57 protein-coding genes and 1 pseudogene (1 of these 58 only partly in view) are annotated in these 55,491 nt (G+C 65.9%); 20 read left to right on the top strand and 38 right to left on the bottom strand.

Annotated features, from left to right (window positions below; translation table 11 throughout):
- From atpD to KVS69_RS00250, 8 genes are all read right to left on the bottom strand, one after another.
- Positions 1-48, bottom strand: partial view of a F0F1 ATP synthase subunit beta gene (gene atpD / locus KVS69_RS00285; RefSeq protein ID WP_068854097.1) — the 5' portion only. It extends 1,359 nt beyond the left edge of the window; 48 of the gene's 1,407 nt are visible here — the first part of the coding sequence; its start codon is at positions 46-48; the stop codon falls past the left edge of the window.
- Between the two features lie 38 nt (positions 49-86).
- Positions 87-950 (bottom strand): F0F1 ATP synthase subunit gamma, encoded by an 864-nt coding sequence (atpG, locus tag KVS69_RS00280; protein ID WP_068854098.1) that lies wholly within the window; start codon positions 948-950, stop codon positions 87-89.
- 80 nt (positions 951-1,030) lie between these two features.
- Positions 1,031-2,578: a F0F1 ATP synthase subunit alpha gene (gene atpA, locus KVS69_RS00275; RefSeq protein ID WP_068854099.1), complete on the bottom strand. Its 1,548-nt coding sequence runs from the start codon at positions 2,576-2,578 to the stop codon at positions 1,031-1,033.
- Positions 2,579-2,622: 44 nt separating this feature from the next.
- Positions 2,623-3,150, bottom strand: coding sequence for a F0F1 ATP synthase subunit delta (locus KVS69_RS00270; protein WP_217535691.1), 528 nt, complete (start codon positions 3,148-3,150; stop codon positions 2,623-2,625).
- A gap of 3 nt (positions 3,151-3,153) precedes the next feature.
- Positions 3,154-3,624: a F0F1 ATP synthase subunit B gene (locus tag KVS69_RS00265; RefSeq protein ID WP_068854101.1), complete on the bottom strand. Its 471-nt coding sequence runs from the start codon at positions 3,622-3,624 to the stop codon at positions 3,154-3,156.
- A 111-nt stretch (positions 3,625-3,735) separates the two neighbouring features.
- Positions 3,736-4,038, bottom strand: a complete 303-nt coding sequence (gene atpE, locus KVS69_RS00260) for a F0F1 ATP synthase subunit C (RefSeq protein ID WP_068854102.1) — start codon at positions 4,036-4,038, stop codon at positions 3,736-3,738.
- Positions 4,039-4,101: 63 nt separating this feature from the next.
- Positions 4,102-4,896 (bottom strand): F0F1 ATP synthase subunit A, encoded by a 795-nt coding sequence (gene atpB, locus KVS69_RS00255; RefSeq protein WP_068854103.1) that lies wholly within the window; start codon positions 4,894-4,896, stop codon positions 4,102-4,104.
- Positions 4,897-4,927: 31 nt separating this feature from the next.
- Positions 4,928-5,296 (bottom strand): hypothetical protein, encoded by a 369-nt coding sequence (locus KVS69_RS00250; RefSeq protein ID WP_176472592.1) that lies wholly within the window; start codon positions 5,294-5,296, stop codon positions 4,928-4,930.
- 510 nt (positions 5,297-5,806) lie between these two features.
- Here KVS69_RS00250 and KVS69_RS00245 point away from each other — a divergent pair.
- A complete protein-coding gene (locus KVS69_RS00245; protein ID WP_217535686.1) occupies positions 5,807-6,622 on the top strand; it encodes a hypothetical protein in 816 nt (271 codons plus the stop codon).
- Between the two features lie 130 nt (positions 6,623-6,752).
- Here KVS69_RS00245 and lpdA read toward each other — a convergent pair whose 3' ends face one another.
- From lpdA to KVS69_RS00225, 4 genes are all read right to left on the bottom strand, one after another.
- Positions 6,753-8,561, bottom strand: a complete 1,809-nt coding sequence (lpdA, locus tag KVS69_RS00240; RefSeq protein WP_217535684.1) for a dihydrolipoyl dehydrogenase — start codon at positions 8,559-8,561, stop codon at positions 6,753-6,755.
- 17 nt (positions 8,562-8,578) lie between these two features.
- Entirely contained in the window at positions 8,579-9,229 is a 651-nt protein-coding gene (locus KVS69_RS00235) for a hypothetical protein (protein ID WP_345776783.1), read from the bottom strand.
- Positions 9,226-10,953 carry a dihydrolipoyllysine-residue acetyltransferase gene (gene aceF, locus KVS69_RS00230; protein ID WP_217535682.1) on the bottom strand — a complete coding sequence of 576 codons (1,728 nt, stop codon included), beginning with the start codon at positions 10,951-10,953 and terminating at the stop codon, positions 9,226-9,228. The genes KVS69_RS00235 and aceF overlap by 4 nt, the downstream gene beginning before the upstream one ends.
- A 179-nt stretch (positions 10,954-11,132) precedes the next feature.
- Positions 11,133-11,687 carry a DNA-deoxyinosine glycosylase gene (locus KVS69_RS00225; RefSeq protein WP_217535680.1) on the bottom strand — a complete coding sequence of 185 codons (555 nt, stop codon included), beginning with the start codon at positions 11,685-11,687 and terminating at the stop codon, positions 11,133-11,135.
- Between the two features lie 162 nt (positions 11,688-11,849).
- Here KVS69_RS00225 and KVS69_RS00220 point away from each other — a divergent pair, with 162 nt between their 5' ends.
- Positions 11,850-12,482: an OmpW family outer membrane protein gene (locus tag KVS69_RS00220; RefSeq protein ID WP_217535678.1), complete on the top strand. Its 633-nt coding sequence runs from the start codon at positions 11,850-11,852 to the stop codon at positions 12,480-12,482.
- A 235-nt stretch (positions 12,483-12,717) separates the two neighbouring features.
- Positions 12,718-14,220 carry a glycerol kinase GlpK gene (gene glpK, locus KVS69_RS00215; RefSeq protein WP_217535677.1) on the top strand — a complete coding sequence of 501 codons (1,503 nt, stop codon included), beginning with the start codon at positions 12,718-12,720 and terminating at the stop codon, positions 14,218-14,220.
- A 29-nt stretch (positions 14,221-14,249) separates the two neighbouring features.
- On the opposite strand, the gene KVS69_RS00210 is transcribed toward glpK, so the two are convergent.
- On the bottom strand, positions 14,250-15,044 hold the full coding sequence (locus KVS69_RS00210; RefSeq protein WP_217535675.1) for a MetQ/NlpA family ABC transporter substrate-binding protein: 795 nt from the start codon (positions 15,042-15,044) through the stop codon (positions 14,250-14,252).
- 93 nt (positions 15,045-15,137) lie between these two features.
- Positions 15,138-16,103 carry a YafY family protein gene (locus KVS69_RS00205; RefSeq protein WP_068854112.1) on the bottom strand — a complete coding sequence of 322 codons (966 nt, stop codon included), beginning with the start codon at positions 16,101-16,103 and terminating at the stop codon, positions 15,138-15,140.
- 89 nt (positions 16,104-16,192) lie between these two features.
- On the opposite strand from KVS69_RS00205, the gene KVS69_RS00200 reads away from it, so the two are divergent.
- Positions 16,193-16,813: a hypothetical protein gene (locus tag KVS69_RS00200; RefSeq protein ID WP_217535671.1), complete on the top strand. Its 621-nt coding sequence runs from the start codon at positions 16,193-16,195 to the stop codon at positions 16,811-16,813.
- Positions 16,814-16,929: 116 nt separating this feature from the next.
- A complete protein-coding gene (locus KVS69_RS00195) occupies positions 16,930-17,706 on the top strand; it encodes a DUF481 domain-containing protein (protein ID WP_068854114.1) in 777 nt (258 codons plus the stop codon).
- A gap of 171 nt (positions 17,707-17,877) precedes the next feature.
- Here the strand turns inward: KVS69_RS00195 and hemC are convergent, their stop codons facing one another.
- From hemC to KVS69_RS00165, 6 genes are all read right to left on the bottom strand, one after another.
- Positions 17,878-18,789 carry a hydroxymethylbilane synthase gene (gene hemC / locus KVS69_RS00190; RefSeq protein WP_217535670.1) on the bottom strand — a complete coding sequence of 304 codons (912 nt, stop codon included), beginning with the start codon at positions 18,787-18,789 and terminating at the stop codon, positions 17,878-17,880.
- 17 nt (positions 18,790-18,806) lie between these two features.
- Positions 18,807-19,577, bottom strand: a complete 771-nt coding sequence (locus KVS69_RS00185; RefSeq protein WP_176472593.1) for a LytTR family DNA-binding domain-containing protein — start codon at positions 19,575-19,577, stop codon at positions 18,807-18,809.
- Entirely contained in the window at positions 19,546-20,592 is a 1,047-nt protein-coding gene (locus tag KVS69_RS00180) for a histidine kinase (protein ID WP_068854117.1), read from the bottom strand. Before KVS69_RS00180 ends, KVS69_RS00185 begins: the two co-directional genes overlap by 32 nt.
- Positions 20,593-20,595: 3 nt before the next feature.
- Positions 20,596-21,270: an alpha/beta fold hydrolase gene (locus KVS69_RS00175; RefSeq protein ID WP_217535669.1), complete on the bottom strand. Its 675-nt coding sequence runs from the start codon at positions 21,268-21,270 to the stop codon at positions 20,596-20,598.
- 43 nt (positions 21,271-21,313) lie between these two features.
- On the bottom strand, positions 21,314-23,218 hold the full coding sequence (gene mdoH, locus KVS69_RS00170) for a glucans biosynthesis glucosyltransferase MdoH (protein ID WP_217535668.1): 1,905 nt from the start codon (positions 23,216-23,218) through the stop codon (positions 21,314-21,316).
- A gap of 398 nt (positions 23,219-23,616) precedes the next feature.
- Positions 23,617-23,781 carry a hypothetical protein gene (locus KVS69_RS00165; protein ID WP_217535666.1) on the bottom strand — a complete coding sequence of 55 codons (165 nt, stop codon included), beginning with the start codon at positions 23,779-23,781 and terminating at the stop codon, positions 23,617-23,619.
- A 211-nt stretch (positions 23,782-23,992) separates the two neighbouring features.
- Between KVS69_RS00165 and KVS69_RS00160 the strand changes: the two genes are divergently transcribed.
- On the top strand, positions 23,993-24,382 hold the full coding sequence (locus tag KVS69_RS00160) for a DUF2628 domain-containing protein (protein WP_068854119.1): 390 nt from the start codon (positions 23,993-23,995) through the stop codon (positions 24,380-24,382).
- A gap of 56 nt (positions 24,383-24,438) precedes the next feature.
- On the opposite strand, the gene KVS69_RS21255 is transcribed toward KVS69_RS00160, so the two are convergent.
- Both KVS69_RS21255 and KVS69_RS00150 read right to left on the bottom strand, forming a co-directional pair.
- On the bottom strand, positions 24,439-27,036 hold the full coding sequence (locus tag KVS69_RS21255) for a methyl-accepting chemotaxis protein (protein WP_217535663.1): 2,598 nt from the start codon (positions 27,034-27,036) through the stop codon (positions 24,439-24,441).
- 168 nt (positions 27,037-27,204) lie between these two features.
- Positions 27,205-28,659, bottom strand: coding sequence for a SulP family inorganic anion transporter (locus KVS69_RS00150; RefSeq protein WP_217535662.1), 1,455 nt, complete (start codon positions 28,657-28,659; stop codon positions 27,205-27,207).
- A gap of 68 nt (positions 28,660-28,727) precedes the next feature.
- Between KVS69_RS00150 and KVS69_RS00145 the strand changes: the two genes are divergently transcribed.
- The gene (locus KVS69_RS00145) at positions 28,728-29,012 is read left to right on the top strand and encodes a putative quinol monooxygenase (protein ID WP_217535661.1); all 285 of its coding nucleotides are present in this window, start codon (positions 28,728-28,730) and stop codon (positions 29,010-29,012) included.
- On the opposite strand, the gene KVS69_RS00140 is transcribed toward KVS69_RS00145, so the two are convergent.
- The 11 genes from KVS69_RS00140 to KVS69_RS00090 form a co-directional block, all read right to left on the bottom strand.
- The gene (locus KVS69_RS00140) at positions 29,006-30,955 is read right to left on the bottom strand and encodes a response regulator (RefSeq protein ID WP_068854123.1); all 1,950 of its coding nucleotides are present in this window, start codon (positions 30,953-30,955) and stop codon (positions 29,006-29,008) included. The genes KVS69_RS00145 and KVS69_RS00140 overlap by 7 nt on opposite strands.
- Positions 30,942-31,805 carry an ATP-binding protein gene (locus tag KVS69_RS00135; protein ID WP_068854124.1) on the bottom strand — a complete coding sequence of 288 codons (864 nt, stop codon included), beginning with the start codon at positions 31,803-31,805 and terminating at the stop codon, positions 30,942-30,944. The genes KVS69_RS00140 and KVS69_RS00135 overlap by 14 nt, the downstream gene beginning before the upstream one ends.
- Positions 31,802-32,818: an ATP-binding protein gene (locus KVS69_RS00130; protein WP_217535659.1), complete on the bottom strand. Its 1,017-nt coding sequence runs from the start codon at positions 32,816-32,818 to the stop codon at positions 31,802-31,804. Before KVS69_RS00130 ends, KVS69_RS00135 begins: the two co-directional genes overlap by 4 nt.
- A complete protein-coding gene (locus KVS69_RS00125) occupies positions 32,809-33,210 on the bottom strand; it encodes an ATP-binding protein (RefSeq protein WP_093534678.1) in 402 nt (133 codons plus the stop codon). Before KVS69_RS00125 ends, KVS69_RS00130 begins: the two co-directional genes overlap by 10 nt.
- The gene (locus KVS69_RS00120) at positions 33,207-33,587 is read right to left on the bottom strand and encodes an STAS domain-containing protein (protein WP_217535657.1); all 381 of its coding nucleotides are present in this window, start codon (positions 33,585-33,587) and stop codon (positions 33,207-33,209) included. Before KVS69_RS00120 ends, KVS69_RS00125 begins: the two co-directional genes overlap by 4 nt.
- Before the next feature lies 1 nt (position 33,588).
- A complete protein-coding gene (locus KVS69_RS00115; protein WP_217535655.1) occupies positions 33,589-34,446 on the bottom strand; it encodes an STAS domain-containing protein in 858 nt (285 codons plus the stop codon).
- 170 nt (positions 34,447-34,616) lie between these two features.
- Positions 34,617-34,907: a PQ-loop repeat-containing protein gene (locus tag KVS69_RS00110; protein WP_217535654.1), complete on the bottom strand. Its 291-nt coding sequence runs from the start codon at positions 34,905-34,907 to the stop codon at positions 34,617-34,619.
- Positions 34,907-35,608: a glycosyltransferase gene (locus KVS69_RS00105; protein WP_217535653.1), complete on the bottom strand. Its 702-nt coding sequence runs from the start codon at positions 35,606-35,608 to the stop codon at positions 34,907-34,909. Before KVS69_RS00105 ends, KVS69_RS00110 begins: the two co-directional genes overlap by 1 nt.
- On the bottom strand, positions 35,605-36,192 hold the full coding sequence (locus KVS69_RS00100) for a class I SAM-dependent methyltransferase (protein WP_068854131.1): 588 nt from the start codon (positions 36,190-36,192) through the stop codon (positions 35,605-35,607). The genes KVS69_RS00105 and KVS69_RS00100 overlap by 4 nt, the downstream gene beginning before the upstream one ends.
- A complete protein-coding gene (locus KVS69_RS00095) occupies positions 36,189-36,947 on the bottom strand; it encodes a PIG-L family deacetylase (RefSeq protein ID WP_217535651.1) in 759 nt (252 codons plus the stop codon). The genes KVS69_RS00100 and KVS69_RS00095 overlap by 4 nt, the downstream gene beginning before the upstream one ends.
- Positions 36,935-37,897 (bottom strand): acyl-CoA dehydrogenase, encoded by a 963-nt coding sequence (locus KVS69_RS00090; protein WP_068854133.1) that lies wholly within the window; start codon positions 37,895-37,897, stop codon positions 36,935-36,937. Before KVS69_RS00090 ends, KVS69_RS00095 begins: the two co-directional genes overlap by 13 nt.
- Before the next feature lie 167 nt (positions 37,898-38,064).
- On the opposite strand from KVS69_RS00090, the gene KVS69_RS00085 reads away from it, so the two are divergent.
- From KVS69_RS00085 to KVS69_RS00060, 6 genes are all read left to right on the top strand, one after another.
- Positions 38,065-38,229 carry a hypothetical protein gene (locus KVS69_RS00085; RefSeq protein ID WP_167693307.1) on the top strand — a complete coding sequence of 55 codons (165 nt, stop codon included), beginning with the start codon at positions 38,065-38,067 and terminating at the stop codon, positions 38,227-38,229.
- 161 nt (positions 38,230-38,390) lie between these two features.
- Positions 38,391-40,628: an ATP-binding protein gene (locus KVS69_RS00080; RefSeq protein ID WP_217535649.1), complete on the top strand. Its 2,238-nt coding sequence runs from the start codon at positions 38,391-38,393 to the stop codon at positions 40,626-40,628.
- The gene (locus KVS69_RS00075; protein WP_217535648.1) at positions 40,625-41,098 is read left to right on the top strand and encodes a response regulator; all 474 of its coding nucleotides are present in this window, start codon (positions 40,625-40,627) and stop codon (positions 41,096-41,098) included. The genes KVS69_RS00080 and KVS69_RS00075 overlap by 4 nt, the downstream gene beginning before the upstream one ends.
- Positions 41,091-43,484 carry a hybrid sensor histidine kinase/response regulator gene (locus KVS69_RS00070; RefSeq protein ID WP_217535647.1) on the top strand — a complete coding sequence of 798 codons (2,394 nt, stop codon included), beginning with the start codon at positions 41,091-41,093 and terminating at the stop codon, positions 43,482-43,484. Before KVS69_RS00075 ends, KVS69_RS00070 begins: the two co-directional genes overlap by 8 nt.
- Before the next feature lie 15 nt (positions 43,485-43,499).
- Positions 43,500-43,694, top strand: coding sequence for a hypothetical protein (locus KVS69_RS00065; RefSeq protein ID WP_093534700.1), 195 nt, complete (start codon positions 43,500-43,502; stop codon positions 43,692-43,694).
- A gap of 344 nt (positions 43,695-44,038) precedes the next feature.
- Positions 44,039-46,597: a TonB-dependent receptor gene (locus tag KVS69_RS00060; RefSeq protein ID WP_237334282.1), complete on the top strand. Its 2,559-nt coding sequence runs from the start codon at positions 44,039-44,041 to the stop codon at positions 46,595-46,597.
- Between the two features lie 53 nt (positions 46,598-46,650).
- Here KVS69_RS00060 and KVS69_RS00055 read toward each other — a convergent pair whose 3' ends face one another.
- Entirely contained in the window at positions 46,651-46,803 is a 153-nt protein-coding gene (locus KVS69_RS00055; RefSeq protein ID WP_217535643.1) for a hypothetical protein, read from the bottom strand.
- Between the two features lie 610 nt (positions 46,804-47,413).
- Between KVS69_RS00055 and KVS69_RS21315 the strand changes: the two are divergent.
- The 3 genes and pseudogenes from KVS69_RS21315 to KVS69_RS00045 all read left to right on the top strand — a co-directional run.
- Positions 47,414-48,088, top strand: a pseudogene (locus tag KVS69_RS21315) (MBL fold metallo-hydrolase); the annotation flags it as partial.
- 109 nt (positions 48,089-48,197) lie between these two features.
- On the top strand, positions 48,198-48,335 hold the full coding sequence (locus KVS69_RS21000) for a hypothetical protein (protein ID WP_254621954.1): 138 nt from the start codon (positions 48,198-48,200) through the stop codon (positions 48,333-48,335).
- Positions 48,336-48,452: 117 nt separating this feature from the next.
- Entirely contained in the window at positions 48,453-49,406 is a 954-nt protein-coding gene (locus tag KVS69_RS00045) for an alpha/beta hydrolase (RefSeq protein ID WP_217535640.1), read from the top strand.
- A 247-nt stretch (positions 49,407-49,653) separates the two neighbouring features.
- Here the strand turns inward: KVS69_RS00045 and KVS69_RS00040 are convergent, their stop codons facing one another.
- Both KVS69_RS00040 and KVS69_RS00035 read right to left on the bottom strand, forming a co-directional pair.
- The gene (locus KVS69_RS00040; protein WP_217535639.1) at positions 49,654-50,577 is read right to left on the bottom strand and encodes a hypothetical protein; all 924 of its coding nucleotides are present in this window, start codon (positions 50,575-50,577) and stop codon (positions 49,654-49,656) included.
- Positions 50,574-51,518, bottom strand: coding sequence for a LysR family transcriptional regulator (locus KVS69_RS00035; RefSeq protein ID WP_217535637.1), 945 nt, complete (start codon positions 51,516-51,518; stop codon positions 50,574-50,576). The genes KVS69_RS00040 and KVS69_RS00035 overlap by 4 nt, the downstream gene beginning before the upstream one ends.
- 101 nt (positions 51,519-51,619) lie before the next feature.
- Between KVS69_RS00035 and KVS69_RS00030 the strand changes: the two genes are divergently transcribed.
- From KVS69_RS00030 to KVS69_RS00020, 3 genes are all read left to right on the top strand, one after another.
- Entirely contained in the window at positions 51,620-51,949 is a 330-nt protein-coding gene (locus KVS69_RS00030) for a nuclear transport factor 2 family protein (RefSeq protein WP_217535634.1), read from the top strand.
- Entirely contained in the window at positions 51,946-52,728 is a 783-nt protein-coding gene (locus KVS69_RS00025; RefSeq protein WP_217535632.1) for an SDR family oxidoreductase, read from the top strand. The genes KVS69_RS00030 and KVS69_RS00025 overlap by 4 nt, the downstream gene beginning before the upstream one ends.
- Before the next feature lie 138 nt (positions 52,729-52,866).
- Positions 52,867-53,646 (top strand): alpha/beta hydrolase, encoded by a 780-nt coding sequence (locus tag KVS69_RS00020; protein ID WP_217535630.1) that lies wholly within the window; start codon positions 52,867-52,869, stop codon positions 53,644-53,646.
- A 195-nt stretch (positions 53,647-53,841) separates the two neighbouring features.
- Here the strand turns inward: KVS69_RS00020 and KVS69_RS00015 are convergent, their stop codons facing one another.
- Positions 53,842-54,111: a DUF333 domain-containing protein gene (locus KVS69_RS00015; protein ID WP_217535629.1), complete on the bottom strand. Its 270-nt coding sequence runs from the start codon at positions 54,109-54,111 to the stop codon at positions 53,842-53,844.
- Positions 54,112-54,300: 189 nt separating this feature from the next.
- On the bottom strand, positions 54,301-54,780 hold the full coding sequence (locus KVS69_RS00010; RefSeq protein WP_217535627.1) for a hypothetical protein: 480 nt from the start codon (positions 54,778-54,780) through the stop codon (positions 54,301-54,303).
- Positions 54,781-55,029: 249 nt separating this feature from the next.
- Here KVS69_RS00010 and KVS69_RS00005 point away from each other — a divergent pair.
- A partial coding sequence (locus KVS69_RS00005; RefSeq protein WP_217535626.1) for a hypothetical protein occupies positions 55,030-55,491 on the top strand: 462 nt, incomplete at its 3' end.

The raw sequence follows: 55,491 nt of genomic DNA, 5'->3' as shown, positions 1-55,491 counted from the left end.
CACGTCGACGACGGCGCCGATGATCTGAACGATCTTGCCCTGACTCATTGCTGCATCCTCTAATTTAAATGCTTTGACTGCGCGCGTCAGACTGCTGCCGCGCCGCCGACGATTTCCGAAATTTCCTGGGTGATCGCTGCCTGGCGGGCCTTGTTGTAGACCAGCTGCAGGGTTCCGATCAGCTTGTTGGCGTTGTCACTGGCCGACTTCATCGCGACCATGCGGGCTGCATGCTCGGACGCGACGTTTTCCAGCACTGCCTGGTACACCAGCGATTCGACGTAACGCGTCATCACGTGCTCCAGCACGGTCGCGGCGTCGGGTTCGTACAGGTAATCCCAATCGTGGTGTGCAACCTGCTTCTCGGCGGCCGGCAACGGCAGCAGCTGGTCGAAGCTGGCCTTCTGCGTCATCGTGTTGATGAAGCGGTTGTAGACCAGGTACACGCGGTCGACCTTGCCTTCGGTGAAGGCATCGAGCATGACCTTGATGACACCGATCAGCTGTTCCAGGTGCGGCACGTCGCCCATGTGGGTGACGCTGCCGACCATGTTGACCTTGACGCGGCGGAAGAAGGTGGATGCCTTCTGGCCGATGGTCACCAGGTCGATCTCGGCGCCCTTGTCCTGCCACTCGCGCACGTCGCCGAGCATCTTGCGGAACAGGTTGTTGTTCAGGCCGCCGGCCAGGCCGCGGTCGGAAGAGACCACGATGTAGCCCACGCGCTTCACTTCGTCGCGCTGGACCAGGAACGGATGCTGGTAATCGGTGCTGGCCTGGGCCAGGTGGCCGATCACCTGCTTCATCGCCTGCGCATACGGACGCGACGTCTTCATCCGCTCCTGCGCCTTGCGGATTTTGGAGGCCGAGACCATTTCAAGCGCGCGGGTCACCTTGCGGGTGTTCTGCACGCTCTTGATCTTGGTTTTGATTTCGCGTCCGCTTGCCATCTCTTATTCCCGTAGAGCGGGGCCATGCCCCGCTTTGTCGTTTGCGCAGCGGGGAAACACTCCCCGCCCCACGAAGCGGCTTACCAGCTGCCGGTGGTCTTGAACTCGGAGATGCCCTTCTTGAAGGCCGCTTCGATGTCGTTGTCCCAACCGCCGGTGGCGTTGACCTTGCCGACCAGTTCGCCCTGGGTGTTGGCGAAGTGGGCGTGCAGGCCTTCTTCGAAGGCCAGCAGCTTGTTGACCGGCACGTCGTCGAGGTAACCCTCGTTGACGGCGTAGATCGACAGCGCCTGGTTGGCGATCGACATCGGGGCGTACTGCTTCTGCTTCATCAGCTCGGTCACGCGCTGACCGCGCTCGAGCTGCTTGCGGGTGGCTTCGTCCAGGTCCGAGGCGAACTGCGCGAACGCCGCCAGCTCACGGTACTGCGCCAGCGAGATGCGGATGCCGCCCGACAGCTTCTTGATGATCTTGGTCTGGGCCGCACCACCGACGCGCGACACCGAGATACCGGCGTTCACGGCCGGGCGGATGCCCGAGTTGAACAGGTCGGTTTCCAGGAAGATCTGGCCGTCGGTGATCGAGATCACGTTGGTCGGCACGAACGCGGAAACGTCACCGGCCTGGGTTTCGATGATCGGCAGCGCGGTGAGCGAACCGGTCTGGCCCTTGACGGCACCGTTGGTGAACTTCTCCACGTACTCTTCCGACACGCGGGCTGCGCGCTCGAGCAGACGCGAGTGCAGGTAGAACACGTCACCCGGGTAGGCTTCACGGCCCGGCGGACGCTTCAGCAGCAGCGAGATCTGGCGGTAGGCCACGGCCTGCTTGGACAGGTCGTCGTACACGATCAGGGCATCCTGGCCGCGGTCCATGAAGTACTCACCCATGGTGCAGCCCGAGTAGGCGCTGATGTACTGCATGGCAGCCGATTCGGACGCGGTGGCGGCCACGACCACGGTGTGGGCCAGGGCGCCGTTCTCTTCCAGCTTGCGCACGATGTTGGCCACGGTCGAGGCCTTCTGGCCGATCGCGACGTACACGCACTTGATGCCGGTGTCCTTCTGGTTGATCACCGCATCGATGGCCAGGGCGGTCTTGCCGGTCTGGCGGTCACCGATGACCAGCTCGCGCTGGCCGCGGCCGATCGGGATCATGGAGTCGACGGATTTGTAACCGGTCTGCACCGGCTGGTCGACCGACTTGCGCCAGATCACGCCCGGGGCAACGCGCTCCACCGGTGCGGTGGCCTGGGCAGCGATCGGGCCCTTGCCGTCGATCGGCTCGCCGAGCGCGTTGACCACGCGGCCCAGCAGCTCCGGACCGACCGGCACTTCCAGGATGCGGCCGGTGGTCTTGGCCACGTCGCCTTCGCGCAGGTGCTCATAGCCACCCAGGACCACGGCGCCGACCGAGTCGCGCTCCAGGTTCAGGGCCAGGGCGAAGGTGTTGTTCGGCAGTTCGATCATTTCGCCCTGCATCACGTCGGCCAGGCCGAAGATGCGCACGATGCCGTCGGACACGCTGGTCACGGTGCCTTCGTTGCGCGATTCCGCGGCCAGCTTGACCTTCTCGATGCGGTTCTTGATCAGTTCGCTGATTTCGGAGGGGTTGAGCGTGGTTGCCATCGTCAAGTCCTAGTGCCGGCGATCACGCCGGACGTTAAATGAATTCAGTTAGCGAGCGCGGTCTGCAGGCGCGACAGCTTGCCCTTGAGCGAGCCATCGATCACCACGTCGCCAGCGTCGATCACCGCACCGCCGATCAGCGACGCATCGATGGCGGTGGTGACGTCGACCTCTTGGCCGAAGCGCTTGCGCAGCGCGGCCTTGATGGCGTCCAGCTCAGCGGTGGACAGCTCGGCGGCCGAGGTCACGGTGGCTTTCACCACGTGTTCGGCTTCAGCGCGGAGCTGGTCGTACATGCCTGCGATTTCCGGCAGCAGCGGCAGCCGGTGCGCTTCGGCCAGGATGGCCAGGAAGCGACCGAACGACTCGCCTGCCGTTTCCGGGGCCAGCAACGCGACGGCATCGTCACGGCCCAGCTCCGGGTTCGACAGCAGGGCCGACACGCGCGGATCGGCGGCTACATGGGCGGAGAACGCAAGCGCGTCCGACCACGGCGCGAACGTGCCTTCGGCGCGCGCGGTCGCGAACGCGGCGCGGGCATACGGGCGTGCAAGCGTGAGGGCCTGGCTCATCGATCAGATCTCCGAGGCCAGCTCGTCGAGCAGCGCCTTGTGGGCGTTGGCGTCGATTTCGCGCTTGAGCAGCTTTTCGGCACCGGTCACGGCCAGCACGGACACCTGCTTGCGCAGATCCTCGCGGGCACGGTTGGCGGCCAGTTCGATCTCGGCGTGGGCCAGTTCTTTCTGGCGGTTCGCTTCGACGATGGCTTCATTCTTGGCAGCATCAACGATCTGGTTGGCGCGGGCATGGGCCTGGTCGATGATCTCGTTGGCCTTGGTGCGCGCATCCTTCAGTGCTTCGTTGACCTTTTCCTGCGCCTGGGCCAGATCCTTCTGGCTGCGGTCGGCAGCAGCGAGCCCTTCAGCGATCTTCTGCTGGCGCTCTTCGATGGCGTTCATCAGCGGCGGCCAGATCTTGGTCGCGATGATCCAGATCAGACCGGCGAACGCCAGTGCCTGGGCAACGAGGGTAAAACCGATTTCCATGGGGTTCGCTCAATCTGGGGTGATGGGGTGGAGGCGCCGCAGGAGCGGCGCATCCGTTCCTTCATCCGCGATCAGGCGCACAAGGCGCCTGATCGTTTCGCTTTCGCTGGATCAGCCGGCAACCGGCGGCAGGCGGGTCACGAACTCAGCGATGGTCGGGTTGGCGAAGGCCAGCAGCAGGCCGACGGCGACCGAGATGATGAACGCGGCGTCGATCAGGCCGGCGGTGATGAACATGCGGACCTGCAGCACCGGGATCAGTTCCGGCTGGCGGGCAGCCGATTCCAGGAACTTACCGGCCATGATGGCCAGACCGAGACCGGCACCCAGCGCGGCCAGGCCGATCATGATGCCGACGGCGAGGACGGTGGAGCTCTGGACTTGGGCGAGGTTGGTCAGGACGGCAAAGTACATGGGTTATCTCCGGAAACTTAAGTAGCTAAGGGTAATGAAACGGATGAAGGGTGAAGCGGAAACTCAGTGAGCGTCTTCCGACAGGCTCAGGTACACGATGGACAACATCATGAAAATGAAGGCCTGCAGCGGAATCACCAGCAGGTGGAACAGCATCCAGCCGAGGCCGAAGGCGCCGCCTGCGATGGCGCCCATGATGCCGGCACTGCCCAGCACCCAGATCAGCAGGAACACGATTTCGCCGCCGAACATGTTGCCGAACAGTCGCATCGCCAGCGAGATCGGCTTGCTCAGCCACTCGACGATGTTGAGGATCAGGTTGAACGGCATCATCCACTTGCCGAACGGTGCGGTCAGGAATTCCTTGGTGAAACCACCCAGGCCCTTGGCGCGCAGCGCGAAGAACAGCATCAGGAAGAACACGCTGATCGACATGCCCAGGGTGGCATTGACGTCGGCGGTCGGGACCGGCTTCCAGTACGGAATGCCCAGCGCTTCAAGCGGCAGGGCGATGAAGTCGGCCGGGATCATCTTGATGAGGTTCATCAGGAGGATCCAGAAGAAGATCGTGATCGCGATCGGGGTCACCAGCTTGCTGGTGCCGTGGTAGGTGTCCTTGGCCTGGCGGTCAACGAACTCCAGGCAGATTTCAACGAACGCCTGCCACTTGCCCGGTACGCCGGCGGTGGCCTTGCGGGTGGCCATCCAGAAGCCAAACACCATCAACAAACCCATCAGGACCGAAGTCACAATGGTGTCGACGTGAATTGCCCAGAAACCACCTTCCTGCATGTGGAACGTCAGGTTGTGCAGGTGATGTTGGATGTAGGAGGTGGGTGTAAGCGCCTCGCCTGCCATGTGTCCGGAACCTTGAGTTAAATAAATTGGATCAGCGCCTGGCCAGAGCCAGGACCTGGAACATCAGTCCGACGGCGATTCCGGCCAGCAGCGCCAATGCAGGCAGCTTGAAGACCACGAAACCCACCGCCAGGACACCGAATACGAGCGCCCACTTTGCCACCACCGCCAGGATCAGCCGCGACATCGCTGAACCTGCCGCCTGCACCCCGCCCCCCAGCGCCATCCGCGCCGCGACCCAGCCACCTGCCGATACCGCAATGCCCGATGCGAGCGCGCCAAGCGCGTACTTCGGGCCTGCCAGCAGCAGGAGCACCAGGGCCAGGACAGCCACTGCAGCCAGCGGGTACACCGCTGCGCGCAGCATCAGTCGCCGACCCGCGTCAACGGAGTTCAGCACACGTATGTCCTGCATGGTTGTGGGAGGAGTGACCGGGGCTGGAACTGCCTGTGCCCCGTCGAGCCGCCAAATTATAGCAACGGGACAATTTGCGAGACAACCTGCGCCTGTTCATCCCGGACGACGCAAGTTGCTGCATCGCCACAGATTTTGGCCCGGGAGGGGGGCCGATCCCGTCACAGCCCGCCCCAATTCATGTCGCGTCGCACCATATTGAACTTTGCTCGTGGTGCCCGGTCAGAGAAGTGGGCCTGCCAATTCGATCCTCGTCGACGCCCCTGAAGCAGGCCGGTACCAGGCGGCCCCGAGCTCTCTCCGGGGCCGCCTTTTTTCCGGGCAGGCCGCATGCGCTACAACGTCGTGGGGTGCACGCGGCGGCCACGCGCGGAGCCCGACGGTCACCCGGGGTGCATGAACGGTACACACAATCTCCACCATACGTTCACGAATGGTGGACGCGGCGCTGGGCAGAGTGATTCCACTTCACTGAATCCCTCCAAGGATAGAACGATGCGCCTGCTTCCCCTGCTCGCCCTGCCGCTGGCCATGGCCGCCCTCACCCACGCCACGTCCGCGAGCGCAGCCGAAGGCGATGACCGCTTCGCCCTGCGCCTGGGTGCGATGAACATCGACTCGGACAACACGATCCGGGGCAACACCACGGTGCTCGGCCAGGATGTGGGCTTCTCCGAGGACTTCGGCCTGGGCGGCAAGGAATGGGAGCCGCGCATTGACGGCCTGTTCCGCATCAGCGACCGCCAGCGCCTGATCTTCAACTACTTCAAGTACGACAAGGACCGCCGCGAAACCCTCAACGACGGCATCAGCTTCGGCGGCGAAACCGTGCCGGCCGGAAGCTTCGTCAAGGGCGAGCTGAAGTACCAGGTGGCCAGCCTGGTGTACGACTACTCGGTGGTGGACACCGAGAAGTTCGACCTCGGCCTGCAGCTGGGTGCGGAGTACGCCAAGGTGAGCACCAAGGCCTACGCCGACCTGGGCACCGTGTACCAGGGCGAGTTCCTGGACGAGAAGGCCGACGGCGTTGCGCCGGTGGTCGGTGCGCGCTTCACCATCACCCCGTCCGAGAAGTGGATGATCACCGCGCAGGGCCAGTACCTCAACACCGACTGGGGCAACTTCGATGACTACGATGGCGACCTCACCCGCGCCAACGTGATCGTCGATTACAGTTTCACCGACAATTTCGGCATCTTCGCCGGCTACGACTGGTTCCGCCTCGACGTCGACCAGACCGGCAGCGATGGCACCATCGGCCTGAAGCAGGAATTCAAGGGCCCGGTCGCCGGCATCAGCGTTTCGTTCTGATCCAACCGTTGGTTGGTGTGTTACCGCACGAAAAACCCGGCGAATGCCGGGTTTTTTGTTTGAACCGGTCTCACGACCAACGGTCGTGAGCTACCGAAATAAAAGAAACCCGGCTTTCGCCGGGTTCCTTTTATTTCTTTTTCGGGATGTACAGATCGGTGATGGTGCCGTCGTAGATTTCCGCGGCCATCGCCACCGATTCGCTCAGCGTCGGGTGGGCGTGGATGGTGTGCCCGATGTCTTCGGCTTCGGCGCCCATCTCGATGGCCAGGCCGATTTCGGCCAGCAGGTCACCGGCGTGCACGCCGACGATCGCGCCGCCGATGATGCGGTGGGTTTCCTCATCGAAGATCAGCTTGGTGAAGCCTTCGGTGCGGCCAATGCCGATCGCGCGGCCGCTGGCGGCCCACGGGAACTTGGCCACGCCGACCTTCAGGCCCTGCGCCTTGGCTTCGGTTTCGGTCACGCCAACCCAGGCGATTTCCGGGTTGGTGTAGGCCACCGACGGAATCACCCGCGCCACCCACTCCTTTTTCTCGCCCGAGGCCACTTCAGCGGCCAGCTTGCCCTCGTGCGTGGCCTTGTGGGCCAGCATCGGGTTGCCGACGATATCGCCGATGGCAAAGATGTGCGGCACGTTGGTGCGCATCTGGCGGTCCACCGGAATGAAGCCACGCTCGGTAACGCCCACCCCGGCTTTCTCCGCGCCGATCTTCTTCCCGTTCGGCGAGCGCCCCACGGCCACCAGCACGCGGTCGAAGGTGCCCTGCTCCAGGCCCGGCTTCTCGCCTTCGGCAGCGGCTTCGAAGGTCACGGTGATGCCCTTCTTGTCCGCGTTCACGCCGGAGGCCTTGGTCTTGAGGTGGACCTCGACGCCCTGCTTCTTCAGGCGGTCGGCCAACGGCTTGACCAGGTCCTTGTCGGCACCGGGCATCAGCTGGTCCATGAACTCCACCACGGTCACCTTGCTGCCCAGCGCCGCGTACACGGTCGCCATTTCCAGGCCGATGATGCCGCCACCGACCACCAGCAGCGAGCCGGGAATGTCGGCCAGTTCCAGCGCGTCGGTGGAATCCATCACGCGCGGGTCGTCCCACGGGAAGTTCGGCAGCTTCACCGCCTGCGAACCGGCGGCGATGATGCACTGCTGGAAGCGCAGCAGCTGGGTCTTGCCGTCGTCGCCGACGATCTCCAGCTCATTGGCCGAGACGAACGTGGCCACGCCCTGCACGGTGCGTACCTTGCGCTGCCTGGCCATGCCCGACAGGCCCTTGGTCAGCTGGGTGACCACCTTTTCCTTGTAGCCGCGCAGCTTGTCCAAGGTGATCTTCGGTGCGCTGAATTCCACGCCGAAATCGCCCGCGTGGGCCACTTCGTCGATCACCGCGGCCGCATGCAGCAGCGCCTTGGACGGAATGCAGCCCACGTTGAGACACACGCCGCCCAGGCTGGCATAGCGTTCGATCAGCACGGTGTCCACGCCCAGGTCGGCCGAGCGGAACGCAGCGGTGTAACCGCCCGGGCCCGCCCCCAGCACCACCATCTGGCATTCGATGTCGGCCGGCTTGCCCGACGACAGCGCCGGCTGCGGCGCGGCCGGTTCGGCCGGGGCGCGGTGCGACGGGGTCACCGGCGGCTTGCTGGCCGGGGCGGCGGCCTTGGGCGCTTCCGCCGCAGGCGCGGCCGGGGCGGCAGCGGCGCCTTCGGCGTCCAGCACCACCACCACATCGCCCTCGGACAGCGTATCGCCGAGCTTGACCTTGATTTCCTTGACCACGCCGGCAGCCGAAGACGGCACTTCCAGGGTGGCCTTGTCCGATTCCAGCGTGACCAGGCCCTGGTCCTTCTTCACCGTGTCGCCCACGGCGACCAGCAGTTCGATCACCGGCACCGCGCTGTAATCGCCGATGTCGGGAACCTTGATTTCAATAGCGGCCATTCGTCTTCTCCTGGGTCTCAGCCGGCGTTGCCGGCGAGCAGTTGCTGCAGTTCGTCGAGCGACTCGTCCAGATCCTGCCAGCGACGGTCGAGCTTCTTTTCCTTGGTGTCGCTGGCTTCGATCAGCAGCGCCACCTGTTTCATCATCAGTCTGCCGGCGCCGCACTCCCAGCGCGGGCCGCTGTAGCGCTCGCCAGCCACCTGGAAGGACAGCACCTCACCGTCGGTCACCGGCGCCTTGCGCCCTGCCGGCACACCCGAATCCAGCGCGGCCTGCCAGCTGCGCACCAGGCGCTGGGCCAGCGCGGCGGGGATGGCGACCTGGTACTGGTCCGGTTCCTGGTCCACGCGCAGCTCCACGCCACCACCGCGTGCACTGTTGTTCCAGTTGTACACGCGCTTGTCGGCCTCGCTGTAGCGCAGGGTCCACGCCTGGTCCTGGCTGCCGGGCAGCAGCGCCACGCCGGTTTCCACCCCGCCCTTGGGCAGGATGGTCAGCGCCAGCGCGGGCTGTGCATTGCCATTGAACAGGGTTTCCACGGCCTGGCCGTAGTTGCCCACCGCCGGCGGCCAGCCGCGGCCAATATCGGTCGTGCACGCGGCGGACGCGCCGGGCGCAACGACCAGCGCGGCCAAGATCACCGCAACGCCCGCCAGGCGCTGCCTCACAGCAGCACGCGCCGCATGTCGGCCAGCACCTGCGACAGGTACGTGGTGAAGCGCGCGGCCAGCGCACCATCGATGACACGGTGGTCGTAGCTCAGCGACAGCGGCAGCATCAGCTTCGGAGCGAATTCCTTGCCGTTCCAGACCGGCTGGATGGAGGACTTGGACACGCCCAGGATGGCCACTTCCGGTGCATTGACGATCGGGGTGAACGCGGTGCCGCCGATGCCGCCCAGCGAGCTGATCGAGAAGCAGCCGCCGCTCATGTCGGCCGGGCCCAGCTTGCCGTCGCGCGCCTTTTTGGCCAGCTCGCCGGTTTCCTGCGCGATCTGCACCACGCCCTTCTTGTCGACATCACGGATCACCGGAACGACCAAGCCGTTCGGGGTGTCGGCGGCGACGCCAATGTTGAAGTACTTCTTCAGCGTCAGGTTCTCACCGGCCGCATCCAGCGATGCGTTGAATTCCGGGAACTGCTTCAGCGCCGCGGCGCTGGCCTTGATCAGGAAGGCGAGCATGGTCAGCTTGATGCCGGCCTTCTCGTTTTCCTTGTTCAGCGCCACGCGCAGGCCTTCCAGGTCGGTGATGTCGGCCTGCTCGAACTGGGTGACGTGCGGGATCATGGCCCAGTTGCGCGCCAGATTGGCACCGGAGATCTTCTTGATGCGCGACAGCGGCTGGGTCTCGACTTCACCGAACTTGCTGAAATCGACCTTCGGCCACGGCAGCAGGTTGAGCCCGCCACCGGCGGCGACCGTGCCACCGGCAACGGCGGCGCCAACGCCGGACAGCGCCGACTTGACGAACTTCTGCACGTCGGCCTTGGTGATGCGTCCGCCCTTTTCAGTGCCGGTCAGCTGGTTGAGGTCCACGCCCAGCTCGCGGGCGAACACGCGCACCGCCGGGGTGGCGTAGGGCACCTTGGACGGCAGCACGCTGTCGGCGTTGAACTGCACCGGCGGGCTGCTCGGGGCACCGGCCGAGGGGGCGCTGGCGATTTCGCGCGCCGCCAGCTTGTCCGGCTGGGCCGGCACGGCGACCGGTTCCACCTTGGTGCCGGTTTCGGCGGCGGCCGGGGCAGTGGCAGCGGCGGCCTGGCTCGGCGCCGGGGCGGCAGCGCCCTCGGCTTCGATGATGGCGACAACCTTGCCCTGCGACAGGGTGTCGCCGACCTTGACCTTGATTTCCTTGACCACGCCGGCAACCGACGACGGCACTTCCATCGTGGCCTTGTCCGACTCGAGCGTGACCAGGCCTTGGTCCTTCTTGACGGTATCGCCGACGGCGACCAGCACTTCGATCACCGGGATGTCGGTGTAATCGCCGATGTCCGGCACCAGCGCTTCCACCGGGCCACCGCCGGCAGCAGCCGGTGCAGCGGCGGGCGCGCTCTGGGTGGCCGGGGCCGGGGCGGCGGCAGCAGCGGCCTTGGCCGGGGCGGCAGCGGGTGCCGGCGCAGCCGCCGGGGCAGGCGCTGCGGCCGCGTCAGCCACTTCGATCAGCGCCACGACCTTGCCCTCGGACAGGTTGTCGCCGACCTTGACCTTGATTTCCTTGACCACGCCGGCGACCGAGGACGGCACTTCCATCGTGGCCTTGTCCGACTCGAGCGTGACCAGCCCCTGGTCCTTCTTGACGGTGTCACCAACGGCGACAAGCACCTCGATTACCGGGATATCGCTGTAGTCACCGATATCGGGGACAAGTGCTTCCTTGATTTCGGCCATGGGGATAACTCCGGCAATCTGGTGTAGGGAATCGCCTATTGTGGGGGCATGAGGCGTCAGCGCCAACCAGCTTGGGCAATTTTCACTCGCTCTGTCCCGGGACAGCGTGTTGCAGCAGGGACGGGCGCTGCTGCAGCGGGTGTTCCAGTCGGTACCGTATTGTCCCGCTGCGGTCCGGCTCAGCCGGCCAGGACATCGGCGACGGGCTGCCACGCCACCTGCAGGCGCGGCAGCGGCCATGCCGCATTCGCCGGACTGGTCGAGGGCAGCGACCACACCGACAGGGATGTCGCACGTTCGCCCAGCACCGGCAGGATGTAACGCACGAAGGCGGCGTGTGCAGTGGCGCCATTGCAGGCGACCGCCGCGAGGGCCGGCAATCGGCCAACCAGATCGGCCACGGCATTGGGCACTTCGCTGCCGCGCACGATCGCCGCGTCCAGGCTGCCATGCCGCTCGCACTGCCCGATCACATCCCACAGCCCTACGCGGGCCGATTGCAACGCCTGCAGGCGATCAACGTAGGCAAGGCCGGCGTTGATCCCGGTCAGCGCCGACATCAACGGCCAGAATCGATTGCGCGGATGCGCGTAATACTGCGCTGCATCCAGCGATGCCACGCCCGGCATCGATCCCAGCACCAGCACGCGGCAACCTGCCGAAACCTGCGCAGGCAGGCCGATGCACAGCGTTGGATTCGTCACAGTGTCTCCAGATGCATGAATGTCGCGCATTGCATGATCGCGCGCCAGCGCAACGATTTCGCGCTGCTGGCTGAACAGAACAAACTAAATTTTAACGTGCGTCGGATTCGATTCATGTTGCGGGGACTACGTTTGCCTCGCCCCGATGCAACGGGGGCCCAAGAACAAAAAAATACCTGAGGAGATTCCCCCATGCGCTCCATCCGCACCCTGACCCTGGCTACCCTGACTGCCCTTGCCTTCGCCCCTGCCGCCTTCGCGCAGGACAGCACCACCGACACCGCGTCGGGCAAGCATTTCGCCGTTGTCGGCGGCGTTGCACTGCTGCAGCCGAAGAACGATCCGCTGGAAGGCATCGACAAGGTCGATGGCGGCCCGGCGCCGACGCTGAGCTTCAGCTACTACATCAACGACAACTGGGCCGTGGAACTGTGGGGCGCAGCTGACAAGTTCGACCACCGCGTCCGCGGCGCCAACAATGCCAAGCTGGGCACGGTTGAGCAGCAGCCGATCGCGCTGAGCGGCCAGTACCACTTCGGCCAGGCCGACAACGTGTTCCGTCCGTTCGTGGGCGTGGGTTACTACGAGTCGAACTTCAGCAACGAGAAGCTGGTCAGCGACGCCGGCCATATCGGGCTGGAAACCGCCAAGGGCGCCATCGGTACCGTCGGCGTGGACATGAACATCAACAGCACCTGGTTCGCCCGTGCCGATGCCCGCTACATGCATTCGCGCCCGGACCTGACCGTCAACGGCCGCAGCACCGGCGACGAAGCCAAGCTGGATCCGTGGACCGTGGGCTTCGGTATCGGCGCGCGCTTCTAAGCGCTTCCGCTACACGTAGCAAGGCAACGGGCCCCTCGCGGGCCCGTTGTCGTTTCTGGCATTGCCCTTTTTACCGGTCGCCCGACCAACGGTGGGGCGCTGCCGCTTTCATTCTTCCTTGCGGCGGCGACGTCGATACTGCTCACCATAGCGAGGGGGAAGCCCATGGATGACATGCTGGATGTCCCGCTTACCATCGCCAGTGCATCGTGCCGGCCGCACCCCAGGATCCCCCATGGACAAACGCTACGTACTCGCCATCGACCAGGGCACCACCAGCTCGCGCGCAATGCTGTTCGACCGCGCCGGGCACGTCGCCGGGGTGGCGCAGCGCGAGTTCGGGCAGATCTTCCCGCAGCCGGGCTGGGTTGAACACGATCCGCGCGAGATCCTGACCAGTGTCTATACCACCCTGACCGAACTGCTCAACCGCGAGCAGATCGACCCGCGCCAGATCGCGGCGATCGGCATCACCAACCAGCGCGAAACAACGGTGGTCTGGGACAAAGCCACCGGCCAGCCCATCCACAATGCGATCGTCTGGCAGTCCCGACAGAGCAACGACATCTGCGAGCGACTCAAGGCCGAGGGACACGAGCCGCTGATCCGCGCCCGCACCGGGCTGCTGGTGGATGCCTACTTTTCGGCGACCAAGATCCGCTGGATCCTTGACCACGTGGAAGGCGCGCAGGCCCGCGCCGAGCGCGGCGAGCTGCTGTTCGGCACCATCGACAGCTGGCTGGTGTGGAACCTCACCGGCGGCGCGGTGCACGTCACCGACTACAGCAACGCGGCCCGCACGCTGCTGTTCAACATCCACACCCTGACCTGGGATGACGGGTTGCTGGCGCTGCTGGACATCCCGCGCGCGATGCTGCCCGAAGTGCGCAGCTCCAGCGAGGTGTATGGCACCACCCGTTCGCAGTTCTTCTTCGACCAGCACATTCCAATCGCCGGCATCGCGGGCGACCAGCAGGCCGCGCTGTTCGGCCAGGCCTGTTTCGAACCTGGCATGGTCAAAAACACCTATGGCACCGGCTGTTTCATGCTGATGCATACCGGCAACCGCGCGGTGGCCTCCAGCAACGGCCTGCTCACCACGCTGGCCTGGGGCATCGATGGGCAGGTGGAGTACGCCCTGGAAGGCTCGATCTTCGTGGCCGGATCGGTGGTGCAGTGGCTGCGCGACGGGCTGCGCATGTTCGGCAAGTCCAGCGACTGCCAGGCCTATGCCGAACGCGCGGCCGACAACGGCGGGGTGTACATGGTGCCCGCCTTTGTCGGCCTGGGCGCGCCGTACTGGCGCAGCGATGTGCGCGGGGCGGTGTTCGGCCTGAGCCGGGGCACCACCAAGGAACACTTCATCCGCGCGGCGGTGGAATCGATGGCGTACCAGACCCGCGACGTGCTGGCCGCGATGCAGGCCGATGCGGGCATTGAACTGAAGGAACTGCGCGCCGATGGGGGCGCGATCGCCAATGACTTCGTGGCGCAGTTCCAGAGCGACCTGCTGGGCGTGCCCGTGCTGCGCCCGCAGGTGGCCGAGACAACCGCGCTGGGCGCGGCCTACCTGGCCGGCCTGGCCACCGGGTTCTGGAGCAGCCGCGCGGAGATTGCCGAGCAGTGGGCGGTGGATCGCCGGTTCGTGCCGCAGATGGCGGTTGACCGGCGCGAAGCGCTGTATGCCGGGTGGCTCCAGGCGGTGGAAGCGACGATGGGCTTCCGCACCCCTCGGTAGGAGCCGACCGTGGGTCGGCTCGTGTCCGATCAGAACGCCGGCAGCACCGCGCCTTTGTATTTCTCGGCGATGAAGGCCTTTACTTCCGGGCTGGTCAGCGCCTTGGCCAGCTGCTGCACGCGCGGGTCGTCCTTGTTGTCCGGGCGGGCGACCAGGAAGTTCACGTACGGCGAATCCTTGCTTTCAATCGCGAGCGCGTCCTGGGTCGGGTTGAGGCCCGCATCCAGCGCGTAGTTGGTGTTGATCAGGGCCAGGTCCACCTGGTCGAGCACACGCGGCAGCATCGCCGAATCCAGTTCGCGGAACTTGAGCTGCTTCGGGTTGGCAATGATGTCGCGCTGGGTGGCCAGTGCGTTGGTCGGGTCCTTGAGCGTGATCACGCCGGCCTTGTGCAGCAGGATCAGCGCACGGCTGTTGTTGCTCGGGTCGTTGGGAATCACCACGTCGGCACCCACCGGCAGATCGGCCAGCGACTTGACGCGGCGCGAGTAGGCGCCGAACGGCTCGATGTGCACGCCGATCACCTTGGTCAGGTCGGTCTTGCGGTCGCGGTTGTAGGCGTCCAGGTAGGGTTCGGTCTGGAAGTAGTTCACGTCCACCTGCTTCTGCACCAGCTGGTCGTTGGGCTGCACGTAGTCGTTGAAGACCTTTACGTCCAGCTCCACGCCTTCCTTCTGCAGGATCGGCTTGACCACCGCCAGGATCTCGGCGTGCGGCACCGCAGTGGCCGCAACGACCAGTTTGCTGGAATCGGCGGCAGGCTTGCCGCAGGCGGCCAAGGCCAGCGTGACGGCCAGCAACGGGAGCAACAGGGTCTTTTTCATGGGGACGGAATCCGAGGGGCTGCGTAGCAGCCAACCATACCGCAAGCCCCGGCCAGCGGGGTATCCCGGCCATATGACCGGGGGGCATGACCGCTATTCGTAATTGCTCAGCGCCATCATCAGCAGCGCCTTGGCCTGCTCGCGCAGCACGGTCGGCTCGATGATTTCCGCATCCGAACCGTAGTGCAGCACATCCATCAGCAGCTCACGCGAGACGCTGTAGGGCACCTTGAGCTCATAGCGGCCGTCGGCCAGGAACCGGCCCTGCTGCTTGGAATGCCAATGCTCGTCGGCCACCCAGCGCGCGGCCTTGGCACTGAAGACGATGGTGGCCCAGCCCTTGGGCGGGCCGGAGAAGATGCCGTAGCTGGCACCCAACTGCTCGTCCAGCTCGGTGTCGTCCACGTCGCGCGCAACCGTATCGACCACGCGGGCCTTGTAGATGCGGTCCACGGCGAAGCTGCGTAAGCCCTCGCGGCCGTGGTCCCAGGCGTCCAGGTACCAGTTGTCGCGATAGTGGGTCATGCGCTGCGGCGACACAGTGCGCTTGGTCGCCTCGTCGGTGGAACGGGCCCGGTACTCGAACGCCAGCTGCCTGCGCTCGAGCACGGCCGAGGCCACGGCGCGGAAGCTGGCTTCATCGAACTTGCGGCCGCGGTGCGGAATGACCCGCACCCGGTCCACCGGCCAGGTCGACACGCCGGCCTGCGCGGCCAGCAACCCTTCGATGCGCTGCTGCAGCGGCGCCAGCACCGACGACAACACGCCACCGCCCGTACGCGCCAGCAGGTGCTGGGAGGCCAGCAGGGCGTGCAGTTCTTCGGAGCTGAGCCACAGGCCGGGCAGCTCGAACCGCTCGCTCTCGTTGTCCTGGTAGCGGAAGCCAGCCTCGCCATCGCCCTCGACCGGCGCCATCAGCGCATCGCGCAGGAAGGCCAGGTCGCGATAGACGGTGGCGCGCGAACACGCCAGTTTTTCCTGCAGGGTCGCCACCGTGACCGGATAGCGGGCGGACTTCAGCAGACGATGCAGGGCGTTGATGCGTTCATATCGGTCCATGACCCGATTATGTCCGAGTCGCCGCCGTTGTGGCGGCCCGGATCCGAACTTCGGCTATCGTGGGGCCCCCTGCCCGCCCGAACCCCGCCATGCGCCTGCTGCCTGCCGTTGCCGTGCTGTCCCTGCTGCTGTCTGCCTGCGGGCAGGCACCTGCGCCCGCCGCGCCCGCCGCGCCTGCAGCCGCCACGCCGCCGGTGCCGGTCGCCAGCGATCCCGCGCAGGCGGTACTGGCCGCCAGCCAGCGCTTCGGGCAGCTGCGCAGCTTCCACGCCAGCCTGCACATGCAGGGGCCGCGAACGCTGGACGCCCGCATGGAATTCGTGGCGCCGGACCGCTACCGCCTGCAGACCGACGAGGGCGTGCAGACCATCATCGGCGACACGTTCTTCCTGCAGCGCGCCGGCGAAGTCCGCCAGGTGCCGGTGCCGCCGGGCCTGCTGGCGCAATGGCGCAGCCCGTTGCCGGCTGACGCCACCGCCGCCGAACTGCAGGTTGAAGCGCTGGGCGAGGAGCGCGTGGAGGGACAGCCCGCCCGCCGCTACCGCGTGCGCCACGCCAGCGCCGCACCGGACGGCATGCTGTACTGGATCAACGCGGCCGGCCTTCCGGTGCGGATCGAACGCCAGGGCCAGACCCAGGGCAAAGCCTTCAAGGTCACGGTGGATTACAGCCGTTTCGACGATCCCACACTGCAGATCGCCGTGCCCTGAACAGGCGACAAGTCCAAACCTCTCCTAAAGCACGGGCAGGAAAAGGAAAAACGGCGTGAAGGCATCCAGTATCATCACGCGTTGCTCCTCCCCCCTGTTGATCCGGAGAATCGTTGATGTCCCTGCGCGTGACGTTGCTTGCTTCCCTGCTGCTCAGTGCCCCGGCCGCCTTTGCCCAGGACACCACCGACCTGGCCGCGATGACCTCGCCGTGGAGCGGCAGCGGCGGCGAACTCGGGTTTGCCTCCGCACGGGGCAACAGCAACACCGAAAGCGCCAACGGCCGGCTGCGCCTGCGCTATACCGATGACGACTGGGTGCACAGCATGGACCTGTTCGGCCTGCGCTCGCGTTCGGAATACACCGAAACCGCCGACGATGGCACCGTCACCAAGCGCAGCAACACCACCGCCAACCGCTACACCGGCAGCGCCGGCAGCGCGCTGCAGCTGGGCGAGCACCGCCAGATCACCGCCACGGTGCGTTATGAGCGCGACGATTTCGCTACCTACGACCGCCAGAGTTCATTCGGTCTCGGTTACGGCACCCGGCTGGTGGAAGGCGACCGTTTCTACATGGACGCGCAGATCGGCCCCGGTGTGCGCCGCACGCACAACACCGAAGACGACGAAACCCGTACCGGCCTGATCGGCCGCGGGCTGTTCGACGTGAAGTATTCGCTGACCCCCAATACCGACCTGATCAACACCCTGCTGGTGGAATCGGGCTCGTACAACACCTTCGGCCAGAACGATTTCGGCGTGTCGGTGAGCATGAACGAGCACCTGGCCCTGAAGGCCGCCTGGCAGGCGCGTTACAACAGCGACGTAGCCGAAGACAAGCGCAAGACCGATACCCTGACCACGATGAACGTGGTCTACAAATTCAAGTAATGGGGACAACCGGGATCCGTGGTTGGTTCATCCCGATCCCAATGGGCCCGTAGCAATTCGTAGGTCGGGCCGTTGGCCGGACACCGCGCGCAGCGCGGCCCAACCATCCGAAACCGACCCGAACGCCGGTGGCTGCCTTCCACCGGCGTTTATCAATGATCGAAACGCGCCTCAGACGGCGATCAACTCGCCGGCGCCGCCGTCCAGCAGGCCCTGGGCCACCGCCTTCCCGAGCGCATCCGGGTCGTTGCCCGGGCCCCGCGCTTCGGCGCGGATCAGCCGCCCGTCGGCCACGCCGCCGACCAGGCCCTGCAGGAACAGATCGTCGCCCTCCCACTGCGCGTAGCCGGCCACCGGCACGTGGCAGCTGCCGTGCAGCGCGCGGTTCATGGCGCGCTCGGCTTCCACGCAGGCGCGCGTACGTGCATCGTCGAGCGCGGCGAACAGTGCCATCACCCGCGCATCGTCGCCGTTGCATTCCACCGTGACCGCGCCCTGCGCCGGCGCCGGCAACCAGTCCGGTGCAGCGAGCCGCGCCACGATGCGCGCGCCCAGCCCCAGCCGTTCCAGGCCCGCCACGGCCAGCACGATGGCGTCGTAGCCGCCGTTGTCGAGCTTGGCCAGGCGCGTGTTGACGTTGCCGCGCAGGTCCAGCAGTTCCAGGTCCGGGCGCAGCGCGCGCAGCTGGGCCTGGCGGCGCAGCGAGGAGGTGCCCACGCGCGCGCCGATCGGCAGCGCGTCCACCGAGGCGTACAGGTTGGAAATGAACCCGTCGGCGGGGTCGTGCCGGGTCAGCATGGCCGGCAGCGCGAACGGTGCGTCCAGTTCCATCGGCACGTCCTTGAGCGAGTGCACGGCGCAGTCCGCATCGCCCCGCAGCATGGCCAGCTCCAGCTCCTTCAGGAACAGGCCCTTGCCGCCGATCGCGGCCAGCGAGCGGTCCAGCACCTCGTCGCCGCGGGTGCTCATCGGCACCAGCACCACGTCCAGCCCGGGGTGGGCCTGGCGCAGGCGGTCGGCAACGTGTTCGCTCTGCCACAGGGCAAGCGGGCTCTTTCGGGTGGCGATGCGCAGGCTGGTCATGCGCCCATTATCGCCGGTTACAGGTGCTTGAGGTCCTGCTTCAGGCTCGCCACGCAGCGCCGGCTGACCTCCAGCGGGGCCTTGCCATGGCGCAGCACGGCCTGGACCTGGCCTGCGCCATTTCGTCGCAGCTCCACCAGTTCGTGGCGGGCCACCAGGCAGTTGCGGTGGATGCGCACGAAACGGCTGGCAAATTCCTCTTCCAGCGACTTCAGCGACTCCTCGATGAGGTCCTCGCCGCGCGCATGGTGCACCACCACGTACTTTTCCTCGGCCTGCATGTAGTGGATGTCGTCGATCGGGATCAGCCGCAGGCTGCCGCGCAGGCGCGCGCACAACAGCGTGCGTGCCTGCTGGCTGGGCGCGCTGGGCTGCCCGTTGCGGCCGGCCAGGAACGTCCGGGCGCGTTCCAGCGCGGCAACCAGGCGTTCACTACGTACCGGCTTCATCAGGTAATCGATGGCCGCCGCTTCGAATGCGGACAGCGCGTGCGCATCGTAGGCGGTGCAGAACACCACCGCCGGGCGCGGATCGAACGTGGCCAGGTGACGGGCGGCCTCCAGGCCGTCCAGCCCGGGCATGGCGATATCCAGCAGCACCAGGTCCGGCTGCAGCTCCGCGCAGGCATGCAGCGCCTGCTCGCCATTCTCGGCTTCGGCCACCACCTCGACCCCGGGCTGTTCGGCCAGCAGGCTGCGCAGGCGCTCGCGGGCGAGCGGCTCGTCGTCGGCGATGACAACTCTCAAGCAGGCTTCCTCACTGAACAGGCACGAAGATGTCGCAGGCATAGTAGCCGTCGTTCCATGCCCCCGTCATCCGTGCAGCCGGGCCGAACCGCCAGGCCAGGCGGTGCGCGATGTTGCGCTGCGCGTGCCCGGCGCCCTGCATCAGCGGCAGCGCACGCACGTCCGGATCGGGCGCGGGGTTCTGGATGCGGATGTGCAGCTGCGCCCCTTCGAAGGACAGCGCAATGACGATGGTGCCGCCAGCCGGCAGCCGCGAGATGCCATGCAGCACTGCATTTTCCACCAGCGGCTGCAGCACCAGGCGCGGCATCGGCAGGGTCCAAGGCAAACCGTCTGCGCGTTGCCATTCCACCTGCAGGCGCTCCCCCAGCCGCAGCGATTCGATCGACAGGTAGGCTTCGGCCAGTTCGCACTCGGCCTGCAGGGTGGAGTCGCCCTCGCCCGCCCCCAGCGCGGCACGGAACAGGTCGGACAGATCCAGCACCGCGCGCTCGGCCACTTCCGGATCACGCCGCACCAGGCTGGCGATGAGATTCATGCTGTTGAACAGAAAATGCGGGCGGATCCGCGCCTGCAGCGCATCGGCCTGCGCGCGTGCGTTGGCCACGGTCTGCGCGCTCCAGCGATCGCTCACGTAGAAGTAGCGCAACGCCAGTGCCACGATCAGCGCGGTGACCGTGGCGCAGCCCAGGGTGAACCGCCAGAAGCCGACATCCCCGGCGAAACCGCGCGCATCCAGCACCGCATACAGCGCGTGCACGATGCCCGTGCAGGCAGCAGCAATCAGGGCGGCCATGGCTACTGCCAGCGCCGAACCCAACGCTTCCGGCAGCCGCGACAAGGTCGCCCGCGCCGCGCACAGACTCACCGTGACCGCCAATGCCAGCCACAACGCCAGGCCGCTGGCCGACAGGAAATCCGCCACGCTCCATTGCCGGCTGCCGTCGGGCGACAGCGCCACCACCACCACCACCAGCTCTGCCAGCCCGAGCATCGCACCCAGCCGCGGCAGGCGGCACAGCTCGGGCAACCACAGCTGCTGGCGCGGGTCGTTCATGGCTCAGGCGGCGGCGAAGCGTGCGTCCAGCCAGTCGCCCAGCGCCTGCAGTTCTTCGGCGCAGACCTGGTGGGCCATGGAATAGGAATGCCACTCCAGCGGGAAGCCGGCTGCCGTGAGCCGCTGGGCGGTGTCGGCAGCGATCACCTGCGGGATCACCGGATCCTGCGCGCCATGGGCCATGAACACCGGCGGCCGCGCGCCATCGGCAATGGCGGCGTTGATGGCCGCTTCCGGATCCGGCAGGTAGGTGGACAGCGCGATCAGACCGGCGATGGGCCGGGTCGAGCGCAATGCGGCGCTGAGGATGATCGCCCCGCCCTGCGAGAAGCCGGCGAGCAGGATGCGCTCGACCGGAATGCCGCGCGCGACCTCCGCATCGATCAGGGCATCCAGCGCCCGTACCGAGGCATCCACACCGGAAGCATCGGCGCGCGAGCGGAAGTCCATGCTGACGATGTCATACCAGGCGCGCATGGGCACGCCGTTGTTGATGGTAATCGGCTGCACCGGGGCATGCGGAAACACGAAGCGGATCGCCGGCCAGTGCGGACGCAGCAGCTCGGGCACGATCGGGGCGAAATCATGGCCATCCGCGCCCAGGCCGTGCAGCCAGAGCACGGACCATTGCGGGTTGGCGGCGGTTTCGTTGACTACGGTTTCCAGCGCTTGCGACATCGTGCGGCTCCAGTACGTTCTGGCCGCATTATGGGGCCAGATGTCAGTGGCCGGCGCGTTGGGCAGCAGCACGGCGCAGTTCGGCGGCGCGCTGCAGGATGGTCGGCGGGGTGGTCTCTTCCGGGATTTCCATCAGGCGCAGGCGGTGCAGCAGGTCGCCGGCGCGGCGCCCGGAAGTCAACGCGACCACCGGAATGGCCAGCACCATGCCCACCACCACCGGCGCCATCCAGGCGGCCAGCGCCGGCGACACCGCATAGGCCAGCATGCCCATGAACAACCCGAACACGCTCAGGCCACCGTAGCCCTTGATCAGCGCCGGCCAGGAAATGCCGCCGTCATCGCGCTGCTGTGCATCCCAGCCCGAATCCTTGCCGGCCAGCACTTCGGCCACGCCGCGCGACTGCACGTACATCACCACCGGCGCCATCAGCGCGGCCAGCACGGTTTCCAGCAGCATCGACACGAATGCGCGGATGCCCCCGCCGCAACCGCGGCGCTCGGCCGGGTCGATCAACATCGCGATGTAGCCCAGCACCTTGGGCAGCAACAGCACCGCCATGGTGATGGCGAACATGCGGATCACCTGTGTTTCATCCTGCTGCCGCCAGTACAGGCCCGGCGACATGTGCAGCACTTCGCTGAAATCGATACCGCCCTGGAACAGCGGGATGGCAATGCCGATCAGCATCAGCATCGCCCACATCGGCGCGGTGAAGTAATGTCCGATGCCGATCATCATGTGCATGCGGCTGACCCAGTGCAGGCCACGCGAACCCACCACCTTGGCGTGCTGCAGGTTGCCCTGGCACCAGCGGCGGTCGCGCACCAGCATGTCGGTCAGGGTCGGCGGACCTTCTTCATAGCTGCCCTTGAGGTAGGGCACCATATGGGTGGCCCAGCCACCGCGACGCATCAACGCCGCCTCGACGAAATCGTGGCTCAGTACGTGGCCACCAAACGGCTGCCGGCCCGGCAACGGCGGCAGGCCGGCGTTCTCGGCAAAGGCCTCGGTACGGATCACCGCGTTATGGCCCCAGTAATTGCTTTCCGCGCCGTGCCACCATGCCACGCCCCGCCCGATCACCGGGCCGTACACGCGCCCGCCAAACTGCTGCATGCGCGCGAACAGGGTACGCCCACCGATCACCGCCGGCAGGGTCTGGATCAGGCCCACGTCCGGGTTGTGCTCCATGCCCGCCACCAGCCGCACGATGGTGTCGCCGGTCATCAGGCTGTCGGCGTCCAGGATCAGCATCTGCAGGTAACCGCCGCCAAAACGGCGCACCCAGTCGGCGATGTTGCCGGCCTTGCGGCCGCTGTTGTCGCCACGGCGCCGGTAGAACAGGCGATCATGCCCACCGACCGCGTCGCACAGCTCGGCGAACGCCTGCTCCTCGGCCGCACCGATGTCCTCGCGCCGGGTATCGCTGAGCACGAAGAAATCGAACTGCTCCAGTTGCCCGGTATCGGCCACCGACTCATAGATGGCCTGCAGGCCGGCCAGCAGGCGGCGCGGATCTTCGTTGTAGGTCGGCATCAGCAGCGCGGTGCGGGTATGCACCTGCGGCAGCGGCTGGTCCGGGTCGATGCCCAGCTTGTAGCCACGGTCGAACACGGCGGTGAGGAACCCGGCCAGGGCACCGGCAAAGGACAGCGCGATCCAGGCGAACAGCGCCACGAACAGCACCAGCAGGCAGCCTTCCAATACGGTGACGCCATTGGTAGCCAGCACCTTCCACATCATGTGGGTGGCGGCCACGGTCATGGCCGCCGTGCCGCCGAAGATGTAGAAGCGGCGCAGCGCGATCATGCGCGGCGCGGTGCGCTGGCGCGGCGTCAGCAGGCGGCCTTGGGTAAAGGTCTGTTCGGGCATGCCCATCGGGCTTTCGACGGGCAGCACCGGGCGGCCGGCATCGATCACGGCGTTGACGGCCTGCACACTCATGCGCGGCTACCCTGCGTGCGCTTCCCGCCAGTGCTGCCCTGTCCTGCAGCGGCCTGGCCGTGGCCGGCGCCCTGCTGATGTCTGTGACTACCGGAACCCACGAACTCTCCAACGGCACTGAGGCGAAAAATGCGGCCCAGCATAGGGGGCCAAATGTAAGCCGCGCGCGAAGGGGCTTTCGGGGTATTTCTCCCCATTCAGCAAACTTGCGCAAGCCCTCGAACGGGCTGATTGCGACAAACGGCCGCAGGCCTTGTGCCGTAAGACTTTCCCTATTCAGGGCGTGGGGTAACCCCTGGCAGAAGGCGCCTCAGGGCAGCCTGGGCAGGAAGGCCGGGGACAGACGCACCCGGCATGGAACTGCGCAGACCGGCGCTCAATGGGGGGATGAACCCGCTTCAGGCCGGGGTGGCGTCCACGGCCACATCGCTCTCCACCTGCGGTCGCGCCAGCGCGCGCGAACCGACATGGGAAAACTGCAGCTGTGCCAGCAGATGCTGCGCCTGGGTTGCAACCGGACACGGCAGGATGCGCGGGCCGGCTTCAGGACGCTCAGGGGACATCACAACACTCGACATGGTCTGACTCTCGATCGCTTCCAATACACCCTCGCGGCACCCATGCCGCGAGGAATGCGAACCCTATATGAATTTGTGGACGAATGTGTGACGTCGCCCACGCCGGAATGCGTCAGCACTGCCGCGCGCCCGAAAACTGGCGCTTTTCAATAGTCAGCGACTATCATGTAACCGTTTTCAACATCATAAAGTGGATATGGATTCCAACATCGCGTCATCCTTCAGCCCCAAGTGGCAGTTCCGGTTCGACTTCTTCAATGCCCACGGGGCGCCAAACTCGCCGGCCTTCAAGGCCGCCTACAAGGCGCTGCCGTTCGGGCAGAAGGTCAAGGTCAACTTCAACTTCTTCGCCCTGTTCTTCGGCTGCATCTACCTCTTCATCCTGGGCATGTGGCGCAAGGCCCTTACGATCCTGGGCCTGACCCTGGTGCTCGGCGTGGTGCTGGCATTCCTGCCCGACCCGATCGGCCGTGGCATCGCGATTGCGTGGTCGCTGTTCATTGCGCTCACCACCAACTACAACTACTACCTGGAAAAAGTGAAGGGCGACACCAGCTGGAATCCCTTCCAGGGCATGCGCTGGTAAACCCCGCAGCACGCCTCACCTGAAAAGCCCGGTCGATTGACCGGGCTTTTTGCTGCTCAGAAGGTTTCCCATTCGGTCTCGACCGCTGCCGCTGCTGCACGCATCGGGGCCCGCTTCTGGCCGACGGCCTTGCGCGGTGCCGCAGGCGCTGCAGACGGCGCAGCCGCGCCGGTGCGGAAGATCGCCACGGCCTTGCCCAGGTGCTGGGCCTGCTCTTCCATCGCCCGCGCCGCCGCGGTGGCTTCTTCCACCAGCGCCGCATTCTGCTGGGTGGTTTCGTCCATCTGGGTGATGGTCTGGTTGACCTGCTCGATGCCGGCGGACTGCTCCTTCGAGGCGGCGGAAATCTCGGCCATGATGTCGTTGACCCGGCGCACGCCGGTAACGATCTCTTCCATGGTGCGCCCGGCGGTCTGCACCAGCGCCGAGCCCTCGGCGACCTGCTCCACCGAATCGTCGATCAACTGCTTGATCTCTTTCGCCGCACCGGCTGAACGCTGCGCCAGCGCGCGCACTTCCGAGGCCACCACCGCAAAGCCGCGGCCCTGCTCACCGGCGCGCGCCGCTTCCACGGCGGCGTTGAGCGCCAGGATGTTGGTCTGGAAGGCGATCCCATCGATCACCGAGATGATCTCGGCGATGCGCTTGGACGCGGCCTCGATCCCGGCCATGGTAGTCACCACCTGGCCCACCACCTGCCCGCCCTGTTCGGCCACGTTGGCGGCACCGGCGGCCAGCTGGTTGGCCTGCACGGCGTGGTCGGCGTTCTGGCGCACGGTGGAGGTCAGTTCCTCCATCGACGCGGCGGTTTCCTCTAGGCTCGCGGCCTGCTGTTCGGTACGGCGCGACAGATCGCTGTTGCCCGAGGCGATTTCGCCCGCCGCCAGGTTGATGCTGTCGGTCGCCTGCTGGATACGGCCGACGATGTCGGTCAGCTGGGTCACGGTGGTATCGGCATCGTCGCGCATCTGCGCGAACACGCCATGGAACTGGCCGTGCATGCGCGCGGTGAGGTCACCGGCGGCGATCGCGCGCAGCAGCGCGGAGATCTGCTGCAGGTTGTCGTCGCTCACCTGCATCATGGTGTTGAGGTTTTCGACCATGGCGCGGAAGTCATGGTCGAAGCGCACTCCGTCGCCGCGCTGGCTGAAATCGCCGCGCGCGGCGGCACCGGCCAGGTCGCGGATCTGGGTATTGATCGCGCGCAGGTTGGCCTTGGTGGTGTCCATCGCATCGGTGAACACGGCCTGGTCGCCGGGCAGGCGGTCCATGTCCTGCGACAGATCGCCTACCGCATAGCGCTGCATCACCTCGACCAGGCGACGGGTGACGGCAATGTTGGCGCCCACCAGCTGGTTGGTGTCTTCGACCATGCGTCCGTACGCGCCCGGGAAGGCCTGCGCGTCCATGCGATAGCCGAGTTCGCCGGCTTCATGGCGTTGCGCCATCTCGCCCTGCGCGGCCATCACCGCGCGCAGCTGGCCGCGCATGCGCTGCATGGATTCCAGCAGGCGGCCAACTTCGTCGTCGCGTGGCGGCGGCAGCGGCGTGTCCAGGCGGCCTTCGGCCACGTCCGCCGAGAGCCGCACGGCATCGGCAAGCGGGCGGATCGCCTGGCGGCGCAGCAGCACGTACACGCTGGCGCTGAGCACCAGCGCCGCGCCCAGGCCAACGCCGAGGATGATCCACAGCAGCGAGCGCGCCTGTTCGGTGATCAGCGCATACGGCACGATCACGCCCAGCGCGAACCGCTCTTCGCTGCCACCGATGCGCAGCGGCACATACGCCTTCACGTTGCCTGCGGCATCCGGAGTGAACGCTTCGAAACGCTGGTCACGCGCCACGGCTGCAAGGACCTGCGCAGTGACGGCATCGTCGCGGCGCTGGCCGATCTGCCCGGCATCCTGCGCGGCCAGCACGATGCCGCCGGGCGAGATGAGTTCGACGTGGCCCTGGCCCATCGGGCGCAGCGCCGCCAGACGCTCCTGCAGCGCGGCCAGGCCGAAGTCCACGGTGACCGCGCCCAGGAACTGGCCGTTGTCGAGCACCGGGGTCGACAGCGTGGTCATCAGCACCTGCCTGCCGCCGATCTCATAACGGTACGGCTCGCTCACGGCCTGCCGCTTGAGCTCACGCGGGCGCAGGTACCAGTCACCATCGCCGGGGACGTCATAGCCCTTGAGTACATCCTGCACCGGCGCGCCATCCTGCCAGGCCCAGTAGCTCATGAAGCGGCCGGTGGCATCGTGGGCTTCGGCACCGACGAAGTCGGCGTCCCTGCCATCGAAGGCCTGCGGTTCCCACAGCGTGCCCAGGCCCACCCATTCCGGGTGCGACTGCAGCTGCTGGTGCAGCACCTGTGCGGCGGTCGCGCGCGACAGGGTGGCAGCGCGGTGCTGCACCACCAGGCTGTCGGCCAGTGCCTGGCTGGTGGAAAACGCGGCGGCCAGGTCGGCACCGACCCGGCGCGATTCGGCCTCGGCCTGGCTTTCCATGGTCCGCCGCGAGGATTCGAGCAGCGCCTGGCTGGCTTCGCGGTAACTGAGGGCGGCGGTCACGCCGAAGCAGAGCATGGCGATCAGCGCGGTTCCCAGCATCAGCCGGTTGGCGATGCTGCCGGGGCGCTTGGAAGCGGACGGGCGGGACGTGGACATGGGGGTGTTCCAGGCAGGAGTACAGAACAGCGCGCGCCCGAGGGCACCGCTACTACGTCACGCAGTCCATTGCGGCCCGCCCGGCAAGGTGCAACGCACATGCAGGTCGGGTCATACGCTGGTAGCGGCCCTGTGCTGGAGATGTTGAGCGCCGGATCCTGACCGGGTTCAGTGAGGCGTGCGGCCACCCAGCCGCTCCACCAACGTCTGGCTGGCGGCATTGAGTCCGATCACCTCGACCTGCGCCCCATGCCCGCGCAGTTTGAGGGTAACCCTGTCCAGTGCGCCAACCGCACTCAGGTCCCAGAAGTGCGCCTGGCTGAGGTCGATCCGTACCCGCGCCGGCACTTCCTGGTAATCAAAGCTCTCGCCGAACTGCCCCGCCGAAGCGAAGAACACCTGCCCGGTCGCCGTGTAAGTACGGACTCCGTCGTCGTCGGTGTGGTCGGTGACGACCAGCAGCCGACCCACCTTGCGCGCGAAGAACAACGCCGACAGCAGCACTCCGGTCAGCACGCCCTTGGCCAGGTCGTGGGTGGCAACGGTCACCACGACGGTGGCCACCATAACCACCGAGGAGCTCATGGGGTGCACGCGGAACTCGGCAAAGGAACGCCAGTGGAAGGTCCCGATGCTGACCATGATCATCACCGCCACCAACGCGGCCATGGGAATCTGCCGCACCCAGTCGTGCCCGTACACCACCAGCAGCAACAGCAGCACGCCTGCCACCAGGCAGGACAACCGGCCACGCCCGCCGGAGGATACATTGATGACCGACTGCCCGATCATCGCGCAGCCACCCATGCCGCCGAACAGGCCAGCGGTGATGTTGGCCAGGCCCTGGCCGGCGCACTCACGGTTGCGCTGGCTCGGGGTGTCGGTCATGTCCTCGACGATCTGCGCGGTCATCATCGACTCCAGCAGGCCCACCACCGCGAGGGTTGCCGAGACCGGCAGCAGCAGCGCCAGCGTGTCCCACGTCATCGGCACATCGGGGAACAGGAACGTGGGCAGGCTGTCGGGCAGTGCGCCCATGTCGCCCACGGTCCGCACTTCCCAGTGCAGCCCGATCGACAGCGCGGTCAGCACCACGATGGCCACCAGCGGCGACGGCACTGCGCGGGTCAACCGCGGCAGCAGGTAGATGATGGCCAGCCCCGCCGCGCACACCGCCCACACCTGCCACGAGCGCCCGATCAGCTCGGGCATCTGTGCCAGGAAAATCAGGATGGCCAGTGCGTTGACGAAGCCGGTGATCACCGAACGCGACACGAACCGCATCAGCGCGCCCAGCTTCAGTGCGCCGGCGATGATCTGCAGCAGGCCGGCCAGGATCGTCGCGGCCAGCAGATACTGCAGGCCGTGGTCCTTCACCAGGTCCACCATCACCAGCGCCATTGCGCCGGTGGCCGCCGAGATCATGCCTGGCCGGCCGCCTGCGATGGCGGTGACCACGGCGATGCAGAACGACGCATACAGGCCCACCTTGGGGTCCACGCCGGCAATGATCGAGAAGGCAATGGCTTCAGGAATCAGCGCCAAGGCGACCACGGTGCCCGAAAGCAGGTCGCCACGGATGTTGCCGAGCCACTGCTGGCGCGGGGGATAGGAGACAGACATGGGGGGCCAGGCGCCAGAACGGCGCGCAGGATACCATCGACCCTCCCTCGAGCAGCAGGAAGGCATCCATGTACGGTCTGATCGGAAAGATGAACATCGCTCCCGGCGAGCGCGACGCGGTCATCGCGATCCTGCTGGAGGGCACCCAGGCCATGCCGGGATGCCGGAGCTACGTGGTGGCCAAGGATCCCGCCAATGCCGACGCGATCTGGATCACTGAAGTCTGGGACAGCGCTGAACTCCACCACGCCTCGCTGGCGCTGCCGGGCGTGCAGCAGGCCATTGCCCGCGCACGCCCGCACATCACCGGTTTCGGCGAACGGTTCGAAACCGAACCAGTGGCAGGTTACTGACGGGGGCCGAACATCGCGCCAACGCTGTGCAGCAGTTCGTGCACGCTGAACGGCTTGGGCAGCAGCGACATGCCCTCGCCCAGGAACTCGTTGCGCACGGCGGCACTTTCCGTATAGCCGGTGATGAACAGCACCGGCAAGCTCGGGCGCAACGCGCGCGCGGCATCGGCCAGGTCGCGACCGTTCATGCCGGGCAGGCCGACGTCGGACAACAACAGATCCACGGCCCGCGCTGAATGCAGCTCCAGCAGCGCCTGCTGCGCGTTGGTGGCTTCCACGACCTGGTAGCCGACCTCGAGCAGCATCTCGCGCACCATCATCCGCACCGAATCGGTGTCGTCCACCAGCAGGATGCGTTCGGCATGGCCGCGCTGCACCTGCACCTGCGCCGTGGACGCAGACGCCATCTCGACCTGTTGCTGCCCCTCGGGCAACAGCAGTTCGATCTCGGCACCTTCCCCCTGCTCGCTGGCAATACGGGCGCTGCCGCCGGACTGGCGCGCGAAGCCGTAGGTCATCGACAGGCCCAGGCCGGTGCCTTCGCCCTGCGGCTTGGTGGTGAAGAACGGTTCGAACACCTTGTTGATCAGGTCCAGTGGAATGCCGGTTCCGTTGTCGATCACCTTGATGGTGATGTAGTTGCCCGGCGACAGCTCGTGGTCACGCTCGACCCTCGCGCGGCCCGCGCGGATGCGGATCAGGCCCTGGCCGGCCAGCGCATCGCGCGCGTTGATGACCAGGTTGAGCATGACGTTCTCGAACTGGTTGGGATCGGCCATGGCCACCAGCGGTTCGGCGCCCAGCTCCAGTTCCAGTTCGATGTTCTCGCCGATCGAGCGCCGCAGCATGTCTTCCAGCGAGCGTACGCGGGCAACCACGTCGAACGTCTGCGGATCCAGCGGCTGCTTGCGGGCAAAGGCCAGCATGCGCTGGGTCAGCGCCGCGGCGCGGTGTGCCGAGGCGGTGGCGATGTCGACGTAACGGCTTGCCTTGTCCCACTTGCCGCTGCTGGCGGCCATCTCGATCATGTCCAGGCCGGAGATGATGGTGGTCAGCAGGTTGTTGAAATCATGCGCGATACCCCCGGTCAGCTGGCCGAGCGAATCCATCTTCTGGGCCTGCATCAGCTCCATTTCGGTGCGCTCGCGCTCGGCGATCTGGAAGGCCAGCTCGCTGTTGGCGCTCTCCAGTTCCTGGCGCTGCTCCAGTTCGCGCACGTGGCGCTCGGTGATGTCTTCGACCAGCACCAGGCCGAGGCCAGGAGCGCTGTAGGGCGTCACCCGCCACTCGGTCATGCGCCGGTTGCCCTGCACTTGCAGGGCAAAGGTGCCCTGCCAACGCTCACCTTCGGCCAGCGCCACCTTCAACGCGCTCATCGGCCCGAACTGGTGGTCCAGCAAGGCCTCGATCCGGCCCGGCCCCAGGTCCTCTCCAAGCAGGCGCTTGAAGGCATCGTTGGCTTCATGCACCTGCAGCTGCGCATCCAGGACGGTGATCGGTGCATTGATCTGGCGGAAGATCTCGCCGAAACGCGCTTCGGCGTCGCGCAATGCGTCTTCGGCGCGGCGCGCACGCAGCAGGCTGCGCAGCGTGGCCAGCAGCACGTCCGGATCCACCGGGTGCACCAGGTAGGCATCGGCACCGGCGTTGAGGCCGGTGATGAGGTCCCCGGTGGCGATCGAGGCGGCCGAGACATGCACAACCGGCAACAGCTGCATGCGCGGGTCTTCGCGCAGCTGGCGCACCACGTCGAAACCGCTCATGTCGGGCAGGTTGACGTCCAGCACCAGCGCACCGAAATCCTGCGTGTTGAGCTGGACCAGGCCGTCGGTGCCGGTGCCGGCTTCTTCCACGCGGAACCCGTGGTGTTCCAGCACCCGGCGCACCGAATAGCGGGTGGCCGCGTTGTCGTCGACGATCAGGATCCGGTCACGCGTCGGCATCAGCGGTCTCCTCGGCAGCCAGCTTCAGCGGCAGCTTCACATGGAACTCCGAACCGACGCCCAGTTCGCTGGTCACCCCCACCTCGCCACCCAGCAGCTCGGCAAAGCGCTTGCACAGCGACAAGCCCAGGCCGGTGCCGCGCAGACGCTTCTGCAGCGGCGTGTCCACCTGGACGAAATCCTCGAACAGGGTAGGCAGCAGGTCCTGCGGAATGCCGATGCCGGTGTCGCGCACGCTGAAGCACACCGAATGCGCGTCGACCAGCTTGGCCGACACCACCACCTGGCCGTTGGGCGTGAACTTGAGCGCATTGGAAATGAAGTTGCGCAGGATCTGCGCCAGCTTCTTGTCATCGGTGTACAGCAGGGGCAACGCTGGCGGATCTTCGAACACCAGGTCCACCCGGTTCTCTTCGATGAGCGGCCGGAACATGCCGCGCAGCGCCGCGAACAGGTCCATCAGGTCGAACCAGGCCGGCGAAATGGTGATCCGGCCCGCTTCTATCTTGGCCAGGTCCAGCAGGTCGTCGACCATTTCGCGCAGCTCGGCCGCCGAGCCGCTGATGAAGCGCACCTGGCGGCGCTGCTCCTCGGTCAGCGGGCCGTCCATGCCGTCTTCCAGCAGCCGGGTCATGCTCAGTATCGAGCCCAGCGGCGTGCGGAACTCATGGCTCATGTAAGACAGGAACCGGCTCTTGAGCTCGGAGACCTCGCGCAGCTGCTCGGCCTGCTGGTCCAGTTCGGCGTACAGGGCCAGCACGCCCTGGTTGGTTTCCTCCAGCTCCGCGCGCAGGGCATCGGCCTGCGTGCGCAGCTGGACGATTTCCTGTTCGGGGGGAAGCGCGTTCAATGCAGGTCTCCGAGCCGCAGGGCGATGATGCCGGTGTCGTCGCGGCCACGATCGAAATCGCGCTGCAGCACCGCCACTATAAGCGCCGGGTGGCGATGGAACAGGCCGGGGTAGTCGCGCAGGCTCCAACGCGCCTGCAATCCATCACTGTGCATGAGCAGCAGCGTGCCTGCCGGCGCGTGAAAATGGAATGGTTGCGCCTTGCGGAACTGCACCCCGACGATGCCCGGGTGCGAGGCCATGCCACGGGTCGTGGTCGCCTCGTGCAGGCCCGCCGAAATGTTGCCGATGCCGGCAAACTGGACCGCGCCGCTGGCAACGTCCACGCTGGCAACCGCCGTGGCCCCGCCGCGGGTACCGGACATGCCGGCATGCATCGCCGCGATCAGGTCCGCCGGTGCAACCGCCCCGCGCGCGGCTGCGACCGCCACGCCGGCCTGGGCGGCATCGGCCGCCGGCAGCCCGTGCCCGAGGCCATCGATCAGCGTCACGGCCACCGACTGGGCATCGGCACGCAGGTGCCAGGCGTCGCCGCAGGCCACCTCATGGCGCATGGCCAGGCGCAGCGCACCGTAGGGCACGTCCACGTCGCGGGCAACGCGGCTGGCGTAGACGCGCGCCATCACCACGCAACCCTTGTCGTCGGACCAGGCATCGAGCACGGTGGCCTGGCGCCGTATTGCGCCGAGGCCCAAACCCTGCGTACCGCCGGTCGAATAGCCGTCAGGCAGGGACTGCGCCAGCGAGAAGCCCGGCCCGGCATCGAGGGTGCACAGTTCGATGCCCTCACCGCCGCGACCGCACACCACTGACAGGTACATGCGCCCGCCGCGTCCGTGCTTGATCACATTGGTCGCCAGCTCGGTGGCGGCCAGGGCCACCCGGCCAGCATCCATTTCATCGAAGCCGATGCCATCGGCCATGGCCAGCGCTTCGCGCCGGGCCTGCCCTACCTGCGAGACCTCTTCCACCACCACGACCCGGGTAACGCGGCCAGAGAAATTCAGATCCATTTGGTGATGGCAACCCGGGTGCCCTTGCCGGGTTCGCTCTCCAGTTCGAACTGGTCCACCAGCCGGCGCGAGCCGGACAGGCCCAGCCCCATGCCGCTGCCGGAGGTCCAGCCATCGGTCAGGGCCTGGGCGATATCGGGAATGCCGGGACCGTTGTCGGAGAACACCAGGCGCAGCCCGCGGCGGATGCCGCTGTCCACCACTTCCCATTCCATGCTGCCACCGCCGCCATAGATCACCGCGTTGCGGGCCAGTTCGCTGGCGGCAGTGACCAGTTTGGTCTGGTCGATGAGCCGCATCCTGCATGCCACGGCCGCCTGCCGGGCAGCCTGGCGGGCCAGCACCACGTCCTGCTCGACGCGGATCGGCAAGGATCCACTGACGGCGGTCATGGCGCCTCTTCGTCGGGTTGCTGCAGCAGGTCCATGCGCAGCAGGTCCATGCCACGTTCGACATTCAGCGCGGTGCGGACCCCGGTCAGGGTCAGGCCCAGCTCAACCAGCGTGATCGCCACGGCCGGCTGCATGCCCACCACCACCGTGGTGGCATCCATGATCCGGGCCAGTGACGAAATGGTGGAAATCATCCGGCCAATGAAGGAATCGACGATATCCAACGCGGAAATGTCGATCAACACGCCGCGCGCAGAGATCTTTTGAATACGTTCGGTCAGGTCGTCCTGCAGGGTCAGCGCAAGCTGGTCATGCATGTCCACCTGGATGGTCACCAGCAGCAGATTGCCCATCTGCAGGATCGGGATGCGGTCCATTTCAGCGCGCTGCCTTGGTCACCGTCTGGCCGGTGCGCTTGAGCGCCAGTGCCAATGCGTCGGCCAGGTTGGCCTTGGTGACGATGCCCTGCAGGTCCAGGCCCAGGTGCACGATGGTCTGTGCGATCTGGGGGCGCACGCCACTGATGATGGCGTCGGCGCCCATCAGGCGGATGGCGGTAACGGTCTTGAGCAGGTGCTGGGCGACCAGCGTGTCCACGGTGGGCACGCCGGTGATGTCGATGATGGCGATTTCCGAACCGGTGTCGACGATCCGCTGCAGCAGCGATTCCATCACCACCTGGGTGCGCTGCGAATCGAGCGTGCCGATCATCGGCAGGGCCAGCACGCCCTCCCACAGCTTCACCACCGGGGTGGACAGTTCCAGCATTTCTTCCTGCTGGCGCTGGATCACATCCTCGCGGGTCTTCTGGTAGACCTTGACGCTGTGCAGGCCAAGCCCGTCGATGAGTTCGGAAATCGCCCACAGCTGATCGCCGACCGCCTTGGGGTCGTCGGCGAAGTTCTGCTGGACCAGCTCGAACAGCGGGCGCTTGAGCGAGAACAGGAAGCTGGCGGTTTCCGAGGAGCTGAAGCCCTTGAGCACGCGGTCACGCGAGAGCTGTTCGAGGAACTGGCGGGTGTCCTGCCATTCGCTGCCGGCCACGCCGGTGCCGTTGGTGGACACTGCCGCCTGGAACAGGCGCCAGAAGTCGCGTACCTGGACATCCAGCTCACGCGTGCTCAACCGGCCATCCTGGCCCTGGCCGGAGCCGGCCAACTGGTCGCCCCACTGCGCCACCACGGTGTCCTGGTGGGTACGAAGAAGGTCGATCGTGCGCTGCTGCAAAGCCGCCATGGGGAGATTCCTAGGTAGGAAGGTGTGAAAGCCCCGGCACGCAACGCGCCGGGGCTTGGAATTTTCCTGAGCTTAAATGAATTCAGCTACACGGACCATTACGACAACGGATGACGCGTGAAGGCCGTGTGCACAACACTGACTCATTCAGAATAGACGGGCGCGGGCCCTCATTTTCTGCCGGTGGAGGGAGCGTTCTGCGCCTTGCGCCTGCGCATGGCGAGCACCTGGCCGACCACCGCCGTGATGAGGATCAGGCTGTTGGTGACCACGAAGACCGTGGAGCCCAGCAGCGCGCTATACACGATGAACAACACCGAGGCCGTGATCTGGCCGACGAACAGCCAGGTGGAGACGCCCTCCACCGACCCGGCCTGGTGCTGCTTGTAGATCTGCCGCACCAGCGTGGCGATCAGCACGGCCGTGGCGGCCCAGCCCAGCAGGTCGGCGGGCTGCTCCATCACTCCGCCGCCACGTGGGCCGGCAGCAGCGGGGGCCCAGCCCCCATCACCTCGCGCTCCAATGCGCGCAGGAATCCACTGAAGCCGTGCGGCGCACGTGCGGTCCGCCGCGCGCTGGTCGCCACGGCAGGGCGGGCCAGCCAGGCGATGCGGGCACCGTTGCCGGCCAGTGCTTCGACCAGTGCAACATCTTCCCCCGTGCGCAGGGCCGGAAAGCCACCCACCGCCAGATAAGCGGCCGCGCTCATGCCAAGGTTGGCCCCATGGATGTGCCGGTGCCCATCCTGCACGATTTCCCGCTCGGAGAAGGCTTTGCGCACCCGCTCGGGGTAATCGAGCCAGTCCTCCACCTCTACCACGCCACAGAAGGCATCGGCGCCGCACAGGCTTTGCCGCCACAGCCAGTCCTGCGGTACGGCGGTGTCGGCGTCGGTGCTGGCGATCCAGCGCGCGCCATGCGCCAACACGTGGCTGGCCGCCGCTGCCCGCGCGGTGCCCACGCACTGGGCGTCCACGGCCACGGTGATTGCCCCATGTCCGGCGCACACCGCCTCCGTGGCATCGCTGCATGCGTCGAGCGCGACCACCACCAGCACCGGCTCGCGGCCCAGACCGGGATGCGCGGCCGCCACGGCGATGGAGGCCAGGCAGCGACCAATGGCGTGCGCTTCGTTGTGTGCGGGCACGATCACGCCGATCATCGCAGGCCTTCCCAGCGGGCAACGCTGGTCGGTTCCCGACTCCACGCCTGCATCAGCAGGTCAGCGTCCTGGTAGCAGAAGGCCTCGTCCAGGCCACGACCGAACGCGCGGTGCACCTGCTGGGCCGAGCTCAGTGCTTCCTCGAACGGGTGCACCCAGTGGCACGCCAGCAGCAGGCCGTCATCAGCAAGGCTGCCACGCAGCTTTGCCGCCATCGCCACCACATCCTGCGGTGCCAGGTAGTAACCGACCTCGCTGACCACGATCAGGTCGAAGCGCTCCGCGGGCCATTGTTCGGGATGACGGGCCTGTTCAAGCCGCACGTTTCCAAGGTGCCCGGTCGAGCGTGCCGCGTCTGCCAGCGCGGCCTCGCTGAGGTCGGTCGCCAGCAGCGCGTCGCAGCGTGTTGCCAGCTCTGCGCTCAGCACGCCATTGGAACACCCCAGCTCCCACGCATTGCCGTAGCGCGGCCGGGGCAGGCAGGCCAGCGTAAGCGCGCGCTTGCGCGCCTCGTACCAGCGGTTGCGGTACTGGAACGGGTCGGGCTGCTGGTAGATCTGTTCGAAATAGGCACGGGTGTTCATCCAATCAGCACCTCGAAGGAACGCCGGAAGCGGGCGAGTACGTGTTCGGGAAGGATCGGCTCGCAGCCCAGCGCCTCGCCTTCCCCGGTCTGCGTCGCAAAGACCGCCATGGCTTGGCGCTTGCGGGCCTGCGCGTCCGGGCACAGCGCAATGCGCTGCGCGGTCGTCCACGGACCGGTGGACGCCAGCGCATCCAGCCAGTGCCAGGCCCAGACCGGATATTGCAGGCTCCTGGCACCGCAGAGGGCCGCCGCCGCAAGCGCCGCACGCCCCACCGCTTCATGGTCCGGATGGGCGTCGTGGATCCAGGGTGCCAACACGACGTCGCCTGGTGACACGCAGGTGCGGAGATGCGCGACCAGGTCGGCTTCGTGCCGCGCCACCGCACCATCCGGCAGGCCAAGCGAGGTCACATGGGTGGCGTCCATGCCCAATGCCTGCATCGCCGCCGCCAACTCGCGTCGGCGCGCATCACGCAGGCGTGCCGGTGTCCAGCGCGGGTGGTCGGGGTAGCAGGCTTCGCCGTCCGTCACCGACACCACCTGCACTCCGCACCCCTGTGCGGCCGCCGCCTGCATCAGGCCACCACAGCCCAGCACCTCATCGTCGGGATGGGGCGACACCACGATGAGCCGTCGCGCGCCGAGCAGCACGGTGTCAGCTTCCACCAATGGCAATGCGTCCAACCATGCACAGCGTTCCCACGCCGACTCCGGCGTGCCCCGCCCTTCGATGCGAACCGCTACAGCGTCCACGGCTGCTCCTGGCGCTGGATGGCCCGGCCCAGTTCGGCCCAGTCGCGGTCGGCATGGCTCTGCCGGATGAAGACGGTAAGATCCGCCCAGCGCTGGGCGTGGCCGGGATCCAGGCACATGGGCGCAGGGCCCAGCGCGCGTCCGACCGCATCAAGCACCTGCACACAGGCGCGCTCCACGACGCTGCGCACGCGGGTCACGTCGGACGTGTGCGGCTGCGATGGCATCGCATCGATCCAGGCAGCCAGTTCGCGCAGCAGCGCCGCCGACGCCTGCAGCGCCATGTCCACCTGGCCAAGCAATGCAGCGGCCTGGGCGTTGTCGTCTACGCGCGGCGAGCGCTGCAGCGGTGAGGCCAACGCAACCGCGGCGCCATACCAGCACGCGGCGATACCGGCACCGCCATGCCAGAAGCCCGGGCGCGCGAGGTAGGCGCCGGGCGCGCCTATGGGCTCGGCGCGTACGTGGTCGAACTGCACCGTGCCGCTTGGAATGCCGCCCATGCCGGTGGCATGCCAGCTCTGCGGCTGCAACAGGATGCCGGGCGCGTCAGTGCGCAGGCACACCAGCCGGGACGCGTCGCCGCAGTGGGCAGTGACCAACGCCACATCGACCAGACCGGCGCCGGAGCACCAGGGCTTGGCGCCAGTTACCGTGCCCGTCGCTTCGTCGTAGCACAGCGTGGCCTGGGGACCTTCCGCCGCCCAGACCGCCGCAAGCGTTCCGTCCGCCAAGGGAGCCGAATGCAGGTCGTCCAGGATCGCCTGGGCGTCGTAGTGGGCCTCCATCACCTTCGCCACGCACAGATCGCGCCCGGCAATGGCCGCCAACGCCCGCCAGCGCGCCAGCGTATGTCCACGCCCGGGCAGCGGCAGCGACGGCTGGCGTGCCAGCACCTCTCGCGCGGCGGACTCCAGCGCGGGCGCGGCATGTTCGACGATCTGATCCATATATATAACCGGTGGAACCGTGTTCTTCGGGCGGGTCAGGCAAGGGATACCGTGCCCTGCGTAGCCGGGTGGTGACCGCGATGTGTGGGCACCGTGCAGCGCGTGCGGACATCGCCCTCACCTTGTCGCGCCCAAGCTCGGATTCCGCACCCACTGAGGCGACTTCCATGGCAACCCCCTCCTCCAATCCGCTGGAAGGCAAGGACGACCAGCAGAAAGCCCATACCCCCGACACGCTGCGCAACGATGATGCGAAGTGGAAGGACAAGGACATGCCCGAGCAGGACACCACCGCCACGCCGGACGACTACGAGCGCCCCGCCAAGCCCTGAGCGGCCATCGCCTCCGTTCCTCACGGATCGGGGAGCAGTGATATGCGAAGCTATGCCGGTGGGCCCCTGACGGCGGCGTGGACCCCCGTGCCCGCCGATACAGGGCTGCTCCAGTGGTTGAGCATCGTCTTTTGATTACGGTACCCGGTGGGGGTCAACGAATGTCGTCCTGGAAAGTGAGTGAACCCGCGTTGGATCTCAACAGCTGTGCCAGAGAGCCGATACGCACTCCGGGAGCGATTCAACCCTACGGCCTGATCCTCGTCCTCGACCCGGCGACCCTGCGGGTCAAGGAACGCGCGCTGTCGCGCCCGGACCTGATCGAGACCTTCGGCGACCCGCTCGGCCAGACGGTGGATGTGGTGCTGGGCGCCACGCTGGCCGCCTGCCGACCGACCCTTGAGGCGCTCAAGCCGGACACCTCCCAGTTCCTGGGCGCACACACGATCGGTGAACATGGCAGGCACCAGGTGCTGGCCCATCGGACCGGCAACGATCTCATCGTGGAGCTTGAGGAGCCGGTGTCCGGTGAACCGGGCTCGCTTGAAGACCTGTACCCGGCGATCCGCCGCTTCATGGGTGCCATCGAGCGGGTGGCCAGCACGCAGGAGCTGTGCGAGCTCGCCGCCGTGCAGATCCGCGAGCTGACCGGTTTCGACCGGACCCTGGTCTATCAGTTCGACAAGGAATGGAATGGCGCGGTCGTCGCCGAGGATGGCAACGGGGTTCTGCCCAGCTACCTGGACCTGCGCTTCCCCGAATCGGATATCCCCGCGCAGGCGCGCGCGCTATACCGGCAGAACCGCGTCCGCCTGATCGCCGACAGCGATTACCAGGCCGTACCGCTGGTGCGCGACGCCGCCAACGCCGATGCCCCGCCCACCGACCTCAGCCCCTCCATGCTGCGCAGCGTGTCGCCGGTGCACCTGCAGTACATGCGCAACATGGGCACGGGCGCATCGATGTCGGTGTCGCTGCTGCGCGAAGGCGAGCTGTGGGGGCTGATTTCCTGCCACAACCAGGCGCCCAAGCGTGTTCCCTACCATGTGCGCACCGCCTGCGAGTTCATCGGCCAGATCCTGTCGCTGCAGATCACGCTGAAGGAACGCGCGGCCGTGGTCGAAGAACGCATCGCCCGTCGCGCGATCCAGGTGCGCCTGCTCGGCCGCATGGCCGGCGACCAGGATTTCATGGCCGCGCTGGGCCGGGACCAGCAGAGCCTGCTCGCGCTGACCCAGTCCGCCGGTGCGGCGATCGTGCATCGCGGTGAATGCATCCTGCACGGTGAGTGTCCTGACGAACCGCAGGTGCTGTCGCTGGTGCAGTGGCTGACCGCGCAGCAGCATGACGGTGACCTGGTCTGTACCGACCGGCTGCCGCTGGAATGGGCGCCGGCCGATGCCTTCGCAGACGTCGCCAGCGGCGTGCTGGCCATTTCCATTTCCCAGATCCACGACAGCTACGTGCTGTGGTTCCGGCCCGAGGTCGTGCGTACCGTGCGCTGGGGCGGTGACCCTCGCAAGGAAGATACCGGCCTGCCGCTGTCCCCGCGCACCTCGTTCGAGGGCTGGAAGGAAACGGTACGCAAGCAATCATTGCCGTGGAACGACGTGGACCGCGACGCGGCGCTGGAACTGCGTACCGCCATCGTCGACATCGTGCTGCGCAAGGCCGAGGAAATGGCCGCGCTCAACGAACAGCTCCTGCGCAGCAACAAGGAGCTGGAGGCATTCTCCTATTCGGTCAGCCACGACCTGCGCGCACCGTTCCGCCACATCGTGGGGTATTCGGAGCTGCTGTGGGCCTCGGCCGGCGAGAGGCTAAACGATTCAGAAAAGAGATTTCTCGACACCATCGTTGAATCTGCACAATCGGCCGGAACACTGGTTGACGACCTGCTCAGCTTCTCGCAGATGGGCAGGTCCACGATGGGTCAGATCGCAATGGACATGACCGCCCTGGTCGAGGACGTCCGGCACAAGCTGGACATGGAATACGACGGCCGCACCATCCACTGGGTGGTGCCGCATCTGCCGCGCGTTCAGGCCGACCCGGGCATGCTGCGCCTGGTCTGGCAGAACCTGCTCTCCAACGCGATCAAATTCACCCGCGATACGCCCAACACGGTCATCGAAGTGGGCCACTACCGCACCGATACCGAAAACGTGTTCTACGTCCAGGACAACGGCTGCGGCTTCGACATGCGGTACTTGGACAAGCTCTTTGGCGTGTTCCAGCGCCTGCACCATGCTGACGAGTACGAAGGCACCGGCATCGGCCTGGCCAACGTGCACCGCATCATCACCCGCCACGGCGGCAGGACCTGGGCGGAAGGCCAGGTGGGAGTGGGCGCCAAATTCTATTTCACCATTCCCTTTGCTACTGGAGACAAAGTATGAGAGATCTGCGGCCGATTCTGCTCGTGGAAGACAATCCGAAGGACGCTGAGCTGACGATGGCTGCACTAGCCCGTTGCCAGCTGCTGAACGATGTCACCCATGTGCGGGACGGTGTGGAGGCGCTGGAGTACCTGCGTACCGAGGGCCGGTACGAGGGCGCCATGCACGGCGGCCCGGTGGTGGTGCTGCTGGACCTCAAACTGCCCAAGCTCAACGGGCTGGAAGTACTCAGGGAAATCCGCGGCGATGCCGCGATCAGCAGCACCCCGGTGGTGATGCTGACCTCCTCGCGAGAGGAGCAGGACCTGATCCGCAGCTACGAGCTGGGCGTGAACGCCTTCGTGGTCAAGCCGGTCGATTTCAAGGAATTCCTGGAAGCCATCCAGGGGCTGGGCATGTTCTGGGGCATCACCAACCAGCCGCCGCCGCACGGCACACTGTTTGGCGCGAAGAGTCGAAAAGATGGCTGAGGATGTAACCGGCAAGCCGATCCGCATTCTGATGGTGGAGGACAGCGCGCTGGACGCGGAGCTGATCACCCTTCAGCTCAGCCGCGCCGGCCTGCCCTTCACTGCGGAGCGCACCTGGTCGGACCAGGGAATGCGCGATGCACTGGCGAACAACGACTTCGATGTGATCCTGGCCGACCATGTGCTGCCCGGTTTCAGCGGCGACCTGGCCTTGGTGCTGGCCACCGACGTCGCGCCCGAAGTGCCTTTCATCTTCGTCTCCGGCACCTTGACCGAGGAACTCGCGGTCGAGGCGCTCAAGCGCGGCGCCCGCGACTACGTGGTCAAGTCGCGCCTGCAGCGCCTGCCCGAGGCGGTGTTGCGCGCGATCAACGAAGCCAAGGAGCGCCGCAGGCTGCGCCGGGTGGAAACCGAGCTGCACGAAAGCCACCGTCGGCTGGGCCTGATCACCGATTCGCTGCCGGCCCTGATTGCGTACCTCGATCGAGGGCACCACTACCGCTTCGCCAACCAGGCCTACGTCGAATGGCATGGCCTGGTGCCGGAAGACGTGGTCGGCCTGCACGCCCGCGAGCTCGTCGGTGATGAAGGCTTCGCGCTGCTGCAGGAGCATTTCGACAAGGTCCTGACCGGACAGAAGGTCAGTTTCGAGGCGCTCACCCCCCGCCGCGCCGGCGCACCGCGCTACGCCCAGGTGGACTTCGTACCCGAGCTGGATGCCGACGGGTCGGTCATGGGCTATTACGCCATGGCCCGCGACATCAGCGAGCTCAAGCACGCCCAGGCCCTGCTGAAAGCCAGCAACGAATCACTGGAGCGCCAGGTCAGCGAACGCACCTCTGCCCTGCACCGCAGCGAGAGCCGCCTGCAGGCGCTGTTCGAATCCAGCTTCCAGCACCAGAACCTGCTGACCCTCGATGGGCACATCATCGACACCAACTCCGCCTCGCTGGCCGCGATCCTGGCCACCAAGGAGGATGTCCGCGGCGCGCTGTACTGCGAATCGGCCTGGTTCGCCAGTACCGAAGGCGTGCCGGCCATCGTCTGCCAGGCCGTGCTGGAGGCGGCCGCGGGCAATGCTTCGCGGCATGAGCTGGACCTGCTGCTTCCCACCGGCAAACGCACCTTCGAGTTCTCGTTCCGCCCATTGCTCGACCACCAGGGCACGATCACCGCCGTGGTTTCCGAGGCGGTGGAAACCACCGCGCGCCGCCAGGCCGAGGAAGCACTGCGGCAGAGCCAGAAGATCGAAGCCGTGGGCCAGCTCACCGGCGGCATCGCGCATGACTTCAACAACATCCTGACCGTGATCGCCGGCAACGTGGAGTACGCCAAGCTGCTCACCGAACGTCTGGGCGATGTGGCGGACGGCTCCACGCGCGCGCTGGACAACGCCCTGAAGGGCGTGATGCGCGCGGCCAATGTCACCCAGCGGCTGCTTGCGTTCTCGCGCCGGCAACCCCTGCGCAGCCTGCCGGTCGACCTCAATGCACAACTGCGCGACATGGAAGACATGCTGCACCGTTCGCTGGGCGAGCTGGTGCAGCTGGAAATCGTGCACCACCCGGACATCTGGTGCGTGGAAGTGGACCCCAGCCAGCTGGAGGCATCCGTGCTCAACCTGGCGGTCAACGCCCGCGATGCCATGCCGGAAGGCGGCCGCTTGGTGATCGAAGTGGACAACGCCCACCTGGACAATGACTTCACCGCGCAGAACCCCGACGTTCCGCCGGGCCATTACGCAATGCTGCGGGTCAAGGACACCGGCCACGGCATGTCCGCCGAGACGCTGACCCGCGTGTTCGAACCATTCTTCACCACCAAGGAAGTTGGGCGCGGCACTGGCCTGGGCCTGTCCATGGTGTACGGCTTCGTCAAGCAGTCCGGCGGCCACGTGCTGGTGGATTCCGCGCCCGGTGCCGGCACGTCGATCACCCTGCTGTTCCCGCGTTCGGCAGCCGAGCTGCCGCAGGCCGGCCAGACCGAGCACCGGGGCCTGGGCGGTTACGAGATGCAGGAGGAGGCCACGGTGCTGGTCGCCGAGGACAACGACGACGTGCGCGCGTATACCGTGGACACGCTGCGGCAGCTGGGTTATCGCGTGCTTGAAGCACACGACGGCGCCTCGGCCATGCGCCTGCTCGAGCGCACCGACGTGGACGTGGACCTGTTGTTCTCGGACATCGTGATGCCCGGCATGTCCGGTTGGGAACTGGCCAAACGCGCGCTGGCGCACAAGCCGGCGCTGCGGGTGCTGTTCACCTCCGGCTACCCGCGCGACATCGACGCCAGCGGCGCGGTGGGTCGCAACATCGCCATCCTGGGCAAACCGTTCACCCGCAGCGACCTGGCGCGCTCGATCCGCGGATCGCTGAAGGATGAATGACACGAGACCGTTCCCATGACGCCGCTCGACAAACCCCTGCGCCGCGAAGTCCAGATCGGCGATGAGTCCTACACCCTGACCCTCGACCCCGAGGGTCTGAAGCTGGTGCGCAAAGGCCACCGCAAGGGGCTGGATCTGCGCTGGGTGGACCTGGTCAGCGGCGATGCGGCCCTCGCGGCCGCGTTGCAGGCATCGCTGGAAGCGCCCTGATTCCAGCGGGCTGACAGGCCAGATCTGTCCAGATTCGCGGCACCGATCTCATTGCGGATGAGATCTCAATCACACTTTTCTCCGCTTTGCCGCATTCAACGGGTGCGGATACGGGTCCGTTTTGCCTCACGTCTCTTGAACGAATGAGGTCAAAACGAAAGATACGTTGCAGTATTGTTTACGTTCTGTTAAGTATTTGTGCAGCGCACCAGGTCCGCTGGCACGCAAGGAGAACGACCGGATGAGCACGTAACGAGAACGACCCAACCACAACCAGACTGCAGGGTGCATGCATGAACGACCGCATTGGCAAGTGTGTTCACGCTCCGAAAGCAATTTCGCCATTGGCATCTTCAGTAAAGGCGGCACTCGCTGCCGCACTGCTGCTCACCAGTTCCGCCGCAGTGGCACAGAACAGCGACAATGCTTCGACCAACCCGGAAACCGCGACCCTCGATACGGTTTCAGTACTGGGCAGCCGCACCAAGCCCCGCACCGTTTCCTCGTCCGCGGTACCCATCGACATCATCAGCGGCGAAGAGTTCCGCAACCAGGGCGCCACCGATGCGCTCGACCAGCTGAAGGTGCTGGTCCCCTCGTTCAACGTCAGCACCATTCCCATCGATGACGCGGCCAGCCTGATCCGCCCCGCCAACCTGCGTGGCCTGCCGCCGGACAACACCCTGCTGCTGGTCAACGGCAAGCGCTTCCACCGCGCGGCGGTCATCACCTTCCTGGGCCACGGCCTGTCCGACGGCGCACAGGGCCCGGACCTATCCGTGTTTCCCTCGCTCGCCTTGGAACAGGTGGACGTGCTGCGCGACGGCGCCGCCGCCCAATACGGTTCGGATGCCATTGCCGGCGTGATCAACTTCGGCCTGAAGAAGCTGCGCGAAGGCGGCACGGCCGAAGTGTTCACCGGCCAGTACTACAAGGGCGACGGACTCACCACCCAGTACTCGGCGCAGATCGGCCTGCCGCTCACCGAGCGCGGCTTTGCCACGCTGACCGCCGAGTGGCGCAAGGTCGATGACACCTCGCGCAGCGTGCAGCGCGATGATGCGGCCGCAGCGATTGCCGCTGGCTACCCGGGCGTGGGCGAGCCGGCGCAGATCTGGGGCTCGCCGAAGGTCGACGACGACCTCAAGCTGGTCGCCAACCTGGGCCTGAGTACCGACAGCGTGGACTTCTACCTGTTCGGCAACTACGCCAAGCGCGACGTGGATGGCGGCTTCTACTTCCGCGACCCCACTGCACGCTCGGGCGTGTACTCCAACGACGGCGGCGACACGCTTCTGGTCGGCAACCTCACCGGTGCAGGCGCCTGCCCGACCATCGCGCTGCGCGACGGCGGTGGCAACCTGCTGCCGTACAGCACGGTGAGCGGTGCTGTCGCCGCGCTGCCGGCCAACTGCTACACCTTCCTGTCCAGCCTGCCGGGCGGCTTCACCCCGCGCTTCGGCGGCAAGCTGGAAGACAGCTCCGTGTACGCCGGCGCCAAGGGCAACTGGGGCGAGTGGTACTGGGACGTGAGCGGGTCGTGGGGCCGCAACGATATCGAGTTCATCATCTACAACACCGTCAATGCCTCGCTCGGCCCGGACCAGCCGGCCGGCCTGTACTTCCGTCCCGGCGGCAACACGCAGACCGAGAAGAGCGCCAACATTGACGTGAGCCGCGATATCGCCACCAGCTTCACCAGCCAGCCGCTGCGCCTGGCCATGGGTGCCGAGTGGCGCGAAGAGAGCTTCGAGATCAGCCCCGGCGATGGTCCGTCCACCGCGATCGGTCCGCTGACCGAACAGGGCTTCGCGCTGGGCTCCAACGGCTTCAACGGGTTCAGCACGCGTACCGCCGGCACCTTCGACCGCCGCAACTGGGCCGCGTATGCAGACCTGGAAGCGCAGGTCACCGAGCGCTTGCTGCTGGCCGGCGCGCTGCGCTTTGAAGATTTCGATTCGTTCGGCAGCACCACCAACGGCAAGGTCACCGCGCGCTTTGACTTCAACGAACACTTCGCGTTGCGCGGCGCGTACAACACCGGTTTCCGTGCGCCCACGCCGGGCCAGGCCAACATCAGCCAGATCAGCACCGTGTTCGGCGGCACCGCACTGGAAGACATCGCCACCCTGCCGCCAACCAATCCCATCGCCCAGCTCAAGGGCGCCCAGCCGCTGACCCCGGAAGAATCGAAGAACGTTTCGCTGGGTGCGGTGTGGACCGAAGGCGATTGGCTGATCACCCTGGACGGTTACCAGATCAAGGTCGAAGACCGCATCGCGCTGAGCACCAGCTTCGCGGTCACCCCGGAAGAACGTGCGGCGCTGGTGGCCGGCGGCAACCCGGAAGCGGCCTCGATTTCGCAGGTGACTTACTTCGGCAATGCGTTTGATACCACCACCACCGGCGTCGACCTGGTCACCAGTTTCAAGAGCACCCACTTCGGGGGCGACACCACGTACTCGCTGGCCGCCAACTGGAACCGGACCGAGGTCGACCGCTTCGACCCGGACTTCATCGACGAAGCGCGCGTGTACAAGCTGGAGAAGTCGCTGCCCAAGACCAAGGGCTACTTCAGCATTCATCACCAGCGCCAGATCTTCAACGCCAACCTGCGCTTCAACTACTACAGCTCCTGGTATGAGGATCACCTGGACAGCGGCGTGATTTCGGCGGCCGATGGCGGCCTGCCGATCTACGGCGGCAGCGCGTTGATCGTGGATGCCGAAGTGGGCTGGAAGTTCGATTCGGGCCTCTACTTCAGCTTGGGCGCGCAGAACCTGTTCGACCGCACCCCGGCCAAGAACCCGTGGTCCGGCGTGGCGGGTGCGGAGTACCCGGTGCATTCACCGTACGGCTTCAACGGCGGGTTCTACTACGCGCGGGTGGGCTGGAAGTTCTGACAGGGCTGAGACTGGCATGGGGTGCCAGCACAGGCACCCCATGTTCAGATGAACTACGCCTCTGCGCCACCGCTTATCCGCTCTTTGGTCTCCATGGCCTTGGGGCGGCCACGCAACGATTTTTGCAACGGCTCCGGCAGGTCATCCAACGTCACTGCGCGCTTGAAATCAGCATCCGACCACTCCGGATTTTCGGAGTCAGGCATTTCGGCGCTTCTATGCTTGTTCATCGCATCAACTGCGGCTCAGTCTTGGAGCAGGAAAGCCACCCCGCCGTTGCTGGCGGGGTGGTTGCGCGTTCGGTAATCACGTGCGCTTGCGTGAATCAGGCTGCGAGCAGGGTGTCCTGTTCGTTCTGATCGTAGTAATCAGCATTGGCGATTACAGTTTTTGCGCCGATTACGTCGGTCGCCTCTCGGGCTGTCCACATTGACTGCTCGCCACGTCGAAACCAGTGCAGCCCCTTCAGCTGGGCACCGAGGCTGGTGCACATGTGGTGGAGCTGGCGGGAATCGAACCCGCGTCCGCAACGCATCCTCTCTGCTTCATACAGCCATAACCCGTTGCCAACGACTGCATTCGGGGTTTCTCGCCACACACGGCGAAGGCGCATTGAACCGCCATGGGAGGCAAGCGGCTTTCAGGATTCGCTCATTTCCCAAGCTGCCTGAGCTTTCGCAGGAAGTACCGCGCCGGCATTGCTGCGTGATCGGCAACAGTGTGAGCCCCTGCGCGGATCTACTGCCCGCGCGCGCCCTTCCCTAGGCTGATCCCGCACGGCGCCCCTGCCGTGGATCCCGCCAAGGAGATTTCCTCATGTTCACCCTGGAAAACACCGTAGCCCCGCCCCCGCCGGCGCTCGACGAACTGGTTCCCTCACGGTACGCGCTCAAGGTGGGCGATATCGACGTGCTGGTGGTCAGCGATGGCGTGCTGCCGTTGCCCACCCAGATGCTCGGCCACAACGTCTCCGCCGCCGAGCGCGCGCCGTGGTTCAAAGAGATGTACCTGCCGCCGGATGCGCTGGACTGGGCGTTGAACGTGATGGTGGTGCGCAGCGGGGACCGCAACATCCTGATCGACGCCGGCCTGGGCATGGACCCCGACCTGAACCTGCCGCGCGCCGGCCAGCTGATCCGCCGCCTGGGCGCTTCAGGTATCAACCTTAACGAGATCACCGACGTGGTGATCACCCACCTGCACATGGACCACATCGGTGGCCTGCTGGTGGATGGCGTGAAGGAACAACTGCACCCGGAGCTGCGCATCCACGTGGCCGCCGCCGAAGTGGACTTCTGGAAGGCGCCCGACTTCACCCGCACCAACATGCCGCCAGGCTTCCCGGATGCGCTGCGCGCCACCGCTACCCACTTCCTGGCCGAGTACGGCAGCTACGTGCGCACCTTTGACGAGGTGCACGAGATTGCGCCGGGCGTCACCGCGCACCGCACGGGCGGCCACACGCCCGGCCACAGCGTGGTGCGCCTGAACTCGAATGACGAGGCCCTGACCTTTGCCGGTGACGCCATTTTCGCAGTGGGCTTTCGAGCAGCCGAACTGGCACAACGGGTTCGAACACGATCCAGAAGGCGCCGCGCAGGTGCGCATCACGCTGCTCAACGAGCTGGCCGGTACCGGCGAGATGCTGGTGGCCACCCACCTGCCGTTCCCGTCGGTCGGCCGCGTCTCGGCCGATGGCGACGTCTTCCGCTGGGTGCCGGTGTTCTGGGACTTCTGAGCCCGGCAGACAGGTGGACCCCAAATCAAATTTTCGGGACTTTAAGCCATCCTGCGTCCATTCAAGGGGTCCAAAGTAACCCCTGTCGCATCCATCCACCTTTTTGCAGGACACCCCATGAAGACGATCACCCGCACGCTGGCTGCCACCGCTCTCGCTCTCGCCATCCATGTAACTGCCACCGCTTCGGCTGCCGAGCCGGCGCGCCCGAGCGTTGTCGCCGACGAGGCGCGCACGGCCAGCTACATCACCACCGCCGACGGCGTGCAGCTGTACTACAAGGACTGGGGCCCGAAGGACGGTCCGGTGGTCACCTTCAGCCACGGCTGGCCCTTGGATTCGGACAGCTGGGAATCGCAGATGATGTTCCTGGCCAATCACGGCTACCGCGTGGTCGCCCATGATCGCCGCGGTCATGGGCGCTCCAGCCAGCCGTGGGATGGCAACGACATGGACCATTACGCAGACGATCTGGCCACGGTAATCAACACCCTCGACCTGAAGGACGTGACCCTGGTCGGCTTCTCCACCGGTGGTGGTGAAGTGGCGCGCTACATCGGCCGCCATGGCACCGGTCGGGTCAAGAAGGCCGTGCTGATCAGTTCGGTACCGCCGTTCATGCTCAAGACCACCGACAACCCCGGTGGTGTACCGATCGAGGTGTTTGACGGCCTGCGCAAGGCACAGCTGGAGAATCGCTCGCAGCTCTTCAAGGACATTCCCAGTGGCCCGTTCTACGGCTTCAATCGCCCCGGTGCCAAGCCGAACCAGGCACTGATTGATGCGTGGTGGGCACAAGGTATGCAGGGCGGCCTGAAGAACACCTATGACTCGGTCGCCGCGTTTTCGGCCACTGACTTCCGTCAGGACCTCAAGAAGTTCAACGTTCCCACCTTGGTCATCCACGGCGATGACGACCAGATCGTTCCGATCGATCTCGCCGGCCGCATGTCGGCCAAGCTGATCCCGGGCGCGAAACTGATCGTGTATCCGGGTGCACCGCATGGCCTGACCGAGACCCACAAGGACAAGGTCAACCAGGACCTGCTGGCATTCCTGCAGCAGAAGTAACGTCGCGTTCGGCCATTGCCCGCCGTGTTGCGCAAGGCGCCGGATACATATCCGGCGCCTTCATCTTTCCTGCGCACACGGACGGTAATAGCTTATGGCGATGCTGGCGCGCTCGTCCCGGAGTCACCCGACAGAAATCAGGGCGATACCATGGACGACATGGCACAGATCCGAATCACCTACTGATCCGCATGATTGAGCATCGCCGTGCCGCAAACCAGATTGCGCTGCCTGGCATGCACCCGGCTCAGCGCTGAGTAGGCAATCCGGGTGGTGTGCTTTCGTAAAACGCCCGTTCGCGGGCTGCGGCAGCGGCTTGATCGCGCGCATCCTCCTCGCGGTTTAGGCGATCGATCTCCTTGTACTCGGCCCATGTCTCCGGCGATATGGTTTCGAGGCGGTTGTCTGCGCGCAGCTGCAGCGACGCGGCAGGCGCCGTGGCCACGGCGAAGTTATCCATCAGCCACTGCTGCCGCACGTGCGGTGACGCATTCATCAGGTCGGGCTCGGCGTAGGTGTCCATCGGCAATATCTGCTCAGCCAGCGTCTGTTGGGACGACATGCGTACCAGCCTTACGACCAGGCGCTCCTGCTCTCGATCCTTCTGGTACACGGCGACAACGTCGCCCTGGATCAGCAGCACGTACCAGTAGCCTGCGATCGGGTAGACATGGAAGGGCGCGTGGCGGACCAGCAGCAGGTTACTGCCCTCATCGTAAAGCGCTGACCATCCCGGCGGCGCCGGGTCGGGCGCGCAGTCGATGCTGCTTTTCATGATCTTCTGAAGATGCACCGCACCGCCACTGGCGGAGAGCCGGGTCGCCCAGCAGCGGGCGCCGGTGTCGTTGTGCGATGCCAGCAGGATGGAGGATGCATCCAGCACCACCACGTCGCTGTGCACGACCGTATCCTTCAGTGCGTCCGGGTCCTGCAGCAACGCTGCGAATCCAGCGTCGGACAGCTTCTCGCCATCCACGTACAGGTCATAGCGGGTGTACTTCTGGTATTCGCTGACATTGATGTCCAGCGTACTCTGCGTCACCGCCACGACCTTCAGCGGATCGGCGGATAAAACGGTCTCGCGGCTGGTCCTTCCGCACGCTCCCAGGATCAGCGGCGCGGCAACGAGAAGGATGGCCATGCGCGACAACGCGCTGATGCTGGCGCTCATGGAACTCCGGGGTGCTGGGAAGGCGAGGCATGATCGTCACCGCCAAGGTCGCGGTCGAGCAGGCAGTCGATGAGGGCGCGCAGCGCGGGACGCAGGTAACGCCTGCTGGAATAGTACAGATACAGGCCCGGCACCGTGGGCGACCAGTCGGCCAGCACGCGCCGCAGCCGTCCATCGCGCAGGGCCTCGGCGATCCCATCGTCATTGTAGGCGTACAGGATACCCAGCCCCTGCAGGGCAGCAGGCACCACGATGTCCTGGTGGTTGGAGATCAGCGGGCCCTCGCCGACGTACTCGGCGCGCTTGCCGCGCTTGATGAATTCCCATCCCGCCACCTTTCCGCTGCCCGGGAAACGCCAGTTGATGCAGGCGTGGTTACCGAGGTCATCCGGTGTCCTGGGCTCACCATACCTGGCGAGGTAGTCGGGCGACGCCACCGCCAGCAGTTCGATGTCCGGCGTGAGCCGTACCGCCACCATATCCTTCTGCAGGCGTCCACCCACCCGGATCCCGGCGTCAAAACCCTCTCCGGCGATATCGGCCAAGCCATCGTCGATCACGATGTCCAGCACCACCTCCGGATGCGCCTGCGCAAACCGGCCCAGGCGCGGGGCGATCACCTTCTTCGCCGCCATGCTCAGCGTATTGATGCGCAGCGTGCCCGCCGCGCGCGCGTTGGCACCGACCGCTTCGGCCACGGCCTGGTCCATGTCGCGCAGCATCGGCGCTATGCGCTCATGCAGCCGGCGCCCGGCTTCGGTGGGCGACACGCTGCGGGTGGTCCGGTTCAACAGGCGAACGCCCAGGCGGGATTCCAGCTGGCGGATGACCTGGCTCAGGGCAGACCGGGACAGGCCCAGGTGATCGGCCGCCCGGGCAAAGCTGGTGCGATCCACCACCGCCACGAAGGCCTTCAGTTCCGCGAATTCAGCGCCGCGCATTGTGCACTGTTCCCTACATGGTCTGATCCGATCATAGGCGATTCTCTTACCCTCCAGATCGGCTCACGCTTGCTCCACCCCGAACCCACTGGAGGACTGCCATGAAAGACCTGAACCTGCCCGAGCCGATAGCCGCCTACTTCCATGCCGACAGCCAGGGCGCCGCGGCCGTGGCCCGCTGCTTCACCCGCGATGGAGTGGTGCTGGACGAGGGCCATACCCATGCCGGGCCTGCGGCCATCGAGGCGTGGAAGACCGATGCCTCCGCCCGCTACAGCTGCACCGCCACGCCGCACGCGCTGGAGCAGCATGGCCGCAGCTACCTGGTCACCAGCACCGTGGCCGGCAATTTCCCCGGCAGCCCGCTGGACCTGCGCTACGCCTTCACCCTGGAGCGCGGAAAGATCGCCCGGCTGGAGATCGCGGCATGAACTTCGATCTGGAACTGACCGGGAAGCGCGTGCTGGTGACCGGCGGCACGCGCGGGCTGGGCGCGGCGGTGGTCGAGCTGCTGGCGGGGCTGGGCGCACGCGTGGTGGCAACAGCGCGTACCTTGCCGCACGCGCCCATCAAGGGCGTGCATTACATGGAAGCAGATCTCGCCAGCGCTGAAGGCGCGCGCGAGGCCGGCGAGGCAACGCTGCATCACCTCGGCGGCATCGACGTGCTGATCAACGTGGTGGGCGGCTCATCGGCACCTGCCGGCGGTTTCGCCGCGCTGGATGATGCCGAATGGGCCAACGCGCTGGACCTCAATCTGATGTCCGCCGTGCGGCTGGATCGCGCACTGCTGCCGACGATGATCGCGCAGGGATCCGGCGTGATCCTGCACGTCACCTCGATCCAGCGCACCCTGCCGCTGCCCGAGGCGACCACCGCCTATGCCGCCGCGAAGGCCGCCTTGTCCACCTACAGCAAGGCACTGTCCAAGGAAGTCACGCCGAAGGGCGTGCGGGTGGTGCGGGTCGCGCCGGGCTGGATTGAAACCGAAGCCTCCGTCGCCTTCGTCGAACGTATCGCGGCCGAAGCACAGACCGATTACGAAGGCGGCAGGAAACGGGTCATGGACGGGCTGGGCGGCATTCCGCTGGGGCGACCGGCGCAGCCAGGCGAGGTGGCCGACCTCATCGCGTTCCTGGTCTCGCCACGCGCGGCTTCGATTTCTGGCACGGAGTACACCATCGACGGCGGGACAGTGCCTACGGTGTGAAGTAGGCGGGTCCAACGCAACTCGGACGCCTGATCAAGTTTTCAGGACTTTATGCGACCGATCGTGCGCGTGTGGCCGGCAAAGTAGCCCTGCCGGCCAACGCCGCCCCCGCAATCCCACCGTCCCGAGGAGTCGTCCATGTTCAAGCTCATCCCTGCAGTGTTCGCGGTCGCCCTGGCGGCCGCCCTCTCTCCCGCCCAGGCCAGCGACGCCCTTCGCGGCCAACCGGTGCACAACGTCGTGCTGGTGCATGGCGCCTTCGCCGATGGCAGCGGCTGGCGTGGGGTGTACGACGACCTGACCGCGCGTGGCTACCACGTGTCGATCGTGCAGAACCCGCTGACCTCGCTCGCTGACGACGTGAAGGCCACCCAGCGCGTGCTCGATCGTCAGGATGGGCCGGCCATCCTGGTCGGGCATTCGTGGGGCGGCACCGTGATTACCGAAGCGGGTGTGCACGACAACGTTGCTGGGCTGGTCTACGTGTCGGCGCTGGCGCCGGATGCGGGCGAGACCACGGCGCAGCTGTACACCGGTTTTGCGCCCACGCCTGAGTTCGTGATCGAAACCGGTAGCGACGGGTTTGGCTTCATCAAGCCCGACAAGTTCAAGGCAGGCTTTGCGCATGACACCAACGATGCGGACGCGGCATTCCTGCGTGATTCGCAGGTGCCGATCAACATGGCGGCGTTTGGCACTACCGTGACGCAAGCGGCGTGGCGCACCAAGCCGAGCTGGGCGGTGATCGCCACTGAAGACAAGGCGTTTGATCAGGCAATGCTGATCCACATGGCCGAACGCATCAATGCGCGCATCACCAAGGTGCCGGCCAGCCATGCGGTCTTCATGACCCAGCCCAAGGTGGTGGCCGATACGATTGATCGGGCGGCCAAAGAGGTCGGCAAGAAGTACAAGTAGGGCGCTTGCGGTCAACGGTCGCGTGGTACCGGGTGCGCCGGACCGTTGGTCCGGCGTTTGCCTGCGATGCTCATGCGCCCACATGGCCTTGCTTGCTATCAAGTTGCTATAAAACTTAGCAAGACTTTATAGGTCGTTGATACGTCACACCTATCGATTAAGCCTACTTGATTGAAAAGTCGGATTGGACCGGCGTCAGCTCGGCTTCTGCGCGGCGTCCCGCCGGAACAGCTCCCACTCATCGATCCGTTTGCCGTCCGGCAGGTGGCAGATGCCCCGCTCGTTGCCATCCCGGTCCTTCTCGATCATGACCTTACCACCGCGCTTCACGCAGTACTCGGACGCCGGGTTGGCCATGCCAACAGGAACACCATTCTCGCGTGCCTCCTGATTCTGCTGGGAACACCCCGCTGCTCCGGCGACCGCGATGGCAGCAGCGAGCACGGCAACATTGATGCGACGCATGAGCCATCTCCAGTACTGCCCTATTGGCTCAGGCAGTGTGGAACCGGAGTTGTGAACGTTCTGTAGCAGCAACACCGGTAGCGCCGGACCGTTGGTCCGGCGACTCTCCACATAGCCCGCGACAACATGAGCGGGCCGCATTTCCATCATCCGCCCCCCCCCTGGGCAGGCACGGACACGTGCAGGGCACTAGTGCACCGCCGCAGCCGCCTTGGTGGCTTCCGTAACAGCCGCAGGCGTGAGCGGCGAGTTGTAGACATCCACAACGGAGATCAACGCCAGCAGGTTCCTGATAGTCAGGTCTTCCACAGTTCCCGGGCAGTGCTCCAGTATGTCGATGAGTGCCAGCAGTTCCACGATGCGCAGATCATAGATGCGCAGCAGCTCGCGGATGACCCGGAACAGATCCGTCCTGGAGACATCGTCCGCTCCAATCAACCGGTTGACCAAGGTACCCGGTGCGTGAGGGTGTGCGCTGCGGGTGGAGTGAATGGCACCAATGACATCGCTGAGCGTAAGCGCCTCGAACGGCGTGTCGTTGGCAGTCAGATGTTCTTCGAACGTAAGCCAGGTGGAGCTCCCCCACTCCAGGGTATCGGCGATCTGGCCGAAGTAGTGGGTGAAGTCGACGGATGTGCGCGTGGGCGCGGTGAGATTTTCGGATGACATGGCGGGATTCCTCAGTTGAGTTGAGATCCAGCGCCCTGCAACGGGCTGGGCGCTGATGCGCCTTGCTCTTCGGGCTGCAAATCCCGGTCACCGATTTTGCGGTGACGATGCCATGCTGACGCTGGGAGACAGCAGAGTCAACGCGCTGCGCCTCAAACTGTGCGCGGCGCATCAACGGCAGGCTGGAAGCGTGCTCTGCATTCCGTAGTCGATGGTCTTTTTTTTGCGACGCACTGGTCGACGCGATCAGTGAAGGGCAGCCGCCTTAGCAAACGCGGTAATGGCGCGAATGTTGTCCGCACGCTCCACCTCTACACCCGCCTTTCTCAGATCACCTTCGATCTCATCGATGGCTCCCAAGATGCGCTGGTCATTACCGTCGGGCCGCTGGACAGCAACCAGCATATCGGGCGGCAAAAGATTGTGCTTCTTGAGACGCTGGATGCGGTCGACAAGACGACCACCGGTATCGAAGACTCTGCTGGCTTCATCCTTTGCGAGGTCGAGGGGCTTGATCGCAAGGTGCACATTCTCGCCACGCTTGTGAGCAAACGGGACGTTCAGGTGCAGATCTTCGTTGCCGATCACTGCTTCGTTGAACTACATCCGAAGGTACGCTTTGCGCAGCAGCTCGCGAACGCCTCGCTCGACCAACTTGTCGTGATAATCCTTGTTTGCGAAATCACGCTCAACCATCCTGGCGAACAACTG

This window comes from Stenotrophomonas sp. GbtcB23, from assembly GCF_019091045.1.
In the GTDB taxonomy this organism is placed as follows: Bacteria; Pseudomonadota; Gammaproteobacteria; order Xanthomonadales; family Xanthomonadaceae; genus Stenotrophomonas; species Stenotrophomonas rhizophila_A.
The sequence above is the reverse complement of the archived record's forward strand: the minus strand, read 5'-3'. Positions and strand labels throughout refer to the sequence as shown.

What these genes read in the sequence shown, in the direction of transcription:
- atpG (WP_068854098.1), bottom strand. Translation starts at nt 950, where the DNA reads ATGGCAAGCGGACGCGAAATCAAAACCAAGATCAAGAGCGTGCAGAAC.
- atpA (WP_068854099.1), bottom strand. Translation starts at nt 2,578, where the DNA reads ATGGCAACCACGCTCAACCCCTCCGAAATCAGCGAACTGATCAAGAAC.
- KVS69_RS00270 (WP_217535691.1), bottom strand. Translation starts at nt 3,150, where the DNA reads ATGAGCCAGGCCCTCACGCTTGCACGCCCGTATGCCCGCGCCGCGTTC.
- KVS69_RS00265 (WP_068854101.1), bottom strand. Translation starts at nt 3,624, where the DNA reads ATGGAAATCGGTTTTACCCTCGTTGCCCAGGCACTGGCGTTCGCCGGT.
- atpE (WP_068854102.1), bottom strand. Translation starts at nt 4,038, where the DNA reads ATGTACTTTGCCGTCCTGACCAACCTCGCCCAAGTCCAGAGCTCCACC.
- atpB (WP_068854103.1), bottom strand. Translation starts at nt 4,896, where the DNA reads ATGGCAGGCGAGGCGCTTACACCCACCTCCTACATCCAACATCACCTG.
- KVS69_RS00245 (WP_217535686.1), top strand. Translation starts at nt 5,807, where the DNA reads ATGCGCCTGCTTCCCCTGCTCGCCCTGCCGCTGGCCATGGCCGCCCTC.
- lpdA (WP_217535684.1), bottom strand. Translation starts at nt 8,561, where the DNA reads ATGGCCGCTATTGAAATCAAGGTTCCCGACATCGGCGATTACAGCGCG.
- aceF (WP_217535682.1), bottom strand. Translation starts at nt 10,953, where the DNA reads ATGGCCGAAATCAAGGAAGCACTTGTCCCCGATATCGGTGACTACAGC.
- KVS69_RS00225 (WP_217535680.1), bottom strand. Translation starts at nt 11,687, where the DNA reads ATGCGCGACATTCATGCATCTGGAGACACTGTGACGAATCCAACGCTG.
- KVS69_RS00220 (WP_217535678.1), top strand. Translation starts at nt 11,850, where the DNA reads ATGCGCTCCATCCGCACCCTGACCCTGGCTACCCTGACTGCCCTTGCC.
- glpK (WP_217535677.1), top strand. Translation starts at nt 12,718, where the DNA reads ATGGACAAACGCTACGTACTCGCCATCGACCAGGGCACCACCAGCTCG.
- KVS69_RS00210 (WP_217535675.1), bottom strand. Translation starts at nt 15,044, where the DNA reads ATGAAAAAGACCCTGTTGCTCCCGTTGCTGGCCGTCACGCTGGCCTTG.
- KVS69_RS00205 (WP_068854112.1), bottom strand. Translation starts at nt 16,103, where the DNA reads ATGGACCGATATGAACGCATCAACGCCCTGCATCGTCTGCTGAAGTCC.
- KVS69_RS00200 (WP_217535671.1), top strand. Translation starts at nt 16,193, where the DNA reads ATGCGCCTGCTGCCTGCCGTTGCCGTGCTGTCCCTGCTGCTGTCTGCC.
- KVS69_RS00195 (WP_068854114.1), top strand. Translation starts at nt 16,930, where the DNA reads ATGTCCCTGCGCGTGACGTTGCTTGCTTCCCTGCTGCTCAGTGCCCCG.
- hemC (WP_217535670.1), bottom strand. Translation starts at nt 18,789, where the DNA reads ATGACCAGCCTGCGCATCGCCACCCGAAAGAGCCCGCTTGCCCTGTGG.
- KVS69_RS00185 (WP_176472593.1), bottom strand. Translation starts at nt 19,577, where the DNA reads ATGCCTGCGACATCTTCGTGCCTGTTCAGTGAGGAAGCCTGCTTGAGA.
- KVS69_RS00180 (WP_068854117.1), bottom strand. Translation starts at nt 20,592, where the DNA reads ATGAACGACCCGCGCCAGCAGCTGTGGTTGCCCGAGCTGTGCCGCCTG.
- KVS69_RS00175 (WP_217535669.1), bottom strand. Translation starts at nt 21,270, where the DNA reads ATGTCGCAAGCGCTGGAAACCGTAGTCAACGAAACCGCCGCCAACCCG.
- mdoH (WP_217535668.1), bottom strand. Translation starts at nt 23,218, where the DNA reads ATGAGTGTGCAGGCCGTCAACGCCGTGATCGATGCCGGCCGCCCGGTG.
- KVS69_RS00165 (WP_217535666.1), bottom strand. Translation starts at nt 23,781, where the DNA reads ATGTCCCCTGAGCGTCCTGAAGCCGGCCCGCGCATCCTGCCGTGTCCG.
- KVS69_RS00160 (WP_068854119.1), top strand. Translation starts at nt 23,993, where the DNA reads ATGGATTCCAACATCGCGTCATCCTTCAGCCCCAAGTGGCAGTTCCGG.
- KVS69_RS21255 (WP_217535663.1), bottom strand. Translation starts at nt 27,036, where the DNA reads ATGTCCACGTCCCGCCCGTCCGCTTCCAAGCGCCCCGGCAGCATCGCC.
- KVS69_RS00150 (WP_217535662.1), bottom strand. Translation starts at nt 28,659, where the DNA reads ATGTCTGTCTCCTATCCCCCGCGCCAGCAGTGGCTCGGCAACATCCGT.
- KVS69_RS00145 (WP_217535661.1), top strand. Translation starts at nt 28,728, where the DNA reads ATGTACGGTCTGATCGGAAAGATGAACATCGCTCCCGGCGAGCGCGAC.
- KVS69_RS00140 (WP_068854123.1), bottom strand. Translation starts at nt 30,955, where the DNA reads ATGCCGACGCGTGACCGGATCCTGATCGTCGACGACAACGCGGCCACC.
- KVS69_RS00130 (WP_217535659.1), bottom strand. Translation starts at nt 32,818, where the DNA reads ATGGATCTGAATTTCTCTGGCCGCGTTACCCGGGTCGTGGTGGTGGAA.
- KVS69_RS00125 (WP_093534678.1), bottom strand. Translation starts at nt 33,210, where the DNA reads ATGACCGCCGTCAGTGGATCCTTGCCGATCCGCGTCGAGCAGGACGTG.
- KVS69_RS00120 (WP_217535657.1), bottom strand. Translation starts at nt 33,587, where the DNA reads ATGGACCGCATCCCGATCCTGCAGATGGGCAATCTGCTGCTGGTGACC.
- KVS69_RS00115 (WP_217535655.1), bottom strand. Translation starts at nt 34,446, where the DNA reads ATGGCGGCTTTGCAGCAGCGCACGATCGACCTTCTTCGTACCCACCAG.
- KVS69_RS00110 (WP_217535654.1), bottom strand. Translation starts at nt 34,907, where the DNA reads ATGGAGCAGCCCGCCGACCTGCTGGGCTGGGCCGCCACGGCCGTGCTG.
- KVS69_RS00105 (WP_217535653.1), bottom strand. Translation starts at nt 35,608, where the DNA reads ATGATCGGCGTGATCGTGCCCGCACACAACGAAGCGCACGCCATTGGT.
- KVS69_RS00100 (WP_068854131.1), bottom strand. Translation starts at nt 36,192, where the DNA reads ATGAACACCCGTGCCTATTTCGAACAGATCTACCAGCAGCCCGACCCG.
- KVS69_RS00090 (WP_068854133.1), bottom strand. Translation starts at nt 37,897, where the DNA reads ATGGATCAGATCGTCGAACATGCCGCGCCCGCGCTGGAGTCCGCCGCG.
- KVS69_RS00085 (WP_167693307.1), top strand. Translation starts at nt 38,065, where the DNA reads ATGGCAACCCCCTCCTCCAATCCGCTGGAAGGCAAGGACGACCAGCAG.
- KVS69_RS00080 (WP_217535649.1), top strand. Translation starts at nt 38,391, where the DNA reads ATGTCGTCCTGGAAAGTGAGTGAACCCGCGTTGGATCTCAACAGCTGT.
- KVS69_RS00075 (WP_217535648.1), top strand. Translation starts at nt 40,625, where the DNA reads ATGAGAGATCTGCGGCCGATTCTGCTCGTGGAAGACAATCCGAAGGAC.
- KVS69_RS00070 (WP_217535647.1), top strand. Translation starts at nt 41,091, where the DNA reads ATGGCTGAGGATGTAACCGGCAAGCCGATCCGCATTCTGATGGTGGAG.
- KVS69_RS00065 (WP_093534700.1), top strand. Translation starts at nt 43,500, where the DNA reads ATGACGCCGCTCGACAAACCCCTGCGCCGCGAAGTCCAGATCGGCGAT.
- KVS69_RS00055 (WP_217535643.1), bottom strand. Translation starts at nt 46,803, where the DNA reads ATGCCTGACTCCGAAAATCCGGAGTGGTCGGATGCTGATTTCAAGCGC.
- KVS69_RS00045 (WP_217535640.1), top strand. Translation starts at nt 48,453, where the DNA reads ATGAAGACGATCACCCGCACGCTGGCTGCCACCGCTCTCGCTCTCGCC.
- KVS69_RS00040 (WP_217535639.1), bottom strand. Translation starts at nt 50,577, where the DNA reads ATGAGCGCCAGCATCAGCGCGTTGTCGCGCATGGCCATCCTTCTCGTT.
- KVS69_RS00035 (WP_217535637.1), bottom strand. Translation starts at nt 51,518, where the DNA reads ATGCGCGGCGCTGAATTCGCGGAACTGAAGGCCTTCGTGGCGGTGGTG.
- KVS69_RS00030 (WP_217535634.1), top strand. Translation starts at nt 51,620, where the DNA reads ATGAAAGACCTGAACCTGCCCGAGCCGATAGCCGCCTACTTCCATGCC.
- KVS69_RS00025 (WP_217535632.1), top strand. Translation starts at nt 51,946, where the DNA reads ATGAACTTCGATCTGGAACTGACCGGGAAGCGCGTGCTGGTGACCGGC.
- KVS69_RS00020 (WP_217535630.1), top strand. Translation starts at nt 52,867, where the DNA reads ATGTTCAAGCTCATCCCTGCAGTGTTCGCGGTCGCCCTGGCGGCCGCC.
- KVS69_RS00015 (WP_217535629.1), bottom strand. Translation starts at nt 54,111, where the DNA reads ATGCGTCGCATCAATGTTGCCGTGCTCGCTGCTGCCATCGCGGTCGCC.
- KVS69_RS00010 (WP_217535627.1), bottom strand. Translation starts at nt 54,780, where the DNA reads ATGTCATCCGAAAATCTCACCGCGCCCACGCGCACATCCGTCGACTTC.